This is a genomic window from Caulobacter endophyticus, from assembly GCF_003116815.1.
GTDB lineage: Bacteria > Pseudomonadota > Alphaproteobacteria > Caulobacterales > Caulobacteraceae > Caulobacter > Caulobacter endophyticus.
On the sequence record NZ_QDKQ01000071.1, the window covers coordinates 1 to 57,671 of the forward strand.

47 protein-coding genes, 1 pseudogene and 1 riboswitch (1 of these 49 running past the window's edge) are annotated in these 57,671 nt (G+C 69.2%); of the genes and pseudogenes, 18 read left to right on the forward strand and 30 right to left on the reverse strand.

Annotation, left to right across the window (positions count from 1 at the left end):
* Positions 1–124, forward strand: a pseudogene (locus tag DDF67_RS21535) (IS5/IS1182 family transposase); the annotation flags it as partial.
* 9 nt (positions 125–133) lie between these two features.
* Here the strand turns inward: DDF67_RS21535 and DDF67_RS21540 are convergent.
* The 3 genes from DDF67_RS21540 to DDF67_RS21550 all read right to left on the reverse strand — a co-directional run bounded on the left by DDF67_RS21540 (position 134) and on the right by DDF67_RS21550 (position 4,572).
* On the reverse strand, positions 134–2,212 hold the full coding sequence (locus tag DDF67_RS21540) for a hybrid sensor histidine kinase/response regulator (protein WP_109454845.1): 2,079 nt from the start codon (positions 2,210–2,212) through the stop codon (positions 134–136).
* Positions 2,202–3,701, reverse strand: coding sequence for an ATPase domain-containing protein (locus DDF67_RS21545; protein WP_109454846.1), 1,500 nt, complete (start codon positions 3,699–3,701; stop codon positions 2,202–2,204). The genes DDF67_RS21540 and DDF67_RS21545 overlap by 11 nt, the downstream gene beginning before the upstream one ends.
* 127 nt (positions 3,702–3,828) lie before the next feature.
* The gene (locus DDF67_RS21550) at positions 3,829–4,572 is read right to left on the reverse strand and encodes a FadR/GntR family transcriptional regulator (RefSeq protein ID WP_109454847.1); all 744 of its coding nucleotides are present in this window, start codon (positions 4,570–4,572) and stop codon (positions 3,829–3,831) included.
* A 141-nt stretch (positions 4,573–4,713) separates the two neighbouring features.
* On the opposite strand from DDF67_RS21550, the gene manD reads away from it, so the two are divergent.
* A complete protein-coding gene (gene manD, locus DDF67_RS21555; protein WP_109455052.1) occupies positions 4,714–5,922 on the forward strand; it encodes a D-mannonate dehydratase ManD in 1,209 nt (402 codons plus the stop codon).
* A gap of 124 nt (positions 5,923–6,046) precedes the next feature.
* Here manD and DDF67_RS21560 read toward each other — a convergent pair whose 3' ends face one another.
* Positions 6,047–6,325: an HU family DNA-binding protein gene (locus DDF67_RS21560; RefSeq protein WP_101715906.1), complete on the reverse strand. Its 279-nt coding sequence runs from the start codon at positions 6,323–6,325 to the stop codon at positions 6,047–6,049.
* A 355-nt stretch (positions 6,326–6,680) separates the two neighbouring features.
* On the opposite strand from DDF67_RS21560, the gene DDF67_RS21565 reads away from it, so the two are divergent.
* Positions 6,681–8,693: a glycoside hydrolase family 43 protein gene (locus tag DDF67_RS21565; RefSeq protein ID WP_109454848.1), complete on the forward strand. Its 2,013-nt coding sequence runs from the start codon at positions 6,681–6,683 to the stop codon at positions 8,691–8,693.
* Here DDF67_RS21565 and DDF67_RS25645 read toward each other — a convergent pair.
* The 9 genes from DDF67_RS25645 to DDF67_RS21605 all read right to left on the reverse strand — a co-directional run bounded on the left by DDF67_RS25645 (position 8,690) and on the right by DDF67_RS21605 (position 15,693).
* A complete protein-coding gene (locus DDF67_RS25645; protein WP_158278092.1) occupies positions 8,690–8,839 on the reverse strand; it encodes a hypothetical protein in 150 nt (49 codons plus the stop codon). The two genes, DDF67_RS21565 and DDF67_RS25645, sit on opposite strands and share 4 nt — an antisense overlap.
* A 2-nt stretch (positions 8,840–8,841) precedes the next feature.
* On the reverse strand, positions 8,842–10,185 hold the full coding sequence (locus tag DDF67_RS21570) for an LLM class flavin-dependent oxidoreductase (protein ID WP_109454849.1): 1,344 nt from the start codon (positions 10,183–10,185) through the stop codon (positions 8,842–8,844).
* Positions 10,186–10,337: 152 nt separating this feature from the next.
* Positions 10,338–11,171, reverse strand: coding sequence for an oxidoreductase (locus DDF67_RS21575; RefSeq protein WP_109454850.1), 834 nt, complete (start codon positions 11,169–11,171; stop codon positions 10,338–10,340).
* Positions 11,172–11,194: 23 nt separating this feature from the next.
* Positions 11,195–11,980 (reverse strand): alpha/beta fold hydrolase, encoded by a 786-nt coding sequence (locus tag DDF67_RS21580; RefSeq protein WP_109454851.1) that lies wholly within the window; start codon positions 11,978–11,980, stop codon positions 11,195–11,197.
* Positions 11,981–12,057: 77 nt separating this feature from the next.
* Positions 12,058–13,149 carry a redoxin domain-containing protein gene (locus DDF67_RS21585; RefSeq protein ID WP_158278093.1) on the reverse strand — a complete coding sequence of 364 codons (1,092 nt, stop codon included), beginning with the start codon at positions 13,147–13,149 and terminating at the stop codon, positions 12,058–12,060.
* A 26-nt stretch (positions 13,150–13,175) separates the two neighbouring features.
* A complete protein-coding gene (locus DDF67_RS21590; protein ID WP_109454853.1) occupies positions 13,176–14,183 on the reverse strand; it encodes an alpha/beta fold hydrolase in 1,008 nt (335 codons plus the stop codon).
* Between the two features lie 9 nt (positions 14,184–14,192).
* Positions 14,193–14,657 carry a DUF6130 family protein gene (locus DDF67_RS21595; RefSeq protein WP_109454854.1) on the reverse strand — a complete coding sequence of 155 codons (465 nt, stop codon included), beginning with the start codon at positions 14,655–14,657 and terminating at the stop codon, positions 14,193–14,195.
* Positions 14,650–15,165 (reverse strand): DUF1097 domain-containing protein, encoded by a 516-nt coding sequence (locus DDF67_RS21600; RefSeq protein ID WP_109454855.1) that lies wholly within the window; start codon positions 15,163–15,165, stop codon positions 14,650–14,652. Before DDF67_RS21600 ends, DDF67_RS21595 begins: the two co-directional genes overlap by 8 nt.
* A 108-nt stretch (positions 15,166–15,273) precedes the next feature.
* Positions 15,274–15,693, reverse strand: coding sequence for an organic hydroperoxide resistance protein (locus tag DDF67_RS21605; protein WP_109455053.1), 420 nt, complete (start codon positions 15,691–15,693; stop codon positions 15,274–15,276).
* A gap of 153 nt (positions 15,694–15,846) precedes the next feature.
* On the opposite strand from DDF67_RS21605, the gene DDF67_RS21610 reads away from it, so the two are divergent.
* Complete coding sequence (locus DDF67_RS21610) at positions 15,847–16,305, forward strand: MarR family winged helix-turn-helix transcriptional regulator (protein WP_109454856.1); 459 nt, start codon at positions 15,847–15,849, stop codon at positions 16,303–16,305.
* 102 nt (positions 16,306–16,407) lie between these two features.
* A complete protein-coding gene (locus DDF67_RS21615; RefSeq protein ID WP_109454857.1) occupies positions 16,408–17,172 on the forward strand; it encodes an alpha/beta fold hydrolase in 765 nt (254 codons plus the stop codon).
* On the opposite strand, the gene DDF67_RS21620 is transcribed toward DDF67_RS21615, so the two are convergent.
* A complete protein-coding gene (locus tag DDF67_RS21620; protein ID WP_109454858.1) occupies positions 17,169–18,509 on the reverse strand; it encodes a sigma-54-dependent transcriptional regulator in 1,341 nt (446 codons plus the stop codon). The genes DDF67_RS21615 and DDF67_RS21620 overlap by 4 nt on opposite strands.
* On the reverse strand, positions 18,506–20,350 hold the full coding sequence (locus DDF67_RS21625) for a sensor histidine kinase (protein WP_146198071.1): 1,845 nt from the start codon (positions 20,348–20,350) through the stop codon (positions 18,506–18,508). Before DDF67_RS21625 ends, DDF67_RS21620 begins: the two co-directional genes overlap by 4 nt.
* A gap of 205 nt (positions 20,351–20,555) precedes the next feature.
* On the opposite strand from DDF67_RS21625, the gene DDF67_RS21630 reads away from it, so the two are divergent.
* Positions 20,556–21,890 carry a dicarboxylate/amino acid:cation symporter gene (locus tag DDF67_RS21630; RefSeq protein ID WP_109454860.1) on the forward strand — a complete coding sequence of 445 codons (1,335 nt, stop codon included), beginning with the start codon at positions 20,556–20,558 and terminating at the stop codon, positions 21,888–21,890.
* A gap of 145 nt (positions 21,891–22,035) precedes the next feature.
* Here DDF67_RS21630 and DDF67_RS21635 read toward each other — a convergent pair whose 3' ends face one another.
* The 6 genes from DDF67_RS21635 to DDF67_RS21660 form a co-directional block, all read right to left on the reverse strand.
* Complete coding sequence (locus DDF67_RS21635) at positions 22,036–23,058, reverse strand: alpha/beta hydrolase (protein WP_109454861.1); 1,023 nt, start codon at positions 23,056–23,058, stop codon at positions 22,036–22,038.
* A gap of 11 nt (positions 23,059–23,069) precedes the next feature.
* Positions 23,070–23,669, reverse strand: coding sequence for a helix-turn-helix transcriptional regulator (locus DDF67_RS21640; protein WP_109454862.1), 600 nt, complete (start codon positions 23,667–23,669; stop codon positions 23,070–23,072).
* Between the two features lie 159 nt (positions 23,670–23,828).
* A complete protein-coding gene (locus DDF67_RS21645) occupies positions 23,829–26,549 on the reverse strand; it encodes an ATP-binding protein (RefSeq protein WP_109454863.1) in 2,721 nt (906 codons plus the stop codon).
* Between the two features lie 72 nt (positions 26,550–26,621).
* The gene (locus DDF67_RS21650) at positions 26,622–29,087 is read right to left on the reverse strand and encodes a branched-chain amino acid ABC transporter ATP-binding protein/permease (protein ID WP_109454864.1); all 2,466 of its coding nucleotides are present in this window, start codon (positions 29,085–29,087) and stop codon (positions 26,622–26,624) included.
* Positions 29,088–29,089: 2 nt separating this feature from the next.
* Positions 29,090–29,968, reverse strand: a complete 879-nt coding sequence (locus DDF67_RS21655) for a branched-chain amino acid ABC transporter permease (protein ID WP_109454865.1) — start codon at positions 29,966–29,968, stop codon at positions 29,090–29,092.
* 3 nt (positions 29,969–29,971) lie between these two features.
* The gene (locus DDF67_RS21660; RefSeq protein ID WP_199229306.1) at positions 29,972–31,150 is read right to left on the reverse strand and encodes an ABC transporter substrate-binding protein; all 1,179 of its coding nucleotides are present in this window, start codon (positions 31,148–31,150) and stop codon (positions 29,972–29,974) included.
* 274 nt (positions 31,151–31,424) lie between these two features.
* On the opposite strand from DDF67_RS21660, the gene DDF67_RS21665 reads away from it, so the two are divergent.
* The 6 genes from DDF67_RS21665 (at position 31,425) to DDF67_RS21690 (ending at position 43,463) form a co-directional block, all read left to right on the forward strand.
* Complete coding sequence (locus DDF67_RS21665) at positions 31,425–32,210, forward strand: GntR family transcriptional regulator (RefSeq protein ID WP_109454867.1); 786 nt, start codon at positions 31,425–31,427, stop codon at positions 32,208–32,210.
* 8 nt (positions 32,211–32,218) lie between these two features.
* On the forward strand, positions 32,219–32,851 hold the full coding sequence (locus tag DDF67_RS21670) for a flavin reductase family protein (RefSeq protein ID WP_109454868.1): 633 nt from the start codon (positions 32,219–32,221) through the stop codon (positions 32,849–32,851).
* A gap of 309 nt (positions 32,852–33,160) precedes the next feature.
* Positions 33,161–36,445, forward strand: coding sequence for a TonB-dependent receptor (locus DDF67_RS21675; RefSeq protein ID WP_199229307.1), 3,285 nt, complete (start codon positions 33,161–33,163; stop codon positions 36,443–36,445).
* An 8-nt stretch (positions 36,446–36,453) separates the two neighbouring features.
* Positions 36,454–37,854, forward strand: coding sequence for an amidohydrolase (locus tag DDF67_RS21680; RefSeq protein ID WP_199229308.1), 1,401 nt, complete (start codon positions 36,454–36,456; stop codon positions 37,852–37,854).
* Between the two features lie 344 nt (positions 37,855–38,198).
* Positions 38,199–40,832, forward strand: a complete 2,634-nt coding sequence (locus tag DDF67_RS21685; protein ID WP_109454870.1) for a TonB-dependent receptor plug domain-containing protein — start codon at positions 38,199–38,201, stop codon at positions 40,830–40,832.
* 24 nt (positions 40,833–40,856) lie between these two features.
* Positions 40,857–43,463 carry a M14 family zinc carboxypeptidase gene (locus DDF67_RS21690; RefSeq protein ID WP_109454871.1) on the forward strand — a complete coding sequence of 869 codons (2,607 nt, stop codon included), beginning with the start codon at positions 40,857–40,859 and terminating at the stop codon, positions 43,461–43,463.
* Positions 43,464–43,520: 57 nt separating this feature from the next.
* Here DDF67_RS21690 and DDF67_RS21695 read toward each other — a convergent pair whose 3' ends face one another.
* Positions 43,521–43,931 (reverse strand): (R)-mandelonitrile lyase, encoded by a 411-nt coding sequence (locus DDF67_RS21695; protein ID WP_109454872.1) that lies wholly within the window; start codon positions 43,929–43,931, stop codon positions 43,521–43,523.
* 366 nt (positions 43,932–44,297) lie between these two features.
* Positions 44,298–44,520: riboswitch (cobalamin riboswitch) on the forward strand.
* A 126-nt stretch (positions 44,521–44,646) separates the two neighbouring features.
* Between DDF67_RS21695 and DDF67_RS21700 the strand changes: the two genes are divergently transcribed.
* From DDF67_RS21700 to DDF67_RS21715, 4 genes are read left to right on the forward strand one after another with little or no spacing between them, the layout of a single operon-like run.
* Entirely contained in the window at positions 44,647–45,633 is a 987-nt protein-coding gene (locus DDF67_RS21700; RefSeq protein ID WP_109455055.1) for a DUF1852 domain-containing protein, read from the forward strand.
* A 40-nt stretch (positions 45,634–45,673) separates the two neighbouring features.
* Positions 45,674–46,690: a methionine synthase gene (locus DDF67_RS21705; protein ID WP_233247733.1), complete on the forward strand. Its 1,017-nt coding sequence runs from the start codon at positions 45,674–45,676 to the stop codon at positions 46,688–46,690.
* Positions 46,691–46,728: 38 nt separating this feature from the next.
* Positions 46,729–47,217, forward strand: a complete 489-nt coding sequence (locus tag DDF67_RS21710; protein WP_199229310.1) for a flavin reductase family protein — start codon at positions 46,729–46,731, stop codon at positions 47,215–47,217.
* A gap of 35 nt (positions 47,218–47,252) precedes the next feature.
* A complete protein-coding gene (locus tag DDF67_RS21715; protein ID WP_109454875.1) occupies positions 47,253–47,456 on the forward strand; it encodes a hypothetical protein in 204 nt (67 codons plus the stop codon).
* A gap of 118 nt (positions 47,457–47,574) precedes the next feature.
* On the opposite strand, the gene DDF67_RS21720 is transcribed toward DDF67_RS21715, so the two are convergent.
* The 8 genes from DDF67_RS21720 to DDF67_RS21755 form a co-directional block, all read right to left on the reverse strand.
* Entirely contained in the window at positions 47,575–51,045 is a 3,471-nt protein-coding gene (locus DDF67_RS21720) for a TonB-dependent receptor domain-containing protein (RefSeq protein ID WP_109454876.1), read from the reverse strand.
* A gap of 102 nt (positions 51,046–51,147) precedes the next feature.
* Complete coding sequence (locus tag DDF67_RS21725; RefSeq protein ID WP_109454877.1) at positions 51,148–52,095, reverse strand: FecR family protein; 948 nt, start codon at positions 52,093–52,095, stop codon at positions 51,148–51,150.
* A gap of 80 nt (positions 52,096–52,175) precedes the next feature.
* On the reverse strand, positions 52,176–52,643 hold the full coding sequence (locus DDF67_RS21730) for an RNA polymerase sigma factor (protein WP_199229311.1): 468 nt from the start codon (positions 52,641–52,643) through the stop codon (positions 52,176–52,178).
* A gap of 127 nt (positions 52,644–52,770) precedes the next feature.
* Positions 52,771–53,532 (reverse strand): TonB family protein, encoded by a 762-nt coding sequence (locus DDF67_RS21735; protein ID WP_109454879.1) that lies wholly within the window; start codon positions 53,530–53,532, stop codon positions 52,771–52,773.
* Positions 53,529–53,939 (reverse strand): YbaN family protein, encoded by a 411-nt coding sequence (locus DDF67_RS21740; protein ID WP_109454880.1) that lies wholly within the window; start codon positions 53,937–53,939, stop codon positions 53,529–53,531. The genes DDF67_RS21735 and DDF67_RS21740 overlap by 4 nt, the downstream gene beginning before the upstream one ends.
* Positions 53,923–54,519 carry a biliverdin-producing heme oxygenase gene (locus tag DDF67_RS21745; RefSeq protein ID WP_109454881.1) on the reverse strand — a complete coding sequence of 199 codons (597 nt, stop codon included), beginning with the start codon at positions 54,517–54,519 and terminating at the stop codon, positions 53,923–53,925. The genes DDF67_RS21740 and DDF67_RS21745 overlap by 17 nt, the downstream gene beginning before the upstream one ends.
* Before the next feature lie 192 nt (positions 54,520–54,711).
* Positions 54,712–54,945, reverse strand: a complete 234-nt coding sequence (locus tag DDF67_RS25845; protein ID WP_269845472.1) for an aldo/keto reductase — start codon at positions 54,943–54,945, stop codon at positions 54,712–54,714.
* Positions 54,946–54,962: 17 nt separating this feature from the next.
* Positions 54,963–55,871 (reverse strand): LysR family transcriptional regulator, encoded by a 909-nt coding sequence (locus DDF67_RS21755; RefSeq protein WP_109454882.1) that lies wholly within the window; start codon positions 55,869–55,871, stop codon positions 54,963–54,965.
* 255 nt (positions 55,872–56,126) lie between these two features.
* On the opposite strand from DDF67_RS21755, the gene DDF67_RS21760 reads away from it, so the two are divergent.
* Both DDF67_RS21760 and DDF67_RS21765 read left to right on the forward strand, forming a co-directional pair.
* Positions 56,127–57,347, forward strand: coding sequence for a CaiB/BaiF CoA transferase family protein (locus DDF67_RS21760; RefSeq protein WP_158278094.1), 1,221 nt, complete (start codon positions 56,127–56,129; stop codon positions 57,345–57,347).
* Positions 57,344–57,671: the 5' portion of an FMN-binding negative transcriptional regulator gene (locus tag DDF67_RS21765; protein WP_158278095.1), read on the forward strand. Its footprint extends 272 nt past the window's final position; 328 of the gene's 600 nt are visible here — the first part of the coding sequence; its start codon is at positions 57,344–57,346; the stop codon falls past the right edge of the window. The genes DDF67_RS21760 and DDF67_RS21765 overlap by 4 nt, the downstream gene beginning before the upstream one ends.

Below are 57,671 nucleotides of genomic sequence, written 5' to 3' on the forward strand. Positions count from 1 at the left end.
CGTCGAGCGCATGTGGTGCAGGCTCAAGGACTTCCGACGCGTCGCCACCCGCTACGACAAGCTCGCCAGAAATTACCTCTCCGGCGTGCTCATCGCCGCCCTCTGCGCCTACTGGCTCAATTGAGTCCAGACCCTAGCGGCCGCTCGCCTCGGGCATCATCTCGCCGATCTTGGCGGCCAGGGTGTCGAGGGCGAACGGCTTGCCGATCATCGCCATGTTCGAGCCCAGGAAGCCGGCGCGGATGGCCGCGTTCTCGGCATAGCCGGTGATGAACAGGATCGGCAGGTCGGGCCGGCGGTCGCGGGCCACCTCGGCCAGCTGGCGGCCGTTCATGCCCGGCAGGCCGACGTCGGAGATCAGGAGGTCGATGGCGCTCTGCGAGTTGAGGATGGCGATGGCCGACTGCGGGTCGGAAGCCTCCACGGCGCGATAGCCCAGGTCTTCCAGGACCTCGCGCACCAGCAGGCGCACGGCGCTTTCGTCCTCGACCAGCAGCACGGTCTGGCCTTCGCCCTGGACGACGTCGACCGGCTGGTCCTCGGCCTTGACCTCGGCCGCGCCGTCGGCGACGGGCAGGTAGATTTTCACTGACGCGCCTTCGCCGACGCGGCTCTGGATGCGCACCGAGCCGCCGCTCTGGCGGGCGAAGCCGTAGACCATCGACAGGCCGAGGCCCGTTCCCTGGCCGATCGGCTTGGTGGTGAAGAACGGGTCGAACACCTTGTCCAGCACCTCGGCCGACATGCCTACGCCCGTGTCGGTGACGGCGACCACGACGTAGCGTCCTGGGCGGGCGTCCTCGGGCGCCATGTCGGCGTCGAGCTCGGCCACCGAGGTCGAGATGGTCAGGCGGCCGCCCTCGGGCATGGCGTCGCGGGCGTTGATCGCCAGGTTGAGGATGGCGCTTTCCAGCTGGTTGGCGTCGGCGACGGCGGCCTCGGCCGCGCCCAGGTCGATGTCGACGCTGATCTGCTCGGTGACGGTGCGCTGGATCAGGTCCTGCAGCGAGGCGACCAGGGCGTTGATGTCGAGCGCCTGCGGGTCGAGCGACTGCCGGCGCGAGAAGGCCAGCAGGCGGTGGGTGAGGCCGGCGGCTCGTTGGGCCGAGGTGAGGGCGGTCTCGAGATAGCGGTCGGTGTCGGCGTCGCGGCCGGAGGCGCGCTTGCGCTTGACCATGTCAAGCGCGCCGATGACGCCGGTCAGCATGTTGTTGAAATCGTGGGCGATGCCGCCGGTCAGCTGGCCGACGGCCTCCATCTTCTGGCTCTGGCGCAGGGCGGCCTCGACGCCGGCGCGGTGCTCCATCTCGGCCTCCAGGGCGGCCGTGCGCTCGCGCACCCGGTGCTCCAGCGCCTGGGCGGTCTGGCGCAGCAGCTCCTCGCCCTGGACATGTTCGGTGACGTCGGCGACGAAGACGTGGAAGCCGTCGACGGCGCCGTCGGCTCCGCGCCTCGGCAGATAGCGGATATCGGCGTCGCGGCGACGACCGTCGGCGTGAGGCCAGGCCAGGATCAGGTGGGCGGGCTCTCCGGCGAGGGCGCGGCGCATGGCGGGCATCCGCGCCTCCAGCCCCTCCGTCCCGACGACCTCGCCGACATGGCGGCCGATGACGTCGGCGGGATCGCGATAGAACCAGTCGGCATAGGCCTTGTTGGCGAAGCGATAGACCAGCGACTTGTCGATGAAGCCGATCAGCACGGGCAGGGAGTCGGCGATCAGCCTGACCTCGGCCTCGCTGGCGGCCAGCGCGGTGCGGCTGTGATCGAGCTCGGCCAGGCGGTCGCGCAGGTCAAACTGGCGGCGGCGGGCGCGAAGGGCGGTATCGACGGCGCTGACCAGCGACAGCGAGCCCAGCGGCCGCTCCAGCACGATCAGGTTGGTGGTCAGGTCGGCCAGGGCCAGGCGGGCGAGCTCGCCCGCGCGCGGGCGGTAGGCGTTGCGCGAGACCAGCAGGATGAACGGCGTGTCGGACCATTCCGGCTGGGCGGAGAGGGCGGCGCGCAGGGCGTCCAGCTTGCCGCGCAGGGCCTCCTCGGTGATCAGGACGACGCCGGTCTGGTCGTCGAGTTCGGCGGCGATGGCCTGGGCGTCCGGTAGGGCGTGGGTTTCGAAGCCGCGTTCGGAAAGCAGGCGCGCCACGTTGTCTGCGTCACGCCCGAACGGCGCGGCGACGAGGACCCGAAAGCCCTCCGGTCCGCGCCTATGGCTCAAGGCGGCGGTCTTCCATCAGGGGACCGTCCTTGCCGACATATTCGGGGGTTCCGGTCATCACGCCTCTGAACTCGGTCAGCGGCGCGCCGACGCGCACGCCTGCCGTATCAATGCGCAATTCGCGGATTGTGTCCTCGTGCGGGCCGCCGCGGTTCTTGATCACCGAGATCGCCTTGCGGATGCGCCCGGCCGCCTCGAAGAAGCGGATCAGCAGTACGGCGTCGGCTACGTAGGAGATGTTGAGGGAGGTGGTCATGCCGCCGACCAGGCCCGATTGGGGATTGATCAGCAGGGTGACGACGCCCTGCTGGTTCAGGAACGACAGCATTTCGTGGATCTGCAGGATCAGCTGCTTTTCCTGCGGCATGGCGGCCAGGTAGCCGTTCAGGCTGTCGATGGCGAGGATGCGGACGCCGCGTTCCTCGACCTCGGACTGGACCAGGGCGGCGAACTCGCCGGGCGACATCTCGGCCGGATCGATTTGCTGGATCTTCAGGAGGCTGCCATCGACATGCTTCTGCAGGTCCATGCCCATGGCCTGGGCGCGGACCAGCAGGGTGCCGATGCGCTCGTCGAACTCGAACAGGGTGGCGGGCTCGCCGCGCTCGCACGCCGCGTAGAGGTACTGCAGCGCGATGGTCGATTTGCCAGAGCCGGCCGGGCCAGTGATCAGGGTGCTCGTGCCGCGCAGGGGGCCGCCGGCCAGCAGGGCGTCCAGCTCGACAAGGCCGCTGGGCGTGGGATCGCCGGCGAAGGGCGTGTGATGGTCTGAGGCGATCAGGCGCGGGAATATCTGCAAGCCGCCCTTGCGGATGGCCATGTCGTGGAAGCCGCCCACGAAGTCGACGCCGCGCAGCTTCTGCACCTGCATGCGCCGGCGGGCGGCGCCGAAGTCGAGTGTCAGCCGCTCCAGGGTGACGACGCCGTGGCAAAGGCTATGCAGGTGGCCGTCGCGTACGCCCTCGCTGGTGGTCAGGTCGTCGATCAGCAGGACGGTGCAGTCGCGGGTGGCGAAGAACTGTTTGAGGGCCAGCACCTGCCGGCGGTAACGCAGCGGGTCCTGGGCCAGCAGGCGCAGTTCTGACAGGCTGTCGAACACCACGCGTCGCGGCGTGACCTGCTCAACCTGCTCCTGGATCAGCCTGATCGTGCCGCCCAGCTCGACTTCCCAGGCATGAAGGATCGACTGCTCTCGGCCCTCGCCCAGCACTTCCTCGGCCGAGGACAGTTCGAAGAGGTCGATGCCGGCCAGGTCCCAGCCGTGGGACGCGGCGACGCCACGCAATTCATCGCTGGTTTCCGACAGGGTGATGTAGAGCACGCGCTCGCCGCGCTCTACGCCCTCCTGCAGGAACTGGAGGCCCAGAGTGGTTTTGCCCGAACCCGGTTCGCCTTCGAGAAGATATAGGCGATTGGCGGGAAGTCCGCCGCGCAGAATGGCGTCGAGACCGCGATTACCAGTCGAGATCCGGTTGAAGCCGTCGGTCATCTATGCGTTCCCACCGAGTACTGGCCCTACACAATATTAGACGAAGGCCATATCTCAACGCCTTTGCAGGCAAAGTGTTGCGGTTGTCTGTCGGGAAGTCGACACATGCGGGCGGGGAGGGGCGGCTTCAGGTGTAGCGGTCGCGAGCGGCGGCGATGCGGGCCTTGGCCTCCTCCATCTCCTGCACTTCGGTGGCGGCCAGCAGCGAGTTCAGCACGCGGGTGAGGTGTCGGCGCATGGCGTCTCGGGCGTCCTCGGGAGACCGGGCGCGCAGGGCCGAGACGATGGCGGCGTGCTCGTCGATGCGCGGTATGACGCCGGCGGCGTGGGCCTTTTCGCCCATCAGCTTGGTCTGTGGCGAACGCTCGCGGGCCTCCCACAGCATTTCGACGGCGGCGATCATGGCGCTGTTCTGGGTGGAGGACGCGATCAGCATGTGGAAGCGCTTGTCGGCGTCTTCCGAGCGGTCGACGTCGCGGGCGTTCTCGGTCTGCATCTCGATCACCAAAGCATCGAGCTGGTCGAGCTCGTCGTTGGTGATGCGCTTGGCGGCCATGGCGCAGGCCTCGGCCTCGATGGCGCGGCGGGCTTCCAGCAGTTCGAACGGGCCGATGTCGGTGGCGCCGGCCTGGCCCTCGTTGGGGGTCTGGGCCTTGACGTAGACGCCCGAGCCTAGGCGCACGTCGACTAGGCCGTCCAGCTCCAGGGCGATGATGGCCTCGCGGATCGTCGGACGCGACACCGAATAGGTCTGGGCGAGGTCGCGTTCGGACGGCAGGCGCTGACCGACGGCGTAGCGCCCCTCGGCGATCTGGCCGGTCAGATCCTTGGCGACGCGCTCGTACAGTCGGTTTTCGCCCTTCGCGGACATGCAGGACCTTCCTGAAATTGGTCTGACCAATATGGACAAGCCAGTTTTCGATAGTTATGGGTCTTCCAACTGGAAGACCACGGGAATCTCGACGTGCATACTAGCCAAACCGAGGCGTTCAAGGCAGCCGGCCTGCCGCCGATGCGAATTACCGGCGCCCGCGTGATCGTCACTTCGCCCGGCCGCAACTTCGTCACCCTGAAGATCGAGACCGACCAGGGCGTCTACGGCATCGGCGACGCCACCCTGAACGGCCGCGAAAAGTCGGTCGTCGCCTATCTGGAAGACCACGTCATCCCGGTGCTGATCGGCCGCGACGCGCGCCGCATCGAGGACATCTGGCAGTTCCTCTATCGCGGGGCCTACTGGCGCCGCGGCCCGGTGACGATGCGCGCCATCGCCGCCGTCGACGTGGCCCTGTGGGACATCAAGGCCAAGGCGCTGGGCGCGCCGCTGTACGACCTGCTGGGCGGGCGTTCGCGCGACGGCGTGCTGGTCTACGGCCACGCCAACGGCAGCGACCTGGAAGACACCGTCGAGGCCGTCGGCCGCTATATCGACGCCGGCTACAAGGCCGTGCGGGCCCAGTCGGGCGTGCCGGGCCTGGACCTGGCCTACGGCGTGGGCCGCGGCGACATGTACTACGAGCCGGCCGACGCCACCCTGCCGACCGAGACGACGTGGGACACCCGCAAGTACCTGCGCTACCTGCCGACCCTGTTCGAGGCCCTGCGCAAGGAGCACGGCTTCGATGTGGCTTTGCTGCACGACGGTCACCACCGGATGACCCCGCGCGAGGCCGCCCAACTGGGCAAGAGCCTGGAGCCCTATGACCTCTTCTGGCTCGAGGATTCCACGCCGGCCGAGAACCAGGAGGCCTTCCGACTGATCCGCCAGCACACCACCACGCCTCTGGCCGTGGGCGAGGTGTTCAACACGATCTGGGACGCCAAGGATCTGATCCAGGAACAGCTGATCGACTACATCCGCACGACCATCGTCGGGGCTGGCGGCCTGACCCACCTGCGCCGCATCGCCGACTTCGCCTCGCTGTGGTCGGTGCGCACGGGCTGCCATGGCGCCACCGACCTGTCGCCGGTGACCATGGGGGCCGCGCTGCACTTCGACACCTGGGTGCCCAACTTCGGCATCCAGGAATACATGCGCCATTCGGAAGAGACCGACGCGGTGTTCCCGCACGACTACCGGTTCGACAAGGGCATGCTGTACGTGGGCGACACGCCCGGCCACGGCGTCGACATCGACGAGGCCCTTGCCGCAAAGCACCCCTACGAGCCGCGCCAGCTGCCGGTCGCCCGTCTGGAAGACGGGACGATGTGGAACTGGTAGGGCGCAAATGAACAGGGCCGCCTCCGTATCGACGGAGGCGGCCCAGATACAGCAGAGGCGGAACGTCAGGGACGTTCCGCCTCTTTTTTCTTCGGGCCAGGCTCGAAGGCCGTTCCTGTCAGGATCAGCCGTTGACGGCGTCCTTCAGTTGCTTGGCCGGCGTGAAGCCGACCTTCTTGCTGGCGGCGATCTCGATCGTGGCGCCGGTGGCCGGGTTGCGGCCGGTGCGGGCCGGCTTGTCCTGGACCTTGAACTTGCCGAAGCCCGGGATCGAGACTTCTTCGCCCTTCACGGCGGCGTCAGCGATGGCCTTGAAGACGCCGTCGACGATGGCCTTGGCCTGGGTCTTGGTCAGCTTGTCGTCGCTGGCGACCAGAGCTTCGGCGATATCGGCGGTGTTCATGGAGTAACTCCTTATAGAATCGGGAGAACCAGACTGACTGGTGAGATCGGCCTTGTCACGCGCCGCCGTGTGACGTCAAGCGCCCGCCGCAACCGGCGGAAGGCCGAGAAAGCGCTTATCCGCATGGTTGATCCGTCGATGTGGCGGGGATGTGGCCTCCAACGCGCGAAGGGATGGGACGTTTTGCATGGTTTACTCAGACAATAAGCTGCGATCCGTCGATTGCATGTGCACGCATATCCGATGTGTCTGGTGATTGACGCTGATAGCTCTCGAATATACTCCGACAAATATTCGGCAGCTTTCCGAGGCTGCTCCGAACGCCGCTTCAGATGGCGACGAGGGAAGAAGCAAAATGAAGCCGAGCAAGCGCGACCGCGCGTTCCTGGCCGGTCTGGCGGCTATCCTGCTGGCGGCGGGCGGCTCGCCGAGCCTGGCGGTCGAGCCCGCTTCGCGCACCTGGACCGCCGACAACGGTGACGGCACCTTCACCAATCCGCTGTTCTACGACGAGTTTTCCGACCCCGACATGATCCGGGTGGGCGAGGACTACTACCTGACCGGCACGACCATGCACACGATGCCGGGGCTGCCGATCCTGCATTCGCGCGACCTGGTGAACTGGCGGTTTGTCGGCTACGTGGCCGACCGGCTGGACCTGGGGCCGAACTTCCGGCTGGAGAGCGGCGACGTCTACGGCCAGGGCTTCTGGGCGCCGAGCTTCCGCCACCACGACGGCGTCTTCCACATCTTCAGCAACGTCAATCGCGAGGCCACCTACCACTTCACGGCCAAGGACCCGGCCGGGCCTTGGACAGCCACGCGGATGAAGCGCGGCTTCCACGACCTGTCGGTGCTGTTCGACGACGACGGAAAGGTCTACGTGGTCTGGGGCTATCGCGGCATCCGCATGGCGCAGCTGAACGCCGACCTGACCGACGTCGTGCCGGGCACCGAGCGCGAGATCATCGCGCCGGAGCAGGGCATGGGCGAGGGGCTGCACTTCACCAAGGTCGGCGGCAAGTACTGGATCACCAGCGCCTGGTTCGACGGGATGATGCGCCTGCCGGTGGCCCGCGCCGACCGGCCTGACGGGCCCTACGAGATCAATCGCGAGATCAGCGTCGGCGAGGACTTCGGCCTGGCCGAAGGCAATCGCCTGGAGGCGCCCAAGCCGCCGTTCACGATCATCCCGCCCGACCCCCGCCCGCGCGGCCGCACCGCTCTGCACCAGGGCGGCTACGTCCAGACGCCGGGCGGCGCGTGGTGGGGCTATTCGATGATGGACTACAACTCGGTCGGGCGGCTGACGGCCCTGTCGCCGGTGACCTGGAAGGACGGCTGGCCCTATTTCGGCCTGCCCGGAAACCTGGGGCGCAATCCGCGCACCTGGGTCAAGCCCGACACCGGGGCGACCGAGGCCCCGCACGCGCCGTACGAGCGAAGCGACGACTTCTCGGGCGGCACGCTCAAGCCGATCTGGCAGTGGAACCATGTTCCGGTCGACGCCCGGTGGTCGCTGGCCGAGCGGCCGGGCTTCCTGCGCCTGAAGACCCTGCCGGCGGCCGACTTCTGGACGGCGCGCAACACCCTGACCCAGCGCTCGATCGGCCCGGAGTCGCGGCCCCGGGTGCTGCTGGACGCCTCGGGCCTGGCCGAGGGCGATGTAGCGGGCCTGGCGCTGCTGAACCTGCCCTATGCCTGGATCGGCGTGCGCAAGGTCGCCGACGGGCTGGAGATCGAGCAGCGCGACCAGCGCACGGGCCGCAGCGCCAAGGCCAGGGTCGTCGGAACCCGGATCTGGCTGCAGGCCGACGCCGACTTCATGGCCGAGACGGCGCGGTTCTCCTATTCGGCCGACGGCAAGGCGTTCACCGCGCTGGGCGAGCCGATGGCCATGGTGTTCCAGCTGCGCACCTTTCAGGGCGTGCGCTACGGGCTCTTCGCCTACAACGAGGCCGGCCGCGAGGGCGGTCATGCCGACTTCGACGCCTTTGAGCTGTTCGAGCCGCATCCGCGCGGCCTGCGCCGGCCGATCCCCGACGGCCGCAAGGTGACGCTGGCGGCGTTGGGCCAGGAGAAGGCGGTGACCGTCGAGAAGCGGCCGCTGGGGCGGGCCTTGCTGCGCGGGGAGGGCGGCTACCTGACCGTCGGCGCCGACGGGACGGTCAGCGCGTCCAAGATCCGGGACGACAAGACCCAGGCCTTTCAGTGGATCGAGACGCCGACGGGCGAGCTGGCTCTGATGTCGCTGGTCACCAACCGCTTCCTGCGGGTGTCGGCTGGCGGTGTGTGGACGGCCGACAGCCCTGGGCCGCAGTCCGATGGCAAGGACGGCGCGCGGTTCGTGTGGCGCGAGGCGCGCTAAGCCGCGTCCAGCGCCGCGCGCTCCAGCACGTCGATCCGATCCGCCAGCCCGGGCGCTGGCCAGTCCAGCGCCGCCAGGGCCAGGTCGACGACGGGCGGGCGAGACGGCGATGGCGCCTCGATCACGGCTTCCGCAAGCTCCGCCATCGCTATTCCGCCGCGATCCGGCCCGGCGCGCGGGTCCAGCGGTTCTCGGGAACGGGCAGGCCCAGGTGTCCGCGCAGGGTGTCGTGCTCGTACTCGGTGCGGAACAGGCCCTTGGCCTGCAGCAGCGGAACCACCTTCTCGCGGAACAGGGCGAAGTCGCCCGGTCGCGTCACTCGCAGGATGAAGCCGTCGGCGGCGCGACCTTCGAACCAGCGCTCGATCTCGTCGGCGATGGTCTGGGGCGAGCCGACGAAGTCGCTGCGCCAAGTTCCGAACCGCTCGGCCGCCTGGCGCAGGGTCAGGTTCTGCTCGCGCGAGATCCGCACGATCCGCTCGGCGTGGCCCTTGTAGGCGTTGAGGCTGAGGCCCGAGACGTCCGGGAACGGACCGTCCAGTTCATACTGCTTGAAGTCGTGATAGCCGAAGGCGCGGCCCAGCTGGATCAGCAGCTTGTCGATGCCGACCGACACGCGTTGGGCGTCGGCCAGGGCGCGGGCTTCCTCGTCGGTGTCGGCGATGACCGGCGAGAGGCCCGGCAACACGCTGATGTGGTCGGGATCGCGTCCTTGCCCGGCGGCCCGGGCCTTGAGGTCGGCGTAGTATTCCTGGGCGTCCTCGAAGCCGTCGACTCCGGCGAATACCCCCTCGGCGATGCGGGCGCCCAGATCGCGACCCGCGCCGCTGACCCCGGCCTGGAAGATCACCGGTTGGCCCTGGTTGGAGCGGCTCAGCGCCAGCGGCCCGGCCACCTGGAAGTGCGCGCCCCTGTGGTTCAGGGCGTGCTGCTTGTCCTTGTCGAAGAAGACGCCGGCTTCCTTGTCGCGCGGGAAGGCGTCGTCCTCGTAGCTGTCCCACAGGCCTTGGACGACGTCGACGAACTCGCCGGCCCGCTCGTAGCGCACGGCGTGGTCGAAGTGGGCGTCGCGGCCGTAGTTGCGGGCCGCCCCCTCCAGCCCGGTGGTAACCACGTTCCAGCCTGCGCGCCCCTTGCTGATGTGGTCCAGCGAGCCGAACTGGCGGGCCACGTTGTAGGGCTCCCAGTACGAGGTGGTCAGGGTGCCGACGAGGCCGATCTTCGTGGTCGAGACCGCCAGCGCCGAGAGCAGGGTCAGCGGCTCCAGCCGGTTGAGGAAGTGCGGCGCGGTGTCGGGGGTGATGAACGGGCTGTCGACGATGAAGACGAGGTCGAACTTGGCGGCCTCGGCCAGGCGGGCGTTCTCGATGTACCAGTTGATGTCGATGCTGGCGTCGCCGGCCAGGGCGGGGTCGCGCCAGCTGGTGTGATCGGCGCCGACGCCTTCGAGGATGGCGCCGAGTTTCAGCTGTCGTTTCGCGGCCGTGGTCATGTTCGCCTCCGTGTCTTGGCCGCAGGCTTGCGGCCCCAGAGGGCAGGCGACAAATCAGGTGTTCTCAAGAGGCCTATTGGCGGCGTTCAACACCCTGCTTTCGCTGAGGTTTTTGAACGCCGCCGTCTGCTCGGCTGCAAGGCCGTTGAGAATTACTGGGCCGGAAAGTCGGTCGAGACGCTCAAGTCTCGCCAGCGTTCCAGCTCGGCCAGCCGCCGGGTGTCGGTGTCGCGGATGACGGCGACGGCGTCGCTGCCCAGCGCGATGCGCAGAGGCGGCTCGTCCATGGCGGCCACGGCGAGGATGGCCTGGGCGGCGCGGGCCGGATCGCCAGGCTGGGTTCCGTCATAGGCCGCCTGGCGTCGGGCGGTGGCCCCGACCACGGCGTCGTACTCGGCCCGGCCGGCGCTCAGCGTCGTCGAGGCGCCGGCGAAGTCGGTGCGGAAGCCGCCGGGCTCGACGATGGTGACTTTCACGCCGACCAGCGCCATCTCCAGCGCGAGGCTCTCGGAGAAGCCCTCCACGCCCCATTTTGCGGCCGAATAGGGCGCGCGGCCTGGCGCGCCAATCCGTCCGCCGACGGACGACAGCTGGATCACGTGGCCCGAGCGCTGCTCGCGCATCGGCGGGATCACCGCCTTGGTGACGATGATCGTGCCGAAGAGGTTGGTCTCGATCTGGCGGCGGAAATCGTCGAGCGAAGTGTCCTCCACCGGGCCGACATCGCCGTAGCCGGCGTTGTTGACCACCACGTCGAGGCGGCCGAAGGCGGAGACCGCCAGGGCCACGGCGCGCTCGGCCGCCACGGGATCGGATACGTCGAGGGCGGCGAGGCGCACGGCGTCGCCGTGAGCCTCCACGAGGTCCTGCAGGGCGCGCGGATCGCGGGCCGTAGCCACCAGCCGGTCGCCCGCGCCCAGCACTGCCTGGGCAAGCGCGCGTCCGAGGCCTCGCGAGGCCCCGGTGATCAGCCATGTCCTGGTCATGGGCTCATCCTTCTCCGGTTCGTTCACTGGGCCTTGGCGGCGGTTTCGATCAGGGCCGAGACCGCGTGCGGGTGCGAGATCATCACCACGTGCGAGGCGCCGGGCACGGTCACCACCTGCTTGGCATGCGCGCGGTCGGCCATCCAGGCCATGGCCGCCGGCGGGATGTTGCGGTCGCCGCCGCCCCAGACCCACCAGGACGGGATGGTCTTCCAGGCGGCCGCGACGGCCTTTTCGCCGCCGGCGGCGTCGGTCAGCGGGCGCTGGGCGATCGCCATCAGCCGGGCCTTGGGCAGGGGCACGTCGGCGGCGAACTGGGCGGGGAACTTGTCCTGCTGGATATAGAGGTCGTGGATGCCGCCGGGCAGGTCGATCGGCTTGTCGAGGGCCGCCGGCAGGGTCGAGCCGGGGAACTTGCCGGTCAGGTCGAAGGTGCTTTCGCCGACCTCGGGGGCGAAGGCGGCGACATAGACCAGCGCCTTGACGTTGGCCGCGCCGTCGGCGGCGGCCGAGATCACGGTGCCGCCGTACGAGTGCCCGACCAGCACGACCGGACCGGGGATGGAGTTGATCACCGTGCGCACGGCGGCGGCGTCGCTGGCCGCTCCGCGCAGCGGGTTGGCGGCCGAGACCACCGGGTAGCCATCGCGCCGCAGGTCGGCGACGACGCCGTCCCAGCTGCTGGAGTCGGCGAAGGCGCCGTGCACGAGCACTACCGTCGGCTTGGCGGCGGGCGGCGTCCTGGCCTGGGCGGCGGCGAAGCCGGTCAGGGCGAAGGCGAAGGAAAAGGCGAGGGCTTTCTTGGACATGAGGGTCTCCTTGAGGCGTGCGGAAGGTTTCGGCCGTGTGGCCGCTCGGGTTTCGGGCTGGGGGGAAGGAGCTGGGACTAGCCGAAGGTGAAGGCGTAGGCGCGGACGCCGGGGTCGCGGAACTCGATCGAAAAACCACGATCGGCGACGGGGCGGGACTGGCGAACGAGCTGGTACATGCGGGGCCGGTCGATCACGCCGCCGCCGTCGGCCGCCACGTCCCAGCCGTGGTCGCCGCCCGGCGCCTGGCCATCGAGCTGGACACGATAGCGCACGGGCCGGCCCGGCTGGTCGGGGGCCAGGACCATGTGCAGGTCGCGGGCGCGGAAGCGGCTGGCGACCACGGCGCCGGGCGCGAGGCTGGTGGTGAATTCCTCGCCGGCCCGCCACTCGCCGGAGAGGCCCCAGCGGTTGAGGTCGAGAGCGCCGGGCAGGCGGTAGGCCTTGGCGGCGTCCTGGCGCAGGCCGCCGGGCGAGGCGAAGGCGTCGGCCTTTCCCCAGCCGGTGTAGCTTTCGGGCGAGCCCAGCTCGGCGAAGTCGGGCGCGGCCTCGGGGCCGACGGCCTTGATCGGCGACAGGTGTTCGATGATCGCTGGACCGGCAATCTCGGCCAGCAGGGCCTGAATGCGGCGTTCGTGGCGGTCGTAGTCGCCTTCGCCCGCCGCATGGCCTCGCACCCGACCGTCGGCGCCGACGAAGTAGAAGGCTGGCCAGGCGTTGTTGCCGTAGGCCCGCCAGATCCGCCAGTCGCTGTCGAGCACGACGGGGAACGGAACGTCCAGGTCGCCAAGGGCCTGGCGCACGTTGGCGAGGTCCTTCTCGAAGGCGAATTCGGGCGTGTGGACGCCGATCACCACCAGGCCCCGGTCGCTATATCGGGCGTGCCAGGCGCGCAGATAAGGCAGGACCCGCAGGCTGTTGATGCAGGAATAGGTCCAGAAGGCGACCAGCACGACCTTGCCGGCCAGGGTCTTGGCCGTTGGCTCGGGCCCGTTCAGCCATTGCGGCGACAGGGACAGGGCGTTCAGCGCCGAGGATGAGCCGCTGGTCCAGGCCAGGGCCTTGCGGGCTGGAGGCAGGCCGATGGCGGCGGCGACCGACAGCGGCGCGAGGCCGACGGCCGCGCTCTTCAGCCAGTCGCGGCGGGAGAGATGTTCGGATCGGGTCACGACGACCGCTCCTTGAAAACGAGGCTTCAGGCCGCCCAGCGGGCGACGTCCAGGATGGCGCGGGCGAAGTCGCGCGGCGCTTCCTGGGGCAGGTTGTGGCCGCCGCCGCCGCCGACGTCGCGGTGCTCGTAGCGGCCCTTGAACTTGCTGGCATAGGCGGCGGGGGGCGGGTGTGGGGCGGCGTTCCCATCGCCTTCCATGGTGATGGTCGGCACGGTGATGGCGGGGCCTTGGGCCAGCTTGGCCTCCAGCGCGTCGAAGCGGGTCTCGCCCTGCGCCAGGCCCAGCCGCCAGCGGTAGTTGTGGATGGTGATGGCCACGTGGTCGGGATTGGCCAGCGATGCGGCCGAGCGGGCGAAGGTCGCGTCGTCGAACGCCCACCTGGGCGAGGCCGTCTTCCAGATCAGCCGGGCGAAGGCGTCGCGGTTCAGGGCGTAGCCTTTCGCGCCGCGCTCGGTGGCGAAATAGAACTGGTACCACCAGGAAAGTTCGGCTTCCGGCGGCAGGGGCGCGGCGTTGGCCGCCTGGCTGCCGATCAGGTAGCCGCTGACGCTGACCAGGGCCGAGCATCGATCGGGCCACAGGGCCGCGACTATGCAGGCGGTGCGCGCGCCCCAGTCGAAGCCGCCGATGACGGCGCGCCTGATGTTCAGGGCGTCCATCAGGGCGATGACGTCGACGGCCAGCGCCGCCTGCTGGCCATTGCGCGGGGCGGCGTCCGACACGAAGCGGGTGGTTCCGTAGCCTCGCAGGTGCGGAACGATCACCCGCTTGCCGGCCGCCGCCAGGATCGGGGCCACCTCGGCGAAGGCGTGGATGTCGTAGGGCCAGCCGTGCAGCAGGATCACCGGCGCGCCGTCGGCCGGACCCATCTCGGCGTAGCCGATGACGAGGTCGGGGGTCGTGATCTGGCGCAGGGTCCAGGCGGGTGCGGCGGCCGTGGCGGCGACGGCGCGGGAGGCCAGGCCCGCGGCGCCGGCGATGGCGACGGCCTGCAGCAGGCGGCGGCGGGGAAGGTCGAACTTCGAGGTCATGGGACGAGCCTAGTGCTGGTGGCCGGCGGGGGCGGCTGGAACGACGAAGCGGATCGTGGCGCTGTCGAGCGGGCGATGATTGGCGTCGGCGAGCGTGATTTGAACGCTGTGCGACCCGGGCGTCAGGCCGACCAGGATGATCGGCTCGCCGCTGGCGTCGGCCCAGTGCCAGGGGGCGTCATCGACGGCGACGTGGACGTGGCCGATGCGGGGCGTGACGGCCAGGGCGGCGGGGCCGAACACCGGCTCGATGCGCAGGTTCTCGGCCCGGTACTGGATGAACACCCGACCCTGGGCCAGCGGGCCGGGCAGGGGCGGATCGACGACCAGGCGCGCGGGCGGCTGGGGCGTGCTCAGCGGGACGACGCCGGCCGGGCCGAGGACGTCGCCGGCCGACAGGTTAGGCAGGCTCTGGGCGAAGGCGGGGCCGGTCAGCAGGGCTGCGGCGAGGGCGAGGGGGAGGGTCTTACGCATGGCGAACCTCGCCGGCGCGGGCCACGGCGTCCTGGGCGAAGGCGGCGACCGCGCAGGCCGCGCCGCCGATGACGGCCGCCGTACCCAGCACCGCCAGGGTCGAGGCCGAGGGCGCCAGGCCCGAATAGAAGAAGCTGGTCAGGCCCAGGAAATAGGCCAGCGGATTGTTGATCGGGGCGACTTCGCGCAGCGACAGCACGATGATGACGACACCGATGACGGCGGCCGGCGTGGCCAGCAGGCCGAGCGCTGGCGTCATGGCCCCGATCAGCAGGGCGGTCCCGGCGCCCAGCGCCAGGCCGAGCAGGTGCGAGACGGTGTTGGCCAGGCCGCCCCGCAGGTCGTCGCCCGCCAGGTTGAAGGCGGCCCAGCCCAGGAACATGGCCGGCGGCGGGAGCATGACCGAGGTCACGCCCAGGGTGGCGACGCCTGCGACGGCGGCGACGCTGAGCGAAACGGCGTGGAACTGGGCGGACTTGGCCGTGGCGAAGGCGGGCAAGGCGGACATGTGGGCGTTTCCTTGTGGGCGGGAGGGGGGATGGAGGCGCCGCCGCCTGGAGGGGGGGGGCGGCGCCTCGGGTCTTCCGGTTCAGATCAGGCGGTTCAGATCAGGCGGTCAGATCAGGTTCAGGGTCACGCCGATGTTGCCGCGCGTGGCCTTGGAGTAGGGGCAGGTCTGGTGGGCGGCCTCGACCAGCGCGCGGGCGACGTCGGCGGGCATGCCCGGCAGGCTGACGTTGAGACGGGCCTGCAACTGATAGCCCTCGCCCGACTTGCCGAGATCCACTTCGGCGTCGACGGCGACGGCGGCGGGCAGGGTCACGCCTTGGGCGCGGGCGGCCAGGCCCATGGCGCCGATGAAGCAGGCCGACCAGCCGGCGGCGAACAGCTGCTCGGGGTTGGCGCCGGGGCCGGCGCTTCCGGGCGGCGACAGGCGGACGTCCAGCTTGCCGTCGTCGCTGCGGGCCGCGCCGTCGCGGCCGCCGGTGACGTGGGTGCGACCGGTGTAGAGGACGGTGTCGATAGCGGTGGTCATGTCGATCTCCTTTTCAATCGGATCCGATGTAATCGGTACCGATTCCATAGATCGAAGTTTCGCATATCGTCAACCTTCCGATTTGATCGGATCCGATTTATATTTGTCTCGAACCGCCGCCAACCGCCCGCGGCGCCCGAACGCAAGGCTCTGATGACGACCTCAGCTCCGCCCGCCAAAGCCCCCAGGCTCGCCGACTTCCTGTGCTTCGCCGTCTATTCGGCGAACCTCGCCTATGGCCGCGCCTACAAGCCGATCCTCGACGAACTGGGCGTGACCTACACCCAGTGGATCATCATCGTGGCGCTGTGGGAGGAGGACGGCCAGAGCGTGAAGAGCCTGGGCGACAAGCTCTTCCTCGAGAGCAACACCCTGACCCCGATCCTCAAGAAGCTGGAGAGCCTTGGCTTCCTGCAGCGCCGCCGCGATCCGGCCGACGAGCGGCAGGTGATCATCAGCCTGACGCAGGCCGGCCGCGACCTGCGCGAAAAGGGCGGCCAGCGGACCCTGGTCAAGGCCACGGGCCTGGAGCCCGACGAGTTCCGTCAGGTGCAGAAGACCATCACCCGCGTGCGCGACAACCTGATCGCGCACGTGGCCAACGACGCGTGACGCGAGATGCTCCCCTTCGGAAGAGCATCCTGGCGCTCGCGTTGCGGGCGTCGGTGAAGCTTGGTATCGGTTGAAACGTTCGTTTGAACCTGTGAGCCATGCATGTTCCGCTTCGCCACCTCCGACGACCTGTTGATCGCCTGCCATGAATGGGGCGACGACGCCGCGCGGCCGCCGGTGGTGCTTCATCACGGTTTCTCGGCCAGCGGGCCGATCAACTGGAAGGCGCCGGGAATCGTCGACGCCCTGGTCAGCGCCGGCCGGCGGGTCATCGCGATCGACGCCCGCGGCCACGGCGCATCGGACAAGCCGCACGACCCGGCCTTTTACGGCGAAGCGCGTATGGCCAGGGACGTGGCCGAACTGATCGACCATCTGGGCGTCCCGGCGATCGATCTGGCCGGCTATTCCATGGGGGCGATCGTCGCCTTGATCTGCGCCAGCCAGGAGCCGCGCGTGCGGCGCCTGGTGATCGGCGGGGTGGGGGAGGGCGTGGTGACTGCCGGAGGCGTCGACACCCGTCACGTGCCCAATGCGGCTATCGTACAGGCGCTGCTGACCGACGACGTCTCGATGATCGAGCATCCGGCCGCCGTGCCGTTTCGCCTGTTCGCCGACGCGATCGGCGCGGACCGCAAGGCCCTGGCGGCCCAGGCCAGCGTCGTCCACGCCCAGCCCATCCCTATGGACCGGATCACGGCGCCGACCCTGGTGATCGCCGGGGACGACGATCCGCTGGCGGTGCATCCCGAGCGGCTGGCGGCTGCGATACCTGGCGCGACCTCGCAGCTGGTCGGCGGGGACCATCGCTCGGCCGTGGCGGCGCCGGCCTTCGCCCGGGCGATCGTCGAGTTCCTGGCCGCCTAAACCTTGCCCGGCCGGTAGCGGTCGATCTCGATGCCGTGGCGGCGCAGCTTGTCGTAGAAGGTCTTGCGCGGTGTCTGCAGCAGCGTCATGGCCGTGCGGGCGTCGCCGCCGCAGGCCGCCAGGGTCTCGCGGATGACCATCGCCTCGTAGCGGCCGGTGCGGTCGGCCAGGCTCTCGGCCGGTCCTTGCGCCGCGCCGTCGTCGGCGATCACGGCCGAGGGCAGGCCCAGGGCCACGCGCTCGGCGTAGTGGGCCAGCTCCCGCACATTGCCCGGCCAGTCGTGGCCCAGGAGGTGGTCGCGGATCGTCGCCGTCAGCCGCGGCGCGGGCCTGCGCAGCCGCGCGGCGGCCTCGGCCAGGAAGTGGCCGAACAGCGTCGGCACGTCCTCGCGCCGCTCGCGCAGGGGCGGCACCACCAGGGTGACGACGTTGAGGCGGTAGTAGAGGTCGGCGCGGAAGGCGCCGTCGCGCACGGCCTTCGCCAAGTCGATCTTGCTGGCGGCGATGATCCGCAGGTCGAGGTGACGGGGCTCGGCCGCGCCGACGGGCCAGATCTCGCGTTCCTCGACCACCCGCAGCAGCTTGGCCTGCATGGTCGGCGACAGGCCCTCGATCTCGTCGAGGAACAGCACGCCCCGATCGGCCCGCTCGATGCGGCCGGTGCTGGGACGAGCCGCGCCGCCGGCCGCGCCGAACAGTTCGGTCTCGAACACCGCCTCGGGGAGGGCCGCGCAGTTGACCGTCACCATCGGCCGGCCCTTGCGCGCGCCGCCGCGATGCAGGGCGTGGGCGACAAGACCCTTGCCGGCCCCGGTTTCGCCCTGGATCAGCACGTCGACCTCGGCCTCGGCCAGCTGGGCGATGGTGGCGCGCAGGCGCTGCATCACCGGCGTGTCGCCCAGCAGCGGCGAGCCGCCGCCGGCCTGGGCGGCGGCCTCCAGGCGGCGGTTGTCGAGCACCAGGCCGCGTTTCTCGACCGCCCGGGCCAGGGCGGCGGTCAGCCGCTCCATCGGGAAGGGTTTGGAGACGAAGTCGTAGACCCCGTCCTGCAGGGCGGCCACGGCCATGGCCACGTCGCCGTGGCCGGTGATCAGCAGCACCGGGATATCAGGGTCGACGGCCTGGATGCGCTCGAACAGCGCCAGGCCGTCCATGCCCGGCATGCGCACGTCCGAGACCACGGCGCCTTCGAAGTCGCGCGACAGGGCCTTCAGCGCCGCCGGGGCGTTGTCGAAGGCCGCGACCTCGAAGCCGCGCAGCTCCAGCCCCTGGGCCACCGCGCCGCGCAGGGCGTCGTCGTCGTCGACGAGCAGGATCTTGCCGGCCGGGGCGTTCATGGGACGGCCTTGCGCAGGGTCAGGGTGAAGGTCGCGCCGGCGCCGGGCGCCGAGGCGGCCGCGAGCTCGCCGCCGAAGCCGGCGGCGATGTCGTGGGCGATCACCAGACCAAGGCCCAGGCCTCGGGGCTTAGTGGTCAGGAACGGCGTGAACAGGGCTCGCTCGACCTCGGGCGCCAGGCCAGGACCGTTGTCGGCGACGCTGATTTGCACCACGTCGTCTATTTCGCTGACGGTCAGGGTGACGACCCCGTCGGCGCGGTCCTCCACCGCCTCGAAGGCGTTCTGCAGCAGGTTGACCAGCACCTGCTCAAGCCGCACCCGCTCGCCCAGCACGGCCAGGCCGGGCGTTTCGCCGTTGCGGACGAGGCGGGCCTGCTGGCGGCGCGAGCGGCTGGCGGTCAGCAGCACCGAGCCGTCGATCGCCTCGCTGACCAGGGTCGGCTCTACCCGGCCGTCGGCCTTGCGCGAGAAGGCGCGCAGCTCGTCGGTGATACGGCCGATGCGCTCGGTCATGGCGGCGATGGCGCTCAGATTCTCGCCGGCCGCCTCGGGCTTGCCGCGCGCGATCAGCAGCAGGCCGTTGTCGGCGTTGGCGCGGATGGCGGCGACTGGCTGGTTGATCTCGTGGGCCACGCCGGCGGCGATCTGGCCCAGCGAGGCCAGCTTGTTGGCCTGCACCAGGTCGGCCTGCAGCGAGCGCAGGCGGGTCTCGGCGCGCTGGCGCTCGTCGACTTCGTGCGAGAGGGCTCGGTTGGCCTCCGTCAGCTCCTTGGTCCGCGCCTCGACGCGACGCTCCAGTTCCAGCCGGGTCTCGCGGTCGCGCAGGGCGGCCAATTGGATGCGTCGGCGCCGCACCCATAGCCACAGCAAGGCCGCGCTCAGCAGGGTCCAGACCAGGGTGGTGATCCAGCGGGCGGCGTCGGCCGCCTGGTCGGCGGGGGCGGCAGGGCTCAGCAGGTGCAGGGTCCAGCCGGGCGCGACGTCGGCGAGGCGGGTCTCGATCTGGCGGCCAGGCTGGGCCTCGTCGGTGCGGCTCACGCCGTCGCCGCGCCGTTCGCGCAGGGGCAGGGGATCGAAGGTCGCCTGGCCGTACTGGCCCTGGGCGCGCAGGGTTTCGCGAGCGGCCGCCGACAGCGGCGTGCGGGCAAGGAAGCGCCATTGCGGTTCGCTGGTGATTAGCACCAGGCCCTTGCTGTCGACGACGAAGGCCGGCTCGCCGATCGCCCGCCAGGCGGCCTCGACGGCGTCGAACTCCAGCTTCACGACTACGACGCCCAGCGGACCGTCCGGGCCGTCGACGCGGCGGGCCAGATAGAGGCCTGGTTTGTGGCTGACCGTGCCCAGGGCGAACTGCTCGGCGTAGCCGCTGCGCAGGGCCTGCGCGAAATAGGGCCGGAAGCCGTAGTTCGAGCCGAGGAAGCTGGTTGGCTGGCGCCAGTTGCTGGCCGCGGCGGTAAAGCCGTCGGCGGCGACCACATAGATCACCGCCGCCCGGGTCTGGGCGCCCAGAACCTCGAGCTTGCGCGAGAGGGCGTCCAGCCGGCGCGGGTCGCGGGTGGTCAGCGCGGTTTCCAGGTCGGCGTCGTCGGCCAGCACCAGGGGCAGGGCGCGCTGCTTGTCGAGCTCGCTGCGCAGCACCGCCGCGTGCAGGGCGGCCGAGGCATTGGCGCGCGCCCGCAGGCCGGTCATAGCCCGATCGTGCATCAGGGCGCCGACCGCCTGCACCAGGACCGCGCCGATCAACGTGGCCGCCAGGGCGAACACCGCCAGCCCTCGGCGCGATATGGTCCGGACCGATGGGGCCGGCGGTTCGTCCAGGATCGGATCGGCTTGTGTCATATTCCACACAAAGACGGTTCAGGCTGAGCGAAATGTGACACGGCAGTAGGCGCCGTGGCGAGGCCGATTTTAGATTTTCCCTAGAACATTCATCGTCTTGAGCTAGATTCTCGAAAACGAGTCCCGGTGGCGGGGAATTCCCGCACTCTTGGACCAAGCGCCCGACCTGCAAGGACGCGCGAGGAAACGAGCCAGGAGCCGCCCAATGATCCCGCAGACGACCGCCGCCGGTGCGCCGCCGCCTCGTCCAGGCCCGTGGTACACCCACCTCTACGTCCAGGTGCTGGTCGCCATCGTCGCCGGGGCTCTGATCGGTCACTTCTGGCCCAAGTTCGGCGCCGACCTGAAGCCGCTGGGCGACGCCTTCATCAAGCTGGTGAAGATGGTCATCGCCCCGGTGATCTTCCTGACCGTCGTCACCGGCATCGCCGGCATGCGTGACCTGGGCCGGTTCGGGCGCGTTGCGCTGAAGGCCTTCGCCTATTTCCTGACCTTCTCGACCCTGGCCCTGATCATCGGCCTGATCGTCGCCAACGTCGTCCAGCCGGGCGCGGGCATGAACGTCGACCCGGCCACCCTGCACAGCGACAAGATCGCCGACTACGCGGCGAAAGCCCACGAGAGCACGATCGTCGGCTTCCTGCTGCACATAATCCCCAGCACCGTGGTCAGCGCCTTCGCCGAGGGCGAGATCCTGCAGGTGCTGTTCTTCTCGGTGACGTTCGGTATCGCCCTGGCCCTGGTGGGCGATCGCGGCCAGCCGGTCGTCGACATGCTTGAGGCGATCTCCATCGCCTTCTTCAAGCTGGTGGCCATCCTGATGAAGGCCGCCCCGATCGGCGCCTTCGGCGCTTTCGCCTTCACCATCGGCAAGTACGGCATCGGCTCGGTGATCAACCTGGCCGCCCTGGTCGGCACCTTCTACGCCACCTCGGCGATCTTCGTGCTGGTGGTGCTGGGGGCCGTGGCCCGGGTCAACGGCTTCTCGATCCTAAAGCTGCTGCGCTACCTCAAGAGCGAGCTTCTGCTGGTGCTGGGCACCAGCTCTTCGGAATCGGCCCTGCCCAGCCTGATGGAAAAGATGGAAAAGGCCGGCTGCGCCAAGCCGGTGGTCGGTCTCGTCGTTCCGCTGGGCTACTCGTTCAATCTGGACGGCACCAACATCTACATGACCCTGGCGGCGCTGTTCATCGCTCAGGCCACCGGCGTGCACCTGTCGCTGGGCGATCAGCTGGCCCTGCTTGGCGTGGCCATGCTGTCGTCAAAGGGCGCGGCGGGCGTCACCGGCGCGGGCTTCATCACCCTGGCGGCAACGCTGTCGGTGGTGCCCAGCGTCCCCGTGGCCGGCATGGCCCTGATCCTCGGCGTCGACCGCTTCATGAGCGAGTGCCGCTCGCTGACGAACTTCATCGGCAACGCCGTCGCCACCGTCGTCGTCGCCCGTTGGGACAAGGCGCTCGACAAGGACGCCCTGGACGCCGCCCTGGCTGGCCGCGCGACGCCGGTCGATCCCGAGCCGCTGCCCGCGCCAGCCGAGTAGGCCTCTCCACCGTCCCGTGGTCGAGGCCGCCCGCGCGGCGACCTTTCATCTGGCGCCCCTAAAGCCATGTCCGCCTGAGCGGGAGCCTGAACCCGGGCCAGGATCGACAGCCGGCCGAGCGCGGGCGTGCAGCTGGGCGCCGACGTCACGGTCGCCCAGGCCCGCCTGCAGCTGAAGTTCTGAGCGCCGTCCGCAGGAAGTCGATCGTCTGGCGCACCGCGGCCGTCGCGGGCGGCGTGTCGCGCAGGGCTTCCAGCACCATGAAGTCGTGGATGGCCCCGATCAGCCGCAGGGCCGTGACCTCGACCCCGGCTCGCATCAGCTTGCGGGCATAGGCTTCGGCGTCGTCGCGGGTGACGTCGGCCTCGGCGGTGATCACGAGGGTCGGGGGCAGGCCGGTCAGGCGCCGCAAAGGCGTGTCGAGCACGAAGGCCTGCGTTTCTCCGTCCGCCGTCGCCCCCAGGCAGTCCTCGAAATAGCGCAGGTCGTCGGCCGTGGGGCCGGGGCCTTCGGCGAAGGCCAGGCTCGAGGGGCTCTGGCCGACGGGCGCGGTGATCGGGCACAGCAGGGCCTGGCCGGCAAGCGCGGGACCGTCGGCGATCGCAAGCCTGAGAGTCAAGGCCGCGGCTATCGCGCCGCCCGCACCGTCGCCAGCTAGCGCGATACGGCTGGCGTCCAGGTTCAGGCTGGCCGCGCGCTCGACGAGCGCGATCAGCGCGGCGTGGGCCTGCTCGATCTGGGCGGGATGCCGGGCCTCGGGCGCCAGGGCGTAGCCGACATGAGCGACGGCCGCGCGAGCGCCGAGCGCCAGGCTTCGCATCAGCCGCTCGTGCGTGCCCGCGCCGCCCATGATCCAGCCGCCGCCGTGCAGGTAAAGCACGACCGGCAGCGGACTCTCTTCGCCCGGCGGGCGCAGGATGCGGATCGGCAGGCGCTCGCCGCCGGCCAGGTGCAGGACAAAGTCGACGGCCGCGATCTCCGGCAGGTCGGACTGCGGCGCCTGGGCCTGTGCGAAGGCCGAGCGCACAGCGTCGAGCGGCTGGTCGCGCAGGGCGGCGGGCCGGCGGTCCAGGCGGTCGTCGACGAACTGCTGGGTGGCGGGGTCGAGCACCGGATGGGCCGAGGCGGGCGTCAGCACCGGGGTGGCTGCGAGGTCGTTGCGGGACAAGGCGAGGGTCCTCAGGCGAAGGCCGCGTCGGCGGCGGCGATGGACGGCTCCTGTCCGCGCTGGTGCAGGCGCCGCCAGGCCAGCGGGCTGGTCTCGAAGGCGCGGCGGAAGCGGTTGGAAAAGTGGGCCTGGTCGGCGAAGCCGCAGGCGGCCGCGATCTGGCCCAGCGGCTCGTTGGTCTCGATCATCATCTGGCGGGCGCGGTCCAGACGGCGCTGGATGATGTGTTCGCGGGCCCCGCCGCCGTAGCTGACCGCGAAGGCGCGCGAGAAGTGGCTGACGCTGAGGCGGACCAGGGCGGCGAGGTCCGACACCTTCACCGGGGCGTCCAGATGGGCGGCCAGATGGGCGTCGACGCGACGCACCTGCCAGGGCGCCAAGCCGCCGGTCAACGGCATGGGGCGGACGCCGTCCAGCAGGCGCTTGCCCTCGCGCTGCACCAGTTCGACCGCCTCGCGCACTCGACGTTCGGCGGCGAGGCGATCCTGACGGGCGGCGGCCCGGGCGTCGGCCAGAAGGCCGGCGATCAGCTCGGGCAGGGCGCCGGCGTCCAGGTCGATCACGTGATCGAAGCCGGCGACAGCGGCGGGGGTCATGGGTTCGAGGGACATGGCTGCGTTCCTTTCAGCGCCGGCTGGCCGCCGGTGTGAAAGCACGATGCCAAGGTCCCCCGCCGAGCGTGAGTTAAGCGTTGTGTAGAGTTGTTAAGCGCGAAAACGCCTTTGAAAGCAACCGCTTGAAGCCTTGCCTCATGCGCCGCGACCGGATGTTCAGTCCGTGCTTAGCAGCGCCCTGGCCGCGCGACGGTCCGGACAGCCGGGAACGTCGGGCATGGCCTCAAGAGCCTCGCGCACCCGGCCCGGCTCGGCCAGCGACACGGCGATGCGCAGCGCCCAGGCGCCGGACCCTTGAACGCGAGCCAGGTCGAGCGCTTCCCGCAGGCGCGGCTCGCGTTGGTCCGGCGCGCCGGCCATGGCCGACAGGCGCATCAGTTCCGGCCCGACCCACAGCGAGGTCTCCTGCTCCAGGCGCGCCAGCATGGTCGCGTCGGCGAGTCCTGCGTCGACGGCGGCGAAACATTCGACCTGCATAGGGAAGGCTTCCGGCGACACACGCACGGCCGGATCCAGGGCGGCCAGATAGCCCTGGCCCCACAGCTCCCAGAAGCGCACGCCCCGGCCGCGCGCGCGCTCCAGCAGGCGTTCGACCCAGGCGTGGGCGAGGTCGACGCGGCCGGTCCAGAGCGCCACCGGCACGGCGCCGACGGCCAGGCCGTAGCAGATGGTCAGGTCATGGTCGGTGGCCAAGGCCGCGTCGGCCGTCTCCTGCGCCAGGCTCAGGGCCTGCGCGGACTCGCCCCGCAGCCACAGAATTCGCATCTTCAGGGCCTGGGCCGCGATCGTGTCGTTGACTTGGGCGTGGTTGGCCTGGTTGGCGACCACCGGGCCGGTATGGGTGGCGATCACCCGCTCGATCAGGCCCAGCGCCGCCTGCTGGTCGCCGGCGAAGTGATGGCGCAGGGCCTGCATGTGGTCGGCGGTCTGCAGGGCGGCGGGATCGCCCACCGCCTGGGCGATGGCCTGGAAGCCGTCGGCGAAGACAGCGCAGTCGGCGTAGCGGCCGGCAAGAATGGCCTGGGCCCAGCGCCCCCAGCCGGCGCGCAGCCTCAGGCCCGGATCGTCCAGCGCTTCGGCTATCTCGAGGGCGCGGGCGAAGGCGGTCTCCATCGCCGTCGTGGGGCCGTGGGTGTGCCACAGGGCATGGCCCTGGGCGGTCAGGAGTTCGACCTCGGCCGCCGAGCCGGCCAGGTCTGTGGCGGCGATGCGCTTCAGCGCCGTCTCGACCAGGGCCAGGAACTCGCGCGGCAGGCTGAGGTGGAACCACAGCGGCGCGGAGACCACGGTCAGGCGGATGGCCAGCGGCAGGTCGCCGGCCGGGCTGAAGGCCCAGGCCAGGGCGGCGCGCACGTCGTCGACCAGCCGGCTCTTCTCGGCCAGCCATTCGCGGCGGGCCCGCCCCTCCCAGGCGCTGTCGGTGTCGGCCAGTTCGGCGCAGCAGTATTCGGCGTGACGGCGGGCGATCGCGGCGGCGTCTGGACCTGCCGCCAGGGCCTCGCGGGCGTAGGCGCGGGTGGTGTCGAGCAGGCGATAAAGGGTTGTCGGCCCCGAAGCGTCGACTGCCAGCAGCGACTTGCGGGCGAGGGCGGTGACGATGTCGAGCACGGCGTGGCGGCCGATGGTCTCGTCGGCCGCCACGGTGCGGGCCGCCTCCATCGGAAAGCCGCCGGCGAAGACGCCCAGACGGTCCAGCACCGTGCGGCCCTCGATCGGCAGCAGGCCATAGCTCCAGTCGAGCGTGGCGCGCAGGGTCTGCTGGCGGGGCAGGGCGGTGCGGCGGCCCTTGGTCAGCAGGCTGAAGCGGTCGTCGAGATTGGCGGCCAGTTCGGCGGCGCTCATCATGTCGATGCGGGCGGCGGCCAACTCCAGCGCCAGCGGCATGCCGTCCAGCCGGCGGCAGATCTCGGCCACGGCGGCGGCGTTGGCGTCGGTCAGGACGAAGGCGTCGTCGGCCGCCCTGGCGCGCTCGACGAACAGCTGCACGGCCGGATAGCCGCCGGCCGTCTCCGCGTCGATCATCTCGCTCTCCGGAGCGGGCAGGGTCTGCAGGCGATGCACCCACTCGCCCTCGGCCCGCAGCGCCTCGCGGCTGGTGGCCAGCACCAGGGCCGCAGGCGCGCCCTGGTGTATGGCCTGCGCCAGATCGGCGGCCGCATCGACCACATGCTCGCAGTTGTCCAGCACCAGCACCGCCGGGGCTTTGGCCAGACGAGCGACGACCGAGGCCTCGGCGTCGCGGCCAAAGCCTGGCAGGTCGAGCGCGGAAGCGGCCGTGCCCGCCACCAGTTCGGAGGTGGCGACCGGGGCGAGGTCGACGAACACCCAGGGCAGGCCCTGGGCCTGGGCTACGCGCTCGGCGACGGCCGTGACCACCGTGGTCTTGCCGATGCCGCCGGGGCCGATCACGGTCATGAATCCGCGCTCGGGCAGCAGCTCTACGAGACTGTCGACGATGGCGTCGCGGCCGACGATGCGGCGGCCGGCAGGCCTCGGCCGCGCTGGGGCGTATGGTGCGGCCTGCGGAACGGCCGGGGCTGCGCCGGGGCGCTGCACCGGGGCGACGAAGCGATAGCCGCGGCCCTGCTCGTTCAGCACGTAGCGGGCGCCGTCACGACCGTCGCCCAGGGCCTTGCGCAGGCCGGCGATGTGGACGCGCAGGGTGCTCTCGTCGACCGTCACGTCGGCCCACACCCGCGCCAGCAGCTGCTCCTTGCTCAGGAGCTCGCCATCGGCGTCGATCAGGGCCAGCAGGATGTCCAGCGCCCGGCTGCCGATCGCCACCGGCTCGCCGCCCGCGCTCAGCAGCCGCCGTTCCCGGTCCAGGGTGAACGGGCCGAAGGCGAGCAGGGAAGCGGGGGCGGTGCTGGACGGCATGGGGCGGTTTCGCGCGGATTCGTTTTGCGCCGATAGAACTAATCTTGCGCGATGGCGTGACCGTGACCCCTTTCAGCCACCGAGATAGGCTGCGTTGACCGCGGGATCGGCGGCGATCTGCGCCGAGGTCCCGTGGGCCACGATCTGGCCGCCGCTGAGCACATAGGCCCGGTCGGAGACCGACAGCGCCAGGCCCGCCATCTGGTCGACGATCAGCAGGGTCAGCGCCTGGTCGCGCAGGTCGCGGAAGGCGGCGAAGATCTCCTCGATGACGCGCGGGGCCAGGCCCAGCGACGGCTCGTCCAGCAACAGCACCTTGGGGCGGCTCATCAGGGCGCGGGCCAGGGCGAGCATTTGCTGTTCGCCGCCCGACAAAAGGCCCGCCCGCTGGTGCAGGCGCTCGGCCAGGCGCGGGAAGCGGGCCAGCATCTCCTGGGTGCGGGCCTCCAGGTCGCGGCGCTCGAGGAAGGCGCCCAGGCGGATGTTGTCGCGCACGGTCAGTTCGGGAAACACCTGCCGTCCCTCGGGCGACAGCACCACGCCCTTGCGCACGCGCTCGTTGGCCGGAAGGCCGTTCATCAGGCCGCCCTCGAAGGCGACCTGGCCCGCGGCGGCCGGGTGCAGGCCGGCGATCACCCGCATCAGGGTCGACTTGCCCGCGCCGTTGGCGCCCAGCAGGGCCACGGCCTCGCCCTGCCGGACCTCGATCTCGACACCCGACAGCACGGGCGCGGCGCCATAGCCGGCGGTCAGGTTGACCACCCGCAGGGCGTCCAGACGGCTGACCAGTCCGCGATCGACGGGCGCAGAGGCCGGGGCGGAGCCCAGATAGGCGGCGCGGACGACCGGATCGGCCTGGATTTCTACGGGCGTGCCCTGCGCGATCTGCACCCCGGCGTTCAGGACCACGACGGCGTCGGATACGCCCATGACCAGACCCATGTCGTGTTCGATCAGGCCTACGGCGACGCCAGCCTCGGCGATCTCCTTGAGCAAGGCCGCCAGACGGCGCTTGTCCTCCTGCGACAGGCCGGCGGCCGGCTCATCCAGCAGCAGGACGTCGGGGTCCAGCGCCAGGGCGCGGGCGATCTCGACCAGGCGGCGGTCGACGTGGGCCAGGTCCCCGGCGGGGAGCGTCGGGTCGCCGGCGTAGCCACAGGCGTGCAGCAGGGCGCGGGCGCGTTCACGCTCTGCGGTGGGGGTGAAGCGGGCGAGGGGGGAGCCGAGCTTGCCCCGTCGGGCGGCGAGCAGGACGTTGTCCTCGACGCTGAGGCTCTGGAACACCTGCGAGGTCTGGTAGGAGCGCGCCACCCCGGCCCGGGCGGCGGCGAAGGCCTGGCGGGGCAGGGGCGTCTGGCCCAGCAGGCAGCGGCCGTCGGTGGGGCGATAGAAGCCGCTCAGCAGATTCATCACCGTCGACTTGCCCGCGCCGTTGGGGCCGATCAGGGCCGTCACCTGTCCGGGCGGCAGCGAGAACCGGGCGCCGTCCAGGGCGCGCAGGCCGCCGAAGCGCATGCCCAGGTCTTCGGCCCGCAGAGCAGCGCGGGGACGGGCGGCTAGCAGCCCGGCCAGCGGCGGGGCGGTCTCGGCGGCAAGCGGGGCGGAGGGCTTGGGTTTGAAGGGCAGGGCGTCGCAAAGTCCGGCCAGCCCGCGCGGGGCCAGCCACAGCACCACCATCAGCAGGGCGCCGAACACCAGGATACGATAGGCCTCAAAGCCAGACAGCAGTTCAGGCAGCAGGCCCACGACCAGCGCGCCCAGCAAAGGCCCGAGGCGGGTTCCGGAACCGCCCAGAATCACTACCAGCACGAACAGGATCGACTGGGTCAGGTTGAAGGTCTGGGGCGTAACGAACCCGGCCATAGGTGCGAACAGGCCGCCGGCCGCGCCCGCGAACAGGGCCGAGACGGTGAAGGCCAGGGTGCGTATGACCGTGGGGTTCAGGCCGATGGAGGCGGCGGCGACGTCGGTGTCGCGCACGGCCCGCATGGCCGCGCCCCAGCCGCCGGCCGAAAGCCGCGCAAAGGTCAGCAGCGATGCGCTGGCCACGGCCACGGCCAGCATGGCCATGCCGTTGGCGTCCAGCGTCTGACCAAAGAGGCTGGGGGCGGGAATGTCGAGGATGCCGTTCTGGCCGCCGGTGACCCCGCGCAGCTCGACGAGTCCATGCTCGACGATCAGGCCGAAGGCTATGGTGACCATGGCCAGGTATGGGCCTTTCAGGCGAAGGGCGGGGATCGCCATCACCGCCCCGACGCCGCCGGCCAGCAGCGCGCCCAGGGGCCAGGCGATCCAGAAGCTGACGCCCAGCCGCGTGGTCAGCACCGCCACGGCATAGGCGCCGATGGCGTAGACGCCGGCATGGCCGAAAGACATCTGGCCGCCGAGGCCGATCAGGATGTTCAATCCGACGCCGACGATCGTCAGCAGGGCGATCTGGCCCAGCACGAAGGCGTAGTAGCTGTCGAGCATGCCGGCCAGGACGAGGGCGGCGACGATCCCGCCCAGCGCGGCCAGGGTGGAGGCGAAGGAACGCATGCTCATACCTTTCGCACCTCGGCGCGGCCCAAGAGGCCGTCGGGACGCAGGGCCAGGGCCAGGATCACCAGGCCGAAGGTCAGCATCTGGGTGTAGCCCGAGCCCAGCACGCTGGCGGACGCGGCCTCGACCACGCCGAACAGCACGCCGGCGGTCATGATCCCCCACGGGTTCTTGAGGCCGCCGAGGATGGCGACGGCGAACGCCTTGAGGCCAAGGACGACGCCCATGTCGGGCTGGATGGTGAACAGCGGCGCGACCAGGGCGCCGGCCATGCCGGCCAGGGCCGAGGAAACCGCGAAGGCCGCCGCGATCATGGCGCCGACGGGAATGCCCATCAGGCTGGCGGCGTCGCGGTTCTGGGCCACGGCCAGGATCGCCGTGCCCAGCAGGGTCTTGCGGCTGATCCAGTGCAGCGCCCCCGCCGTGGCCAGGCCAATGACGGGGATCAGCAGGTGCAGGGGATAGACGCCCAGCGAAGCGCCTCCGACGCTGACAGACGAGGCGGTCAGGATCGAACTCAGGCTGCGCGGCTCGGTGCCGAACAGGAAGAGCGTGGCGTTGTCGGTGACCAGGCCCAGAGCGACCGTGGCCATCAGCCAGGCGTCGGACTTGCGCTTGAGGAACGGCCGCACGGCGAGGCCCTCGACCATCAGGCCGTAGAGGCCGCACAGCGCGATCGCGGCGGGCGCGGCCAGCAGCATCGGCCAGCCCAGGGTGCGTTCCAGCGTGAACAGCAGCACCGCGCCCAGCATGGCGCTGGTTCCTTGCGCGAAGTTCAGCGCCCCGCAGACCGAGAAGGTGATGTGGAAGCCCAGCGCGATCAGCCCGTACATGCTGCCGAGCGCCAGGCCGCTGAGGAGGGGAGCCAGAAAATCCATGGCCTAGCCGCGCTGGACCGGCACGATGGCGTCGCCTTCGAAGCGGGCCCAGACATAGTCCTTCTCCGTCAGGGCGTCGTGGCGGCCGTCGGCGAAGGGGCGCTCGTAGGTCTTGATCAGGCCCTCGTAGCGGTCGATGGCGGCGAAACCCTTGCGTACGGCCTCGCCGTCGGTCGTGCCGGCCTTGTCTATGGCCAGGGCGCTCAGGCGCAGGGCGTCATAGGCGTTGGCCACGCCCACGGCCGGCGAGATGTCGGCCGGCGACTTGATGTCGGGATATTTGGCCATCAGCGCGGCCAGCACCTTGTCGCGCGCGGGCGTGACCGGTCCCGCGAAACTGTAGGTCTGGACGAAGGTCACGCGGCCGGCGTTGGGGCCGGCCAGTTCGCCAAAGCGCCCGCCTGCCGGGCCCCAGTGCGAGACCACCGGCACGCTCCAGCCCATGCGGTCGAGCGAGCGCACGACCTGGGCCGAGGGGCCGACCGTGCCAACCAGCAGCAGGGCGTCGGCGCCGGCCGCGCGCAGGCGGCCAAGCTGGGGCGTGACGTCGACGTCGGAAGGCTCGAAGCGCTCGGAACCGGCGAGGGGAGAGCCGGCCGCGGCCAGGGCCGCCTTCAGGCCCTTCTCGTTGGACTCGCCCCAGGCATTGTTCAGCAGGATCAGGCCGGGGCGCTTGGCGGCGAAGGTCTCGCGGGCATAGGCGACCATGGCCTTGTCGACCTCTTCGTCGACGGCCGAGACGCGGAACACGAAATTGGGGCTGGTCCCGTTCTGGGTGATGGCGGTGCCGGCCGCCCACGGCACCATGAAGGGAACCTTGGCCTGGCTGGCGATCGGCACGATGGCGCGAGCCACCGGGGTGTCGAGCCCGCCGAACAGCACCGCCACCTTCTCGCGGTGGATCAGTTCGCGGGCGGCGGTGACGCCTCGGGCCGGGTTGCTCTCGTCGTCGCGGCGGACGAGTTCCAGCTTGCGGCCGCCCAGCACGCCGCCAGCGGCGTTGATCTCGTCGATGGCCACGGTCAGACCCCGGGTGATGGCTTCGCCCGAGCGCGCCGACTGGCCGGAAAGGGCGGTGACCAGGCCGATCTTCACCGCCCCTGCGCCGCCCTGGCTCTTGCAGGCGGCCAGCAGGACGGCGAGGCTTCCGACGGCGAACATGCGGCGGGACGGATTCGACACGAGACACCTCATTGTGCTGGCGCAGCCGCTCGGCGACGGGCCCTGTTCGAAGGCGAGTTAATCGCGTCGTTCGCTCCTCGGCTCATAAAATCGTCAACGATTTTTAGAAATATGCGTCGACATTCTGACTGTGCAGAAAGTCGACATTCGTCATTGCAAATCTGCTCGCGATCGCGGCATCGTGGGTTCAAGGCGGTCGGTCGGCGCGGATCCCCGGTTGCATCGGGCCCGATGCGGGCGCCTACAACCGCAATCACCAGTTTCGGCGGATTTCATGACCCAGACGCCTCCGGCCAAGCCGCGCAACGCCTCGAAGACCGCCGCCGGCGCGCGCAAGGCCGGTCGTGGCCCGGCCAAGACCGACATGGCCGGCATCGCCGCCATCGATGGCGGGGCCGATGTCGAGCAGCGCATCTACCAGTCTGTGTTCGACGGCGTGCTGAACCAGCGCCTGCCGCCGGGGACCAAGCTGCCGGAGCCCGCCCTGTGCTCGCTGTTCGGGGTCAGCCGGGCGGTGGTGCGCAAGGTGCTACAGCGGCTGGAGCATGACCACATCGTCGAGCTGCGCCCCAACCGCGGCGCGGTCGTAGCCGCTCCGACGCCGGAAGAGACCCGCAAGATCTTTGAGGCCCGCCGCGCGCTGGAAGCCGCGCTGGTCGAGCTGGCCGTCCAGCGTCACAGCGGCAAGGATATCGAAGAATTGCACGCCCTGCTGCACCAGGAGGAAGAGGCCATGGCCAACGCCTACCAGCCGGCCTGGGCCCAGACGGCGCGCAACTTTCACCTGCGGGTGGCGGCCCTGGGCGGCAACCCGATCCTGCTGGCTTACCTGACCGAGCTCATCTCGCGCTGCTCGCTGATCGTTGCGTTGTACGAGCCGGCCGGCAACGCCGCCTGCGAGCACGAGGAGCACTGCGATATCGTCGACGCGATCTCCAAGGGCGACGCCAAGCGCGCCGTGGCGGCGATGAACGCCCACCTGGTCGGGCTGGAGGAGCGGATCTGCCTGGAGCGGCCGTCCTCGGTGAAGACCCTGGCCCAGATGCTGAACCTGGCCTGAGCCGCGCCATGCACGTCGATTTTGCCAGCATCACCGCCTATCAACGCTACAAGCTGATGGCGAGCCTGATCGTGCCGCGGCCCATCGCCCTGGTGACCACGATCAACGCCGACGGCGTGGTCAACGCCGCCCCCTTCAGCATGTTCAACATGCTGGGCGAGGAGCCGCCGCTGGTGATGATCAGCATCAACCTTCTGGCGTCCGGCGGGCTGAAGGACACGGCCGCCAACATCGTCACGTCCGGCCAGTTCGTCGTCCATCTGGCCGACGAGGCCATCGCCGCCAAGATGCACGCCTGCGGTGAGGCGCTGCCGGCCCACCAGAGCGAACTCGACAAGGTGGGGCTGACCACGGCGCCCTCGGTAGAGATCGCGCCGCCGCGCATCGCCGAGGCCCCGGTCGCCTTCGAATGCGCCCTGTGGGAGACGATCCGCACCGACAGCCGGCTGATCTTCTTCGGCAAGGTGCTGCACCTGCACGCCCGCGAGGGACTGATCGACACCAGGGCCTGGCGCGTCAGCCTGCAGGATTACTTCCCCGTCGGCCGTTTCGGCGCCAGCTTCTACGTCACCACCCGTGACCGCTTCTCGCTGGAGGACGAGGCGGGCAAGGTGCGTGAGACCGAGATCGACCGCATCTAGGTCGTCCGCCTCGGGAGGATCGTCGACGATCCTCCGACTTCCATCCCGCCCCATAACCACATTCGATGATCGACGGCGCCCCAAGGTCGGGCGCCTCGCCCGGCCGCGCGGCCAAAAAAACTGGCAGACATAACGTCGACACTGATTTATTAAATCGTCGACGATTTAATTTTAGATCATCGACGAAATTCCAGTTTCCCTGAAGTCGTCCCTGGCGGCCCGGCGACCGTGCCGATCCCGCCGCCGAGGACACGGCCGCGTGGGGATACGCGCGCCGCACTCGCAACAGGGGATATGGCGATGACGTTCATGAGAAGGCTTTCGACCGGCGCCGCGATTGGGGTGATCGCGATGGCGGCCGCGCCCGCGGTGGTCCAGGCCCAGGTGATCACCGGCGCGATCCAGGGGCGGCTGACCGACGAGGCCGGCGCGCCCGTGGCCGGCGCCCAGGTGACCATCGTCCACGCGCCCTCGGGCACGACGACGACGGCGACCACCAGCGCCGACGGCGCCTTCTCAGCCCGCAACCTGCGTCCGGGCGGTCCCTATCGGGTGACGGCCAACTCGGAGACCTACGGCGCCAAGACCGTCGAGGTGCCGGCGGTCAATACCGGCGACGCCTTCCAGCTGAACTTCGTCCTCGACGGCGGGGCCGTCGATGCGGTGGTCGTTACCGCCGCCTCGGTCGGCGCCAAGGACCTGAAGACCGGCCCCAGCTCCAACTTCAGCGCGGCCCAGATCCAGCTGGCCCCTTCGATCAGCCGCGACCTCAAGGACTTGGCGCGGATGAACCCGTTCGTGGCCATCGACTCCACCAACAGCAAGGCGCTGATCTGCGGCGGGGCCAACAACCGCTCCAACTCGCTGACCATCGACGGCGTGCGCCAGAACGACGACTTCGGCCTGCAGGCCAACGGCTATCCGACCCAGCGCTCGCCGATCTCGATGGACGTGGTCGAGACTCTGGGCGTCGAGCTGGCGCCCTATGACGTCAACTACGGCTCGTTCGGCGGCTGCACGATGAACGCCACGACCAAGTCGGGCGGCAACGCCTTCCACGGCATGGTGTTCTTCGAGAACACCAACCAGAACCTGCAGGGCAAGAAGTTCGAGTACGACGACTTCCAGGACGGTTCGCGCCAGAAGCGCACCCTGGGCGGCAAGTTCTCGGAAAAGACCTGGGGCGCCACCCTGACCGGCCCGATCATCAAGGATCGCCTGTTCTTCACCGCCAACTACGAGAAGTTCGAACGGGTCGAGCCGTCGCTGACCGGCCCGGTCGGTTCGGGCATGCCCAACGAGGTCCCCGGGGTCACCGTCGCCCAAGCCGAGCAGGTGCGCGAGATCATCAAGCGCGTCTACGGCTACGATCCGCTGGGCTATTCAGCCTCGCAGTTCCGCAATCTGGATGAGAAGTACTTCATCAAGCTGGACTGGAACATCAGCGAGCGCCATCGCGCCACCGTCTCCTACCAGCGCACCTACGGCTCCAACCTCAACGCCTCGGGCAACACCCTGACGGGCGCCTCGACGTCGCTGGGCCTGCTGTCGAAGTGGATCGAGCGCGAGAACAATCTCGACGTCTACAAGGCCCAGCTGTTCTCGAACTGGACCGACAATTTCACCACCGAGCTGTCGGCCTCGTACAAGAAGATGGACAATCCCTCGACGCCGCTGGCCGGCACGGACTACGCCCAGTTCCGGGTGTTCGTGAACGGCGCGGGCGTTGGCCCCAGCATCTATGCCGGCACCGACGCCTCCTACCAGGCCAACGAGCTGACCACCTATCTGCAGCAATACCGCGCCAAGGGCGTCTACACCCTGGGCGCCCACAAGATCACCGGCGGCTACGAGCGCGAGGCCCTGAAGATCTGGGACGTCTTCGTCCAGAACGCCAACGGCGCCTATGTCTTCGACTCCATCGCCGACCTGGAGGCGCGCCGCGCCTCGTCGCTGGCCTACGCCAACGCCGGCGACAACATCAAGGCGCACGGCGGGGCCACGATCCACTCGGCCATGAACACCGTCTATCTCCAGGACGAGTGGGCGATCCTGCCGAACCTGACCGTCAAGGCCGGCTTGCGCTACGACTGGTTCGAGCAGAGCGACAGCCCGCAGGCCAATCCGGTGATCCTGGCGCGCTATGGCCTCGACAACAGCGCCAATCTCGACGGCAAGCACCTGCTGCAGCCGCGCTTCGGCTTCAACTGGCAGCCCGATCAGACCCTGACCGTCTACGGGGGTGTCGGCCTGTTCGGCGGCGGCTCGCCCACGGTTTGGACGGCCAACACCTTCTACAACACCGGCATCGTGCTCGGTAACGTCAACTGCGCCCGCACCGCCACGGCCAGCGCCGCGTGCCTGGCGGGGCTGAACAATGTCGACGCCAAGGCCGTCAATCAGGCCGTCCAGCAGCTCAACACCGCCAGCGCGGCGACGGGGCAGGGGCTGACCAACATCCTCGATCCCGACTTCAAGCCGCAGTCGTCGTGGAAGGCCTCGATCGGCGTCCAGAAATACTTCGACCTGGGCCGCTTCGGCGGCGACGACTGGCGGGTCAGCGCAGAGTATATCCGCACCGAGGTCAAGGACGCCGTCACCTGGCGCGATCTCTACAGCGAGGCAAATCCCGGTCCGGCAGCGCCCGACGGTCGCCCGACCTTCCTGCGCGGCCGCGACAACCGCTACGATATCCTGGTCACCAACACCGGCAAGGGTCACACCGACCAGCTGGGCGTAGCGCTGGGCAAGCGGTGGTCCGACGGCTGGCTGGACGGCTTGGACGCCCAGCTGTCGCACACCTACATCAATTCCAAGGACGTCAATCCGGGCATCAGCACGGTGGCGGCGGCCAACTACAACGGCGTGGCGACCGACGATCCCAACGATCCGTCGCTGGCGACCTCCAACTACGAGTTCCGCAACCTCTCCAAGCTGTCGCTCAGCTATCGCCGGGAGTTTTTCTCGGGCTACCGCACGGGGATCAGCCTGTTCGCCCAGCGCCGTTCGGGCCTGCCGTTCAGCTACACCTTCGACGTCGGCGCCAACGCCGCCCAGGCCGGCGATGTGCTGGTGGGTGAGAACGGCTCGAACGCCTCGCGCAATCGCCAGCTGCTCTATGTGCCCCAGACGGCAAGCGGCCTGGTCACCGCCACCAGCGACCCGATCATCACCTATGCGCCCGGCTTCGACTTCGCCGCCTTCAACGCCTTCCTGCAGAAGACCGGCCTGATCGACTACGCGGGCAAGATCACCCCGCGCAACGCCTTCAAGTCGCCGGAGGTCACCACGATCGACGTGCGGATCAGCCAGGAGGCTCCGGCCTTCTTCCCGCACGCGGCCAAGGCCGAGATCTATGTCGACATCGAGAACCTGGGGAACATGCTCAACAACAAGTGGGGCGTAATCCAGCAGGTGCCCAACCCCTACGTCTCGTCGAACATCGTGGTCCGCAACTGCCAGTTCGCCGGCGTCGGCTGCGCCGCAGGGCAGGGGAATTTCTACCAGTTCGACAAGTTCACGTCGAAGGCCGCCACCAGCTTCAACACCCAGTCCGTCTGGCAGGTGAAGCTCGGCGTCCGCTACAAGTTCTAGAGGCCGATATGAGCGATCGCATGTTCAACACCCCCTCCATTTCCGCCGCCCCGACGGCGGACCTGTCCCGCCGCGCCCTGCTGGGCGCGGGCGGCCTGGCGGCGGGGGCGCTTGGCCTTTCCGCCTCGGCCCCCTCGGCCGCCGCCGCCGCCCCGGCCAAGGGGCCGGTGGCGGGCGCGACCTACTTCCTGCGCAACGTCCGCCTGGAGACCGGCTACGAGCGCGAGGGCGACGAGGTCGTCGCCACCCGCACCGAACTGAAGACCATCAAGATCGAGAAGGGGACCATCGCCGCCGTCCTGCCGGCCGGCGCGGCGATCCCGCCCGGCGCGGTGGCGTACGACGCCGGCGGCCTTCTGATGCTGCCGTCGTTCCGCGACATGCACATCCACCTCGACAAGACCTTCTACGGCGGTCCCTGGCAGCCGCCGCGCAAGCGCAAGGGCGGCATCGCCGGTCAGATCAAGCTGGAACAGAAGCTGCTGCCCGAGCTGCTGCCGACGCTGGAGCCCCGCGCCGAGGCCCTGGTGGCGCTGCTGCAGGGCTATGGCACGACCTTCGCCCGCAGCCAGTGCAATGTCGATCCGGTGATCGGGACCAAACACGTCGAGAAGCTCAAGGCCGCCCTCGACCGCCACCAGGCCGATTTCGGCTACGAGATCGTCGCCTTCCCGCAGCACGGCTTCGCCAGCATTGGCCTGGAGCAGCAGATGCGCCAAGCGGTGCGGGCGGGCGCGGCCTATGTCGGCGGCATCGATCCCACCACGGTGGACGGCGGCATGGAGCGATCGGTCGATCTGATGATGCAAGTGGCGCTGGACGAGAAGGCCGGGGTGGACATCCACATCCACGAGCCGGGCGAAAGCGGCGTGGCCGCCATCTCGCGGATCACCGACATCACCGCCCGCAATCCGGCGCTGAAGGACAGGGTGACGATCAGTCACGGCTTTTCGTTGATGTCGCTGGAAAAGCCGGCCCTGACCGAGTTAGCCGGGCGCATGGCGGCGGCGGGCGTGTCGGTGGCCTCCACCGTGCCGTTCGGCGGCCGGGTGATGCCGATTCCGGGCCTGCAGGCGGCGGGCGTCAAGGTGTTCACCGGCACCGACAGCGTCATCGACCACTGGTCGGTGTTCGGCAGCGGCGACGTGCTCGAGAAGGCCAAGCTGGCCTGCCAGCTCTACGGCTGGTCGGACGAGCAGGCCATCGGCCAGGCCCTGAAGATCCCCACCGGCGGCATCACCCCGCTGTCGCCGACGGGCGAGCAGCAGTGGCCCAAGGCCGGCGACGCGGCCGACTGCGTGTTCGTGGACGCGGCCAGTTCGGCCGAGGCGGTGGCGCGCCTGACGCCCCGCCAGGTCGTCCTGCATGGCGGCGTCGTGGCGGCGGGCGGCTTCAAGGCTCGCGCCTAGAAAAAACGTTCCGCCCTGGAAAGGGCGAGGCGCTTGACGGCCGGGCGGACGCGGCGTCCGCCCGGCTATCGGCGTCAGAACCGGGGGCGCAAGCCCGCATCCTCCGTTTCCTGCGCAGCTAAAATCCTATAAAATAAGTAGAAATATATCTTCTTGGCGATCTATGGGCTCGGCAGGCGCGTTGTCGGGATGAAGGAAATTCGTGCAAGCCATTGGGTAAAAACAGTTTGTTTCGGGCGCTTCCGGCGAATTGAACCTTACTCCGGCGATAGAAAAACTGGAGCGATAAGCGCCGCGGCCGGGCTTAAGGCGGCCCCACTGTTTGTTTCTGGGGCTTACCGTTCATGTCCAAGTCGACGCTCGCGCTCGCCGCGCTCTTCGCTTCCGCCGCTATCCCGACCCTCGTCCAGGCCCAGGCGGCCAACGCGCCCGCCGAGGCCTCCTCGACAGCGGTCGACGAGCTGGTCGTCACCGGCACCAACATCCGCGGCGCTTCGGCCAAGGGCTTCAATCCGGTGCAGGTGATCGGCCTCGAGGAGGTCAAGACCTCGGGCAAGGTGACGGTCGCCGACCTGCTGCGCTCGATCTCGGCCAACACCGGCAACTCGACCAACGAGACCAGCAACAGCGGCTGGGCCTCGGGCTCGGCCGGCATCGGCCTGCGCGGCCTGTCGCAGAAGAACACCCTGGTGCTGCTGAACGGCCGCCGCGTCGCCAACTACGGCTTCCCGTCCAACGGTCTGTCGGACACCTTCGTCAACCTGAACGCCCTGCCGCTTGTGGCCGTGCAGCGCATGGAGGTGCTGAAGGACGGCGCCTCGGCCATCTACGGCTCCGACGCCGTGGCCGGCGTGGTCAACATCATCACCCGCCAGAACTTCCAGGGCCTCGAAGGCGGCGCCACCTACGGCACGTCGAGCGAGGGCGGTCTGGACACCTGGCGCGGCAAGCTGGTCGGCGGCTTCGGCGATCTCGACGAGGACCGCTTCAACGTGCTGTTCAGCGTCGAGGCCTACACCCGCGATCGCCTAGACCAGGACGAGCGCGACCTGACCAGGTCGGGCGTCTACACTGGCCAGCCGGGCGGTCGCTGGAACGGCTGGAGCGCCAAGGGCGCCCGCTTCCTGGTGAACGGCACGTCGGTTCCATTCCTCGACGCGGCCGGCAACTGCCCCACCGGCATGGTCCGCACCGCCAGCGCGCCGATCGACGGCCTGCCCGGCGAGACCTGCGCCATCAACCTGTCGCCCTACACGACGCTGATCCCGTCGACCGACCGCTACCAGGGCTATGTCAGCGGCACGTACCGCGTGAGCGACAACGTCGAGCTCTTCGGCGAGGCGGTCTACAGCTACATCAAGGGCGCCTCGATCTTCGGCTCCAGCCCGTACTTCACGCTGGAAGGCGGCCGCTTCGCGCTGAACGCCACGACGGGCCTGGCCGAGCCGGTCTCCAACCTCCTGCCGGCGAACAACCCCTACAACCCCTACGGCGTGGCCACGCCGATCGAATACACCTTCTTCGACCTGGGTCAGTCGCTGAAGACCAATGTCTCCAAGGCCTATCGCGTGCTCGGCGGCGTGCGCGGCAAGAACAAGCGGTTCGACTGGGAGTTCGCGGCCTTCGCTTCGGCCAGCGACGAGCGCGAGACGGTCGCGGCCGGCTTCGCCAACCGATGGGCCCTGGCCGACGCCCTGGCCAACGGCACGCTGAACCTGCACCAGCCGGAGGACACCCCCAAGGCCGTGCTGGACGCCATCCGCCTCAGCACCGTGCGTCCGGCCAAGTCGGAGCTTTACGGCGCCGACTTCAAGATCTCGGGCGAGCTGTTCGAACTGCCGGCCGGCCCGATCGGCTACGCGGCGGGCGTCGAGTACCGCAACGAGTCCCTGGTCTCGCGTAATCCCTGGCAGATCGATGCGGGCCTGCAGATCCGTCCGGCCATCGCCGCCGTCGATGGCGAGCGCGAGGTGGTCGCCGGTTATGTCGAGGCAAACATCCCGATCCTGTCGACCCTGGAGCTGCAGGTCGCCGGCCGTGGCGACCACTACAGCGACTTCGGAAGCGCCTTCTCGCCCAAGGCTGGCGTGCGCTGGCGTCCGAACGACACGGTGACCCTGCGGGCCTCGGCCTCGCGCGGTTTCCGGGCGCCGTCGCTGTCGGAGAACTCGGCATCGACCAACATCTCCTATGGCACGGTGGTCGACCCCTACGATCCGGACCTGCCCGGTTCGCGCCAGAGCCCGACCTTCTTCACCGTCGGCAACACTGACCTTGATCCCGAGCGCACGCGCTCGTTCAATGTCGGCGCGGTGTTCACCCCGTTGCGCGGCAGCCTGATCAGCATCGACTGGTACAAGATCAAGCTCAGCAACCTGGTAGGCACTGGCAACACCACCTCGATCGTGCAGGGCAACAACCCGGTCGACGTGATCCGGGATTCCCGCGGCAAGCTGGTGGCGGTCTACAACCGCTATCAGAACCTCACCGAGCTCACGACCTCGGGCCTCGACATCGAGCTGGGCCAGAAGCTGAGCACCGAGGCCTATGGCGACTTCACCGTCTCCACCGCCTACACCCACGTCTTCGACTATCGCCGGCCAGTGACCCCGGGCGGCGCGCTGGTCAACTACGCAGGCAACAACCGCGGCGCGGTGCTGCCGGCCGACAAGGCCACCACGCGCCTGGGCTGGAGGATCTCCGACCTCGACGCCAACCTGACCTGGTACCACACCAGCGGCTACGACCTGATCCCGGCCGTCGCCGGCCAGAGCCGCGTCGGCGCCTACGACCAGGTCGACCTCTATGTCGGCTGGTCGGGCTTCGAGAAGGTGACGATCTACGCCAAGGTCGAGAACGTCTTCGACGAGGCGCCGCCGCACGACGCCAACTTCCCCGGCATCCGTGCGCCGTACGACTTCAGCCAGTACGACCTGCGCGGCCGCTATTTCCAAGTCGGCTTCGACTACCGCCTGTAAGCGTCCTCCGACCGAGTAGAAATCATGTCCATCAAATCCTGGATCCGGAGCGCCGCCCCTGCGGCGCTCTTCGCCGCCGCCGTGGCCGGCGCCGGCCTTGTCGCGGCGCCCGCGGCCCTGGCCGCTCCGATCGGCTACTATTTTCCACAGGCCGCCTCGGCTGACCTCGACCCTGCGATCCCGACGCCGGAGACCTTCCTCGGCTATTCGATCGGTTCGCAGTACACGCGCCACGATCAGGTCGTGGCCTATCTGAAGGAACTCGACCGGCTCTCTGACCGGATCACGGTGCAGGAGACAGGGCGCACCTACGAGGGGCGTCCGCTGCTGGCGGTGATCGTCACCTCGACGGCCAACCAGGGACGCCTGGAAGAGCTGCGTCAGGCCCACGCCGCGCTGGCCGATCCGTCCGCGCCGCAGCCTGACCCCGCCAAGACGCCGGTGGTGGTCGGCCTCTATTACGGCGTCCACGGCAACGAGACTTCCAGCGGCGAGGCCGCGCTGCTGACGGCCTACTACCTGGTCGCCGGTCGTTCGGCCGAGGTGAACGAGTGGCTCGACAAGGCCGTGATCCTGATCGATCCGGTCCAGAACCCCGATGGCCGGGACCGCGCCGCCAACTGGCACAACGCCTGGAAGAGCAACCCGCCGGTCTCTGACCCGCTCGATAAGGAGCATGTTGAGGCGTTTCCGATGGGACGCACCAACCACTACTTCACCGACCTCAACCGCGACTGGCTGGCCATCACCCAGGCCGAGACGCGGGCCAAGCTGAAGGTCTTCCATCGCTGGCTGCCCAACGTGCAGATCGACTTCCATGAGATGGGGACGGGCAGCACCTACTATTTCGAGCCGTCGCCGGCCAGCATGGAAAGCCCGCTGCTGCCCAAGGCCTCGTACGAGTTCAACAAGGTGCTGGCCAAATACCATGCCAAGTCGCTCGATGACCTGGGCTCGCTCTACTACACCGGCGAGAACTACGACAATTTCTCGGCCGTCTATGGCTCGACCTATCCTGACTTTCACGGCGGGGTCGGGGTGACGGTCGAGCAAGCCAGCTCTCGCGGCCTGGTGCAGGACGCTCCCGGCGGCAAGGTCGAGTTCCCGTTCACGATCCGCAACCAGGTGGCCACGGGCCTGGCATCGGTACGCGGCGGGGTGGCTGAGCGCGAGGGGCTGTTCAAGCTGCAACGCGACACCTTCCGCACGGCGGTGGAGGAGGGGCGGCGCTACAAGTACGCGGCCTTCGTATTCGGCGATCCGGCCGATCCGGGCCTGTCCCGCCAGACCCTCGACCTGCTGCTCCAGCACGGGATCGAGGTCTACGCCCTCGCCGCGCCGGTTAGTATTGACGGCGTGACCTACGCGCCGGGCAGCGCCTGGATCGTGCCGTCGGCCCAGCCGCAGTTCCGCCTCGTCCATTCGATCTTCGAGCCGACGCCGCCGACCAGGGGCGGTGTCTATGGCAGCACCTCCTACGCCATAGCGCCGGCCTACAACCTGGGTGTCGGCCGCCTGTCCAAGGCGCCCGCGCTCGGCGCGGCGGTGACGGAGGTTCCGGCGGCGGCGGGAGGCGTGGTCGGGCCCGAGACGGCCTATGCCTATGCCGTCGACTGGCGCGACCTCAACGCGCCCAGGGTGCTGTCCAGCCTGCTGCAGCGGGGCGTGAAGGTGCGTGCGGCGTTCGACCCGTTCACCGCCGGCGTGCAGGGCGGCCAGGCGGCGTTCGGCCGCGGAACTCTGGTGGTGACCGCGGCCGGCCAGTCGCTGACCGTGGCCGAACTGCGCGCGGCGGTCGACAAGGCCTCGCGCGACGCCGGCGTCGTGGCCTACGTCCTGGCCTCGGGCCACAGCCTGTCGGGCGTGGATCTGGGCAGCGAGAGCGTGCGCCCTGTGCGCACGCCCAGGATCGCGCTGGTGATGGGGGAGGGCGTCAACGCCACCGAGATCGGCTCGACCTGGTTCTCGCTCAGCGAACGCCTGGGCTTTCCGGCCACCAAGCTCGATCCGGCCCAACTGCGTCGCGCGCCGCTGGGGGGCTACAGCAGCATCGTGCTGGCCGGCGGTCGCTACGACGACTGGAGCGAGGACACGGTCGCGGCCCTGCGCCGCTGGGTGCAGGCGGGCGGCTCGCTGGTGACCTTCGGCGCGGCGTCCAGGTGGGCCGTGGCCAAGGGCCTGGCCGGTCCTGCGCCCAAGGCCGCCGAGCCCGAAGTCGCCAAGGCCGAGGAGCGGCAGGACTTCGCCCAGCGCCGCGACGCCCTGGCCGAGAAGCGCAGCGCCGGCAACGCCCTGTCAGCCGACGCCGACATCACCCATCCGCTGGCCTTTGGCCTGGCCAGGCGAGCGCTGTTCGTCAACAAGGAGACCGACGTCGCCTTGTCGCCGGTGGCGGACGCCTTCTCGAACGTGGTGCGGATCGACGCCCAGCCGGTGGTCAACGGCTACCTGCCCGAAGGCTTGCGCAAGCAGGCGGCGGGGTCCGTCTGGGCGCAGGTCGCGCGTTCGGGCGAGGGCAATGTGGTGCTGTTCGCCGACGACCCGGCCCACCGCAAGTACTGGCTGGGAACCGAGCGGCTGCTGATCAACAGCCTCTTCTTCGCCAATCAGCTGACGCCGTCGGTTCGATGAAGGATGGCCTTGGCGGGGCGGCTGTCGCCATGCCCCGCCAAGGTCCGCCGCGTCTCTTCAGGCCTTGGGCGGGCCGGCCAGGTATTGCGCGTCGGTGACCTTCTCCATCCAGGTCACGGGCGAGCCGTTCAGCGATTCCTGAATGGCGATGTGGGTCATCGACGTGGTCGGCGTGGCGCCGTGCCAATGCCGGTGTCCGGGCGGGCAGACGACGACGTCGCCGGCGCGGATCTCGACGATTTCCTCGCCCTCGCACTGGGTCCAGCCGCAGCCCGCCGTAACCACCAGGATCTGGCCCAGCGGGTGGGTGTGCCAGGCCGTCCGCGCGCCCGGCTCGAAGGTGACGCTGGCGGCCGAGACTCGTGCCGGGGCCTCGGCGGTATGCAACGGATCGAGGCGCACCTGACCGGTGAACCAGTCGGCTGGGCCTCTCTGGGAGGGCTGTGAGCCCGCGCGCTTGAGGATCATGGTCTTCTCCCTGGCGGTCCGACCTGCGGACGCCGCGACGCCGGAACCCTGCAGAAGGCCCCAGCAGAAGGTGCTCAGTCCCAGGGCCGATAGGGTTCGTCGGTTCGGCATCGGCGGCTTTTCGAGCGGTTGAACGAAGTCCCGAGCCTAACGATTGGGGCCGCCGGCGATTAGCCGTCCATCCTGGCATGGGTCGTTGAGCCTGGCTCATCGGTCGCCGGGTCCGTCCGACGGCCAGCGGGGGCGTCTCGCCAGCCCGCGACCCAGCGTCGTCCGGCGGCCAGTCGGAACTCCATCTCGTGGGATGTCAGCGAAAATCATATAAAGATATCTTTATATGATGCTTGACGGCGGCCTCCTGATGGTGTTGAAACAACATGTCGAGGTTCCCCGCCTCAGGCATGACGGCGGGGCTAAGACGGGAAGCCGGTGGTGTCCTCTTGGGCAGAGTCCGGCGCTGCCCCCGCAACTGTAAGCGGCGAGTGGCGGATCCATTTTGTGTCACTGAGCCTTGCACGAGGCTCGGGAAGGCCGGATCCGTCGCGATGACCCGTAAGCCAGGAGACCTGCCTTCGGCGCGATAACGTTCCTCGGACGGGGGTTCCTCCGGTGGATCGCGCTTGATGCAAGGTCCGCGGCTTAGGCCAACCGGGCCTGTCCATGCCCTTGCGCGCTCTTCCTTTGGCTCCACCGCCCGGCAAAGCAGGTGTTGGCCATGACAAATAGCGGTTTCACATTCACCCTGAAGAGCACCGCCTTCGACGAGGACTATTGTCCCGCCGACAATACGCGCATCACGACCAACTTCGCCAACCTGGCGCGGGGGGAGAGCCGTGAGGAGAACCTGCGCAACACCCTGCGGATGATCGACAACCGCTTCAACGCCCTGGCGCATTGGGACAACCCCGAAGGGGAGCGCTACGGCGTCGAGCTCACCATCGTCTCGGTCGAGATGAATATCGGCGTGGAAGGCAAGATCGACGCGTTTCCGCTGATCGAGATCCTTCAGACCAGCATTCTCGACAGGAAGACGGGCGAGCGCATCGATGGGATCATCGGAAACAATTTCTCGTCCTACGTCCGCGACTACGATTTCAGCGTGGTGCTGCTGGAGCACCTCAAGGCCCACCCGGGCGCCGCCGCGCCGGAGGGGTTTGGCGACCTGCACGGAAACCTGTTCAAGTCCTTCCTGGGGTCGAGCGCCTACAAGGAACGCTTCAGGAAGCCGCCGGTCATCTGCCTTAGCGTATCGAGCAACAAGACCTACTACCGGACGGGAAACGAGCACCCCATCCTGGGCATAGAGTATGAGAACAACGAGTTCTCTTCCACAGATGAGTATTTCGCCAAGATGGGCATGAAGGTTCGCTACTTCATGCCCCGCGATAGCGTCGCGCCCTTCGCCTTTTACCACATCGGCGACTTGCTGGGCGACTACACCAACATTGAGCTGATCAGCACCATCAGCACGATGGAGACCTTCCAGAAGATCTACCGCCCTGAAATCTACAATGCCAATTCCGTTGCTGCGGAACGCTACAGGCCGAGTCTGAAGCACCAGGACTATTCCCTGACCCGCATCGTCTACGACCGCGAAGAGCGCAGCCGGCTGGCCGTCGAGCAGGGGAAGTTCGCGCAAGAGCGCTTCATCAAGCCCTACCAGGCCGTGCTCGCGCAATGGTCCGCCAGCTTCTCCGCCTGATCAGTTCAAAGTCACAAGGTCATCCATCATGAATACCCTGTTGCCCACGTCGACCGCCGGCAGCCTGCCCAAGCCCTCCTGGCTGGCCGAGCCCGAGACGCTTTGGTCGCCCTGGAAACTGCAGAATGAGCAACTGGTCGCCGGCAAGCAGGACGCCCTGCGCCTGGCCGTCGACGACCAGCGGCGGGCCGGCATCGACATCGTCGGCGACGGCGAGCAGACGCGCCAGCATTTCGTCACGACGTTCATCGAGCATCTCGACGGCGTCGATTTCCAGAAGCGCCAGACCGTCAGGATCCGCAATCGCTACGACGCCAGCGTACCGACGGTTGTCGGCGGCGTCTCGCGCCCCAAGCCAGTCTTCGTCGAAGACGCCAAGTACCTGCGGCAGCAGACCGATCAGCCGATCAAGTGGACGCTGCCGGGGCCCATGACGATGATCGATACGCTGTACGACGCCCACTATCAGAGCCGTGAAAAGCTGGCCTGGGAGTTCGCCAGGATCCTCAACGAGGAAGCCAGGGAGCTGGAGGCGGCCGGCGTCGACATCATCCAGTTCGACGAACCGGCGTTCAATGTCTTCTTCGATGAAGCCAACGACTGGGGCGTCGCCACTCTGGAGAGGGCGGCCGAGGGCCTGAAGTGCGAGACGGCCGTCCACATCTGCTACGGGTACGGCATCAAGGCCAATACCGATTGGAAAAAGACGCTCGGCTCGGAGTGGCGTCACTACGAAGAGACCTTCCCCAACCTGCAGAAGTCCAAGATCGATATCATCTCGCTGGAGTGCCATCACTCGCGCGTTCCGATGGATCTGATCGAACTCATCCGCGGCAAGAAGGTGATGGTCGGGGCCATCGATGTGGCCAGCGACACCGTCGAAACGCCGGAAGAGGTCGCCGAGACCCTGCGTCGCGCGCTTCAGTTCGTTGACGCCGACAAGCTCTATCCGTCCACCAACTGCGGCATGGCGCCTCTGGCGCGTCATGTGGCGAGAGGCAAGCTGAACGCTCTGGGCGCCGGCGCGCAGATCGTCCGCAAGGAACTCGGGGCCTGACGTCCGGAGCCGGTCGAGGATTTATGCGCATGAACAGTTTGAGCGACATCAGCGAAGATGCTGACCTGCGCCGCGTCTTCGGCCGGTTCCCGACCGGCGTCACCGCCTTGTGCGGGATGGACGAGGGCAAGCCCATCGGCATGACCGCGAGCGCCTTCGTGGCCATCTCGCTCCAGCCGGCGCTGGTGTCGGTGTGCATCAAGCAGGGCTCGGCGACGTGGCGACAATTGCGAGCGCGAGGGCGGATCGGCATCTCGTTCCTCGGCGACGGCCACGCCGCAGCGGCGCGCCAGCTGGCTCAGAGGTCCGAAAACCGCTTCTCAGGCCTTGACTACGAAGTGACAGCCGACGGCGCCCTGTTCCTGGCGAACGCGACGGCCTGGCTGGAATGTTCGGTCGAGACCGAGATCGCCGCCGGCGATCACGAAATCGTCCTCTTCCGTCTTCACAAAGCCGCGGTTGCCGACGGGGTCATGCCGTTGGTCTTCCACTCAAGCGATTTCCACACGCTGGTTCCCATCGGCTAGGCGCGGATTTCACATAACTGTCGCCGGATGCTGACATGGGCGGTCGCCATGTCCTTGCCCGCCATCTGAGGTTCGCCGGTATCGAGCAGTCGGGCTACCTGCTGCTGGACGTGCGGCGCGACCGCCTGGAGATCGACCTGAGGGCGGTTTCCGACCAGGCCGACCTGAACGCGGCGACGACTAGCCTGGCCCGTTTCGTCATCGAGGACAGGCGTCCCGGCGCGCAAGCCACGACATGAGGCAGCGGCCAGTTGATGGCGTCAGGTCCTGATGCACGCGGCCTCCGAAGTCTTCTGCACGTCCGTTGATGGCGAACATGACGGGGCGGAGCAGGATCCGCCCCGTCTGTCTATCGGGTCAGAAGCTGTAGTTCAGCCCGATGCGCAGGCTGTGGGTCTCCAGCTTGTTCTTGGCGTCGCGGCCGACGGCGACGTCGACCCCGCCGGGCCTGGTCACGCCGCTGCTGGCGTAGCTGCGGTTGACGTTCTGACTTGCGCGGTCGAAGCGGAATGTCGTGTCAGGATAGTAGCCGTACAGATACTCGCCGCGCAGCGAGACGCGGTTGCTGAAGGCCAGTTCCGCGCCGCCGCCCAGCAGAAGGCCCGCGCGGGTCCTGTCGGCCTTTTCCGTGAAGTAGGGGCGGGTGGTGAAGCCGAACGGATAGGCTGCGCTGGCCGAGGTCGAGCGGAACTGGGTCCGGGTCTGCTCCTCGCGGGTCACCGTCACGCCGCCCGTGCCGTAGTACAGCGCCCGGCCGACCGCCTGGCCGACGCGCAGGCGGGCCGAGGCGCCGCCGTCGTAGCGAAAGGCGTATTCGGCCTGCAGGATATCGCTGCGGTCATAGCGGCCGGTGTCCAGTTCGGTGGCGACGAAGCCTTTCTTGCCCCGCCCGCGCGTGACCTCGCCCTCGATCTCGACGCCGACCACCAGACCCGACGGAAGCTGATGGTTGTAGCCGACGTGCAGTCCGGCCAACGGCGTCTCGACTTGGCGATCGGTGCGTTCGGTGGCGGCGACGGCGCTGGCCGAGCCGTCGCCGGTCTTCGTACCGCCCTTGGCGCGCATGAACTTCCAACCCCAGTCGGCGCCGGCGTAAAGGCCGCTCCAGTCGCCGTCGAACTCCTGGATCGGCGGTTGGACCAGGGCGCCGGCCGCATAGCCCCTCACGCGGTCGAGGGCCGAGGAGGAGGCCGGTCGCTCGCCGTCGCCGAAGCGGCTGACGAGGCCGATGCGCACCGTCCGGCCCGGGGCCGGCAGGATGCCCGCGCCTTCGCCCAGCGTCAGGGCGTCGACGTAGTAGCGGTCCAGCACGTTGTCGACGGTGAAGGTGAAGGTCGCCTTGTCGCTGAAGCGGTAGCTGCCGAACAGGTCGACGGTCTCGTAGGCCGGCTGGCGCTCGACCTTCACATAGCGCGCGCCCAACTGCAGGTTCTCGTCCATCAGCCGCGTCCCGGCCGTTGCCGAGAAGGTGCGCTTGGGCGGCACGTGGTTGACGAACCAGGACTGGCTGGTCTGTGGCATGCCGTCATAGCAGCGCACGTTCTGGGTCGGCGTCTGGCGATAGCAGCTGGTGACCTCGGTGTATTCGGTTCCGGCCAGCTCGACATAGGCCAGGCCCATGTCGTAGCGCGCCGACAGCTCCACGCCCTGGGTGGTGACCCGCGGGATGTTCGTGCGCACCAGGATGTCGGTGTAGTTGCCGTTCGGGGCGGTGAGGGTCTCGCTGCCCAGGGTGATGTAGTCGGTGACGTCGTTGCGGAACCAGCCGGCCTTGACCTGCAGCAGGTCGTCTTCGGTGAACAGGCCCAGCCGCTGGTAGTTCACGCCGACCTCGGTGTTGTGGGCGTGCTCGGGGCGCAGGCTGCTGTAGGGATTGGTCGAGCCCGAGAAGCCTTCGGTTCCCTCGAACGGGCTGGGCGCGCGGAAGGCCTCGGCGTAGCGGGCGTAGGTCTGCAGGCCGGCGACCGGTTCGATCACAACCGAGAAGATGGGCGCGAAACCTGACGCCTTGTCGCGGTTTTGCAGGCCGCCCTGCACCCAGCTGGTTCCGGTCTTGTGGTCCTGGACGACGGTTTCGACGTAGCGCGTGGCGGCCGTGAACGTCGCCCAGGGCGCGGGCTTGTACTCGGCGCTGACGAAGGCGCTGTATTGGCGGCGCCAGCCGTCGAGCGTGGTGTCCCAGGCCGCGCCGGGGTAGCGGGCGTTCAGTTCGTCCCAGTCCTTGGACTTGCCGAACTTTTCGTGGTCGTAAGCCGCGCCATAGGCCACGGCGAGGACGCCGGCCTGGCCGGAGAAACGCGAGGTGTTCGACACGGTCAGGCCATGCCGGTTCGACAGGGTGTCGGCGAACTTGTCGGAATTGTCGATCGTGCCGCCGAAGTTGAAGCGTATCGGATCGATCACGAAGCTGTCGACGCGCGAGGCCCAGAGGTCGGCGCGGAAGTCGACGAGGTTGCCTTCCGGCTTGTAGCGGTAGCGGGCGGTGTAGGTGTCGACCTTCACGTCCGAGGTCGTCTGGTAGGGCGTGTCGCCGTACATCAGCTGCGAGGGCTTCATCTCGCCGAACAGGGTCTCGTAGCGCATGTACGAGACGTCCAGCGTGTGCGCGGCGTTGGGCCGGAACACCCCGCGCAGCAGATAGGACGTGTTGTCCTGCGAGGTGTTGATGATCTGCTCTTCGTAGCCGAAGCGGTTGGCGCCGCCTTTCCAGGCGTCGGGCGAGAGGCCCTGCGAGCCGGAATAGTAGTTGCCGTTCTTGCGCGTGGCGTAGGCGGCGACGAGGTCGAAGCGCTCGGTGCGATAGGCGCCGGCGATCGAGGCGTTGCGGCCGTTGAAGGCCAGGGTGTCTGGACGATCGAACTTGCGGACGGCGGGCTCTGAGCCGCCGACCGTGGCGCGTTGCGGCGGCTTGCCGTTGTTGCCGCTCAGCCCGCCGCGCACGACAAAGCCCCAGGAGCCGCCCGGCGCGACGATGTCGCCGGCGCTCAGCGTGCGGGCGCGCAGCAGGCCGCCCGTCGCGCCCGTGCCGTCAGCCGCCGCCGTTGGGCCCTTCTCGATCACCACGCCGCCGATCAGGGCCGGGTCGAGATAGGTGCGCCCGGCCATGCCGGCATAGCCGCGATAGACTGTCGATTCCTGCATCGCGCCGTCGATCACCACCGGCACGCGGCCCTGGCCCTGCATGCCGCGGATGTTGACGTCGAGCGCGCCGGAGTTGCGGTTCTCTGCGTTCAGCACGCCGGGCACGCCGCTCAGGAAGTCGCCGGTGGACGAGCCGCGAAAGCGCTCGATCTTGTCGTGCGAGATGTATGCCGAGGTCCCCGCGCCGCGATAGGCGGCGGCTTCCAGCACCGCGTCGCTGGCCGCGCCGTCGCCCGCTGCGCCCGAGCCCTGCGCGCCGCCGCCGGCGCCGTTGTCGCCGGCCGGGCCGCTACCGCCCTCCACCCGCAGGGCGCCCAATTGCACCGCACCGGCCGCGTCGGGGGCCTTGTCGATAATCACCGTGGTCGGCGAGGTGAAGCGGTAGTCCAGGCCTGTGCCGGCCAGCAGCTGGCTGAGCGCCTGGGCAGGGGTATGGACGCCCTTGACCGCCGAGCCGCGCGCGTCGGCGCGCACGCCCTCGGCATAACCGACCTGGATGCGCGACTGCTCGGCGAAGCGCTGCAGGCCGCGGCGCAGCGGCTGGGCGGCGATGTCGAACTCGATCGTTCCCTGGCGCTGCGCCGAAGAGACCTGGGCCAGGGCGGCGCCGGCGGGCGCGGCCATCAGGATCGACGCCGTGGCGAGCAGGCAGGCCCGCAGCGGACGGGGCGAGAAACGAGGGAACATGGAGACTCCGGGCGGTAGGACGAGAATTCTGCGATTGCACCGCATTCGCATTCTGTCGCTTTGACGTTCGCCGCCGCACCTGACCCAACGGCAAGGCGCGAATTATTTCGCCAGGATGATGGTCCCGCCCGGCAACCGGATCAGCCGCAGGCCGGCCACGTCGGCCAGCACCTTCAGGGCGTCGTCGGGCGCTTCGGTCAGGAAGATGCCGCTGACCGGCGTGCTGGCCGCCTGGCCGGGCTGCACCCATACGGGAGCCGAGCGATAGCGGGCCACCGACCTGACCGCGTCGCCCAGGGGGGCGTCCTCGACCACGATGTAGCCGCGCCGCCATACGGCGATGACCTCTTCGTCGGCGTCGCCAAGACGACGGATATCACCGTCTGCGCCGTAGCGGGCGCGTTGCCGGCGGTGCAGAACCAATCCGTGGCGGTTATCCTTGGTCTCGACCCGGACCGCGCCTTCGGTCACAGCGACCTCGGCGGCGCGGCCGTCGCGGGCGACCTCGAAGGCGGTGCCGATATCCTCGACCACTCCGTTGGCGGTCGCCACGCGGAATGGCCGAGGATCGTCATGCTCGACCTGCACCCAGATGCGTCCGCGCAGAAGGTCGACACGTCTCTGGCCGCCGTCGTAACGCACCGCGACGGCGCTGCCGGTGTCCAGCATTGCGCGAGTGCCGTCCGGCAGGGCGAGAGCGCGCACCTCGCCGGCCGAGGTGGCGTCGGTGGCCAGCAGGCGAGGGGCGACCTGGGGGCCGACGACAGCCACGGCCAGGCAGGCGGCGACGGCGCCGGCCCAGGCGGCGGGCGAGCGGACCAGCGGGCGGAACTGACGTCTGCGAAGGGCCACGACCTTGCCGCCCCGATCCTCCAGGCTCCGCCACAGGGCGCGCGCGCTCTCGAACGCTGCCCGGTTCGTGGCGTCGGCGGACAGCCAGGCCTCGAAGCGCGCCATCTCCTCGGCGCTCATCGAGCCGGAGGCCAGGCGCACGATCCAGTACTCGGACCACTCGATCGGGCTGGAGGGAGGCGTCGCGCCGCCGGCCATGGATGGTTCTCGTTCCAGAAGTGAACTCTCGTCTTAGACGTTTGTGGCCGGCGTCGCCCCAAGCCGGCGACGATGTTTTCTCAGCTGGTTTCCCGCGCAATCCGCAATTGGGCCAGTACCCGGCGTAGGTGGTTTTCGACGGTGGTGGTCGAAACGCCGTAGAGCGCGGCGATGTCGACGATCCGCTTGTCCTCGAAACGGTTGAGCCGGAACATGGTCCGGCCCGGATCGGGCAGGACTTCCAGCGCGTCGAGAACCCGCGCCAGCGCCTGGCGGTCGATGACGCTGGCCTCGGCCGAGGCGGCCCCGATCGGCCCCCAGAGATAGGTCTCGGCCCTGGCCTGGATGCGCTGCCGGGCCGCCTCCGCGCGGCGATGATCGATCGCCAGATTGGAAGCCAGCCGGAAGAGGTAGGCGCGCGGGTTGCGCACGGCCGCGTCCTCGATCTGCTGCACCTTCAGCCACAGCCTCTGCACCACGTCCTCGGCGGCCGTCAGGCTGCCGACGATGCGCGTCGTGCGTCGCAGCAGGGCTGCGTGCTCGGACACGAGCAGCGCCGTGAGGGATTGGGCGAGGGAAGGCATGACCGGGGTGAATCGCTAAGGCGGTCTTGTTAGAGCAATTGAGAATCGTTCTCAACATATTGGCCGAGCGGGCTTCGCGACACGACCGTGCTCAGGGCGCGCCAATGAAGAATTCCACCGGCACGACCAGCTCCACCTGGTCGGGGCGCTCGACGGGGATCGGGGGCAGGGGCTGGGCCCGCTTGGGGGTCTCCACGGCTGCCCGGTCGAGTTCGGTGAAGCCGGATGAGCGTTCCAGGCGCGCCCACAGCACCTTGCCGCCGCGATCCATGCGGAAGCGCACGTGGGCGACGCCCTGCTGGCGGCGCAATTGCGCGGCGGGCGGATAGCGCCGCTTCTTCTCCAGCGCGGCCAGGACCTGACCCTCCCATGTGGCGACCGCGTTGCTGGCTGCGCGCGGCGCGACGAGGGCGGCCAGCACCGGCGGCGCCGTAGTCTCGGGCGCGGCCGGGCCGGGATCGGTCGGCGCGCTGGGACGCGGCGGGGTGAAGAACACCGGCTCGGGCGCGCTCGGCGCGGGCTTGACCGGCGGCGGATCCGGCGGCGTGGGGTGGGCGGCCTGGCGCTCGACCTGCTCGGGACCGGGCGGAACCTCGCGTTGCGGGACCGGCGGCGAGGCCGTTTCCAGTTCCACCACCATCGGCGCGGCCGGCGGCGGTGCGACGAAATCGGGATGGAAGCCGCCGAACAGCAGCGCGCCCACCAGCGCGGCGTGCAGGCCGACCGAGATCGCCAGGCCCGCGGCCGTGCGCGAGCCGCGCCGCGGCAAGGCTGTCGACAGCGGCGAGGGCGCCGCGACCGGCGCAGGCCAGGGCGGCGCCGTCTCGTCCTGAAGCAGGGTGATAGGCTTCACCCCTGCGCGCCCCGCGACGGACGCGAGACCACATAGGCCGCGCACAGGCCGATGATCGTCGTCACCATCAGCAACAGCGGCCACTTCGGATGGGCGCTCCACCAGAAGATGGCCAGCCCCAGCGCCATGCCGACGCAGGCCATCAGCTTGGCCGCCGGCGGAATGGCCCGGTCGCGCCGCCAGGCCCGCAGCGTCGGGCCAAACCGCGGGTGGTCCAGCAGCCAGGCCTCGAGTCTTGGCGAGGACTTGGCGAAGCAGGCGGCGGCCATGATCAGGAACACCGTGGTCGGCATCAGCGGCACGACCGCGCCGATAAAGCCCAGCGCGACGCAAGCCAGGCCCATGACCAGCCAGGTCCAGCGATACAGGCGGGTACGCTTGGGCTGCGGATCAGGCGAAGGCGTCATCGACCAGTCCCCGCACCCGGCGGAACGCGGCGACGGCGCCGTCTACGGCGCGGGTTTCCTCGACGTCGCCGAACGGCAGGCCGTCGAGCGCCGCCACGAAGCTGCGCCAGTGACGGCCGCGGCCCTCGGGGTGAGGCGCCAGGTGACGGGCGCCGAAGGTTTCGTCCAGGTCCAGTCCTGCGGCCGCCTTCAGCAGGAAGGCCGCGCCGAGGTTGGATCCCTCGGCGACGTATAGCCAGCCGAAGGCCTCTGCGGCGTCGACGGGCCCCCGGCCGAAGACCGGGGGCTGGTCGGCGCCCGGCGCTGGCTGGCCCAGGTCCTGGATGTCCCTGGCGATCAGGTCCAGCCGGCGGCGCTCCGGCAGATCGGGCGCCAGGGCGACCAGGTCCGGGTGCGTGTAGAGCGCGTCGATTTCGCGATGGAAGCCCCACTGCGCCTTCAGGAACTTGCTGTAGCGAACACGGTCTCGGAACGGCTCCAGCGACATGATGCGGCTGTCGAGCTGCTCGTGGGTGGTGTTGGTGCGGGCCTTGAGCCGCTTGGCGCGGGACGGGTCGTGGATCGAGACGTGTGCGTTCATGGGGGCCTTCCGGATCGTTGCGAGGGGGCTGAGAGAGATCGGCGATCGCCTCGCATTCGCGCCTTCATGGATATGACGAATCCGGAAGGGACTTTCCCAATCAGAAATCTGCTGGTCGCGCGCCAGCTCGCAACTTCGCCGCCGTCATGTGTTGGCGGCATCGGACGCGATCGGTCGTTGGGAACTGGGCTCTTACCGGGAGGGAGCGCGATATTCGGCGTCCGTCACCGGGCTCAACCAGGTCACGCTTTGCCCATCCAGGGCTTCGGCGACGTCCTTGATGGGGACCTGAGGATCGACGCGGTGCTGGTAGATGAGGTCGATCCGGTCGGTGCGCAGGCGCTTGAGCATGCCTTCGACCGCCACCTTGATGTGCTCGGGCCGGCTGTTGAGGTCCGGCCTGCGCTGGCCGGTCTCAGGATCGATGTAATTGAGTCTAGACCTTAGGCCGCCTGCGAGCGCCTGACCGCGCGCTCGATCGCCTTGCTGAACAACAGGCCGGCTGGCGAGGGCGAATGGGCTGCGTGGGTGATCATGCCGATCGAGCGTGCGATCGTCGGCGTTTCCAGCCGTCGCCAGGTCAGGGCCGGCGAGGCGATCTGGGCCAGGGTCAGGCGCGGCAGAACCGAAAGGCCCAGCCCCTCGGCCACCAGGCTGCCGATCGTAGTCGGCTGCTTGCAGTTGAACAGCGGCTTGATGGCCAGGTCCGCCTCCTTGAAGGCCGCGTCGATCAGACCATGCAGGCTGCTGTCGGCGCTCATGCCGATGAACGGCCGGTCAGCCAGCACCGACCAGGGATAGACCTCGCCGGCGGTCAGCGGGTCGTCGTGCCGGCAGACCAGCACAAGTTCGTCGGGCATCAGGGCCCGATAGCGCAGGTCGCTCTGGGCGGGCGGCGGCGTAGCCAGGCCGATATCGGCCTCGCCGGCGGCTACTGCGCGATGCACGGGTCCCGATACGTCTTCCCAGATATCGATCTGCACCTCGGGATGCTTTGACTGGAACTCCTTGATCGCGGCCGGCAGGACGGCCGCGGCGACGGAGGGCAGGGCGGCGATGCGCACCCGGCCCTGACGGCCGCCAATGAACTGGTCCAGCTCGTCGAAGGCCTCATCGTAGGTCTTCAGCAGCCGCTCGGCCAGCGGGCGCAGGTGCTCGCCGGCGGCGGTAAGGGTGACGTTGCGGGTGTCGCGGTCGAACAGGCGCGCGCCGATCCGCCCCTCGATCAGCTGGATGGTGCGGCTGAAGGCCGGCTGGGAGACGCCCAGCGCCGTGGCCGCGTCGCGAAAGCTGCCGAGCTCGGTAAGCTTCAGGAAGGCTTCGATCTGGGGAAGGGTCAGGCGGATACGCATGGGAAGGTCCAGTCGGCCCCGGGGGGCTTTGCGGCGCGGACCCTATCGGCGCCGAAAGCGCGGTGTCCAGGCCTCGTGGCCGGCCGTCGTCGCTTCTTCCGTACACAGCGCGGAACGGCATGCGCGAGGCGCATCGATAGATAATCAGGGCGACATTGAAGGCCTCGCGACACGGACCGCATAGAGGATGCATGCCGCCGCTCCACCTGGGCATGGCGGGTCTTCTGGTCATCGGGACGCGTAATGACACCCTTGTTGAGCGGTATCCGGGTCGTCGAACTCAGCGCAGTGGTGATGGGACCCTTCGCCGGCCAGATTCTGGCCGACCTGGGCGCGGAGGTGATCAAGATCGAGCCCCTGGGCGGCGACATCGCCCGCACCGCCGCGCCCGTCGGGGCCGGCGGCGGGGCCATGTTCCTCAACAACAACCGCAACAAGAAGGTCATCGCCGTCGACCTCAAGAGCGCCGAGGGCCAGGCCATCGCCCAACGCTTGGTCGAAGAATGCGACGTGCTGCTGCACAACATGCGCGTCGATGCGATCGAGCGGCTAGGTCTTGGTTTCGAGGCCGCTCGCGCGCTCAATCCGGCGATCATCCACTGCTCGGCGATCGGCTTCGGGCAGGGCGGTCGCTATCGCGACCTGCCGGCCTTCGACGACATCATCCAGGCGGCCAGCGGCCTGGCGGGGCTGTCCACCAACTTCGGCCACGACCCGCAGTTCGTGCCGACAAATCTCGCCGACAAGGTGGGGGCGCTCTACACGGTCTACGGCGTGCTGGCGGCCCTGGTCGCCCGCGCCGGCGGCCGTCGCGAGGCGATGCGCATAGAGGCGCCGATGTTCGAGGCCGTGACCTCGTTCCTGCTCAACGAGCATCTGGCCGGCGCCACCTTCGGAGAGACCGGCGAGGGCATGGGCTACAAGCGGCTGTTCGCCCGCGACCGTCGCCCATACCGAACGCTGGACGGCTGGCTGGCGGTGCTGCCCTACACCCAGCCTCAGTGGACCCGCTTTTTCGCCGAAGCCGGCCGGAGCGACATTCTCGAGGCCCCATGGTTCGCCGACCCTGTCGAGCGAAACCGCCGGATTGGCGCTCTCTATGGCGAGCTTTCGGGCATACTGGCGACGCGCAGCACCAGGGACTGGGTCGAGACCCTGACCAGGCTCGACATCCCGTGTTCGCCGGTGCGTTCGATGCAGGACCTGATCGACGACCCGCACCTGGCCGACATCGGCTTTTTCACGCCGTCGGGCGACTATCCGCCGGACGTGACCCGCGCGTTGCCGCAGCCGGTGGTGTTCGAGGGCGTCGAGCGGGTTCCCGACCGCGCCGCGCCGTCCTTGGGCGCCGACACCCGCGAGATCCTGGCCGCCTGCGGCTATGACCAACGCCAGATCGACGGCTTGGCCGCGCGCGGCGTCATCCACGACGGCGCCGTTGCGCTGCTTGCCAAGACCGGATCGTCCGCCTCGTGACCAGACCCTTTGAAACCTGGACCAACCAGGACGTCGCCGACCTCATCGCCGCCAATCCGCTGGCCTGGATCGTTACGCATGGCGCATCGGGCTTTCGGGCCACGCCGGCGCCGCTGCTGGCCGACCTCGACGCCGACGGCATGCTGGTCACGCTGACCGGCCACCTGGCGCGCTCCAACCCGCAGGTCGCCGATCTCGAGGCCGACGGCCGGGCGCTGCTGCTGTTCATGGGGGCGCACGGCTACGTCTCGCCGTCCTGGATGGCCGACCGCACCCAGGCGCCCACCTGGAACTATGCGGTTCTGCGCATCGCCGCACACGTGC

Coding starts and splice junctions, on each gene's coding strand:
- DDF67_RS21745 (WP_109454881.1), bottom strand. CDS start 54,519: ATGAACGCACACGTCTCGATCCACGACCCGTCCCGCGCCAAGCGGCTC.
- DDF67_RS21605 (WP_109455053.1), bottom strand. CDS start 15,693: ATGACCACCGCTATCGACACCGTCCTCTACACCGGTCGCACCCACGTC.
- DDF67_RS21595 (WP_109454854.1), bottom strand. CDS start 14,657: ATGCGTAAGACCCTCCCCCTCGCCCTCGCCGCAGCCCTGCTGACCGGC.
- DDF67_RS21615 (WP_109454857.1), top strand. CDS start 16,408: ATGTTCCGCTTCGCCACCTCCGACGACCTGTTGATCGCCTGCCATGAA.
- DDF67_RS21695 (WP_109454872.1), bottom strand. CDS start 43,931: ATGATCCTCAAGCGCGCGGGCTCACAGCCCTCCCAGAGAGGCCCAGCC.
- DDF67_RS21655 (WP_109454865.1), bottom strand. CDS start 29,968: ATGGATTTTCTGGCTCCCCTCCTCAGCGGCCTGGCGCTCGGCAGCATG.
- DDF67_RS21610 (WP_109454856.1), top strand. CDS start 15,847: ATGACGACCTCAGCTCCGCCCGCCAAAGCCCCCAGGCTCGCCGACTTC.
- DDF67_RS21720 (WP_109454876.1), bottom strand. CDS start 51,045: ATGTTCCCTCGTTTCTCGCCCCGTCCGCTGCGGGCCTGCCTGCTCGCC.
- DDF67_RS21565 (WP_109454848.1), top strand. CDS start 6,681: ATGAAGCCGAGCAAGCGCGACCGCGCGTTCCTGGCCGGTCTGGCGGCT.
- DDF67_RS21690 (WP_109454871.1), top strand. CDS start 40,857: ATGTCCATCAAATCCTGGATCCGGAGCGCCGCCCCTGCGGCGCTCTTC.
- DDF67_RS21645 (WP_109454863.1), bottom strand. CDS start 26,549: ATGCCGTCCAGCACCGCCCCCGCTTCCCTGCTCGCCTTCGGCCCGTTC.
- DDF67_RS21570 (WP_109454849.1), bottom strand. CDS start 10,185: ATGACCACGGCCGCGAAACGACAGCTGAAACTCGGCGCCATCCTCGAA.
- DDF67_RS21670 (WP_109454868.1), top strand. CDS start 32,219: ATGCACGTCGATTTTGCCAGCATCACCGCCTATCAACGCTACAAGCTG.
- DDF67_RS21755 (WP_109454882.1), bottom strand. CDS start 55,871: ATGCGTATCCGCCTGACCCTTCCCCAGATCGAAGCCTTCCTGAAGCTT.
- DDF67_RS21560 (WP_101715906.1), bottom strand. CDS start 6,325: ATGAACACCGCCGATATCGCCGAAGCTCTGGTCGCCAGCGACGACAAG.
- DDF67_RS21650 (WP_109454864.1), bottom strand. CDS start 29,087: ATGCGTTCCTTCGCCTCCACCCTGGCCGCGCTGGGCGGGATCGTCGCC.
- DDF67_RS21625 (WP_146198071.1), bottom strand. CDS start 20,350: ATGACACAAGCCGATCCGATCCTGGACGAACCGCCGGCCCCATCGGTC.
- DDF67_RS21550 (WP_109454847.1), bottom strand. CDS start 4,572: ATGTCCGCGAAGGGCGAAAACCGACTGTACGAGCGCGTCGCCAAGGAT.
- DDF67_RS21580 (WP_109454851.1), bottom strand. CDS start 11,980: ATGTCCAAGAAAGCCCTCGCCTTTTCCTTCGCCTTCGCCCTGACCGGC.
- DDF67_RS21640 (WP_109454862.1), bottom strand. CDS start 23,669: ATGTCCCTCGAACCCATGACCCCCGCCGCTGTCGCCGGCTTCGATCAC.
- manD (WP_109455052.1), top strand. CDS start 4,714: ATGCGAATTACCGGCGCCCGCGTGATCGTCACTTCGCCCGGCCGCAAC.
- DDF67_RS21700 (WP_109455055.1), top strand. CDS start 44,647: ATGACAAATAGCGGTTTCACATTCACCCTGAAGAGCACCGCCTTCGAC.
- DDF67_RS21675 (WP_199229307.1), top strand. CDS start 33,161: ATGAGAAGGCTTTCGACCGGCGCCGCGATTGGGGTGATCGCGATGGCG.
- DDF67_RS21575 (WP_109454850.1), bottom strand. CDS start 11,171: ATGACCAGGACATGGCTGATCACCGGGGCCTCGCGAGGCCTCGGACGC.
- DDF67_RS25645 (WP_158278092.1), bottom strand. CDS start 8,839: ATGGCGGAGCTTGCGGAAGCCGTGATCGAGGCGCCATCGCCGTCTCGC.
- DDF67_RS21715 (WP_109454875.1), top strand. CDS start 47,253: ATGGGCGGTCGCCATGTCCTTGCCCGCCATCTGAGGTTCGCCGGTATC.
- DDF67_RS21665 (WP_109454867.1), top strand. CDS start 31,425: ATGACCCAGACGCCTCCGGCCAAGCCGCGCAACGCCTCGAAGACCGCC.
- DDF67_RS21620 (WP_109454858.1), bottom strand. CDS start 18,509: ATGAACGCCCCGGCCGGCAAGATCCTGCTCGTCGACGACGACGACGCC.
- DDF67_RS21725 (WP_109454877.1), bottom strand. CDS start 52,095: ATGGCCGGCGGCGCGACGCCTCCCTCCAGCCCGATCGAGTGGTCCGAG.
- DDF67_RS21740 (WP_109454880.1), bottom strand. CDS start 53,939: ATGACGCCTTCGCCTGATCCGCAGCCCAAGCGTACCCGCCTGTATCGC.
- DDF67_RS21590 (WP_109454853.1), bottom strand. CDS start 14,183: ATGACCTCGAAGTTCGACCTTCCCCGCCGCCGCCTGCTGCAGGCCGTC.
- DDF67_RS21680 (WP_199229308.1), top strand. CDS start 36,454: ATGAGCGATCGCATGTTCAACACCCCCTCCATTTCCGCCGCCCCGACG.
- DDF67_RS21685 (WP_109454870.1), top strand. CDS start 38,199: ATGTCCAAGTCGACGCTCGCGCTCGCCGCGCTCTTCGCTTCCGCCGCT.
- DDF67_RS21630 (WP_109454860.1), top strand. CDS start 20,556: ATGATCCCGCAGACGACCGCCGCCGGTGCGCCGCCGCCTCGTCCAGGC.
- DDF67_RS21600 (WP_109454855.1), bottom strand. CDS start 15,165: ATGTCCGCCTTGCCCGCCTTCGCCACGGCCAAGTCCGCCCAGTTCCAC.
- DDF67_RS21545 (WP_109454846.1), bottom strand. CDS start 3,701: ATGACCGACGGCTTCAACCGGATCTCGACTGGTAATCGCGGTCTCGAC.